37 protein-coding genes, 1 tRNA gene and 1 pseudogene are annotated in these 44,891 nt (G+C 29.6%); 11 read left to right on the forward strand and 28 right to left on the reverse strand.

The genetic code is table 11. From position 1 onward, the window contains the following. The 15 genes from CAMP18497_RS05885 to CAMP18497_RS05955 all read right to left on the reverse strand — a co-directional run. Positions 1-130 (reverse strand): peptide-methionine (S)-S-oxide reductase (locus tag CAMP18497_RS05885; protein ID WP_337213170.1); only part of this gene is annotated, 130 nt, incomplete at its 3' end. Further along, entirely contained in the window at positions 120-485 is a 366-nt protein-coding gene (locus CAMP18497_RS05890) for a hydrogenase maturation nickel metallochaperone HypA/HybF (protein WP_337213116.1), read from the reverse strand. The genes CAMP18497_RS05885 and CAMP18497_RS05890, both read right to left, overlap by 11 nt. Beyond that, complete coding sequence (hypE, locus tag CAMP18497_RS05895) at positions 485-1,456, reverse strand: hydrogenase expression/formation protein HypE (RefSeq protein WP_337213118.1); 972 nt, start codon at positions 1,454-1,456, stop codon at positions 485-487. Before hypE ends, CAMP18497_RS05890 begins: the two co-directional genes overlap by 1 nt. Before the next feature lies 1 nt (position 1,457). After that, entirely contained in the window at positions 1,458-2,549 is a 1,092-nt protein-coding gene (gene hypD, locus CAMP18497_RS05900) for a hydrogenase formation protein HypD (protein WP_263723738.1), read from the reverse strand. Next, positions 2,536-2,817 carry a HypC/HybG/HupF family hydrogenase formation chaperone gene (locus tag CAMP18497_RS05905; protein ID WP_039618343.1) on the reverse strand — a complete coding sequence of 94 codons (282 nt, stop codon included), beginning with the start codon at positions 2,815-2,817 and terminating at the stop codon, positions 2,536-2,538. The genes hypD and CAMP18497_RS05905 overlap by 14 nt, the downstream gene beginning before the upstream one ends. Then, positions 2,817-3,551 carry a hydrogenase nickel incorporation protein HypB gene (gene hypB, locus CAMP18497_RS05910; RefSeq protein WP_214115323.1) on the reverse strand — a complete coding sequence of 245 codons (735 nt, stop codon included), beginning with the start codon at positions 3,549-3,551 and terminating at the stop codon, positions 2,817-2,819. The genes CAMP18497_RS05905 and hypB overlap by 1 nt, the downstream gene beginning before the upstream one ends. Before the next feature lie 63 nt (positions 3,552-3,614). After that, positions 3,615-5,813, reverse strand: coding sequence for a carbamoyltransferase HypF (gene hypF, locus CAMP18497_RS05915; RefSeq protein ID WP_337213123.1), 2,199 nt, complete (start codon positions 5,811-5,813; stop codon positions 3,615-3,617). After that, positions 5,794-7,308 carry a hypothetical protein gene (locus tag CAMP18497_RS05920; protein ID WP_337213125.1) on the reverse strand — a complete coding sequence of 505 codons (1,515 nt, stop codon included), beginning with the start codon at positions 7,306-7,308 and terminating at the stop codon, positions 5,794-5,796. Before CAMP18497_RS05920 ends, hypF begins: the two co-directional genes overlap by 20 nt. Positions 7,309-7,409: 101 nt before the next feature. Continuing rightward, positions 7,410-8,231 carry a dipeptidase PepE gene (gene pepE / locus CAMP18497_RS05925; RefSeq protein ID WP_337213127.1) on the reverse strand — a complete coding sequence of 274 codons (822 nt, stop codon included), beginning with the start codon at positions 8,229-8,231 and terminating at the stop codon, positions 7,410-7,412. 73 nt (positions 8,232-8,304) lie between these two features. Then, positions 8,305-8,970 (reverse strand): M48 family metallopeptidase, encoded by a 666-nt coding sequence (locus CAMP18497_RS05930; RefSeq protein WP_337213129.1) that lies wholly within the window; start codon positions 8,968-8,970, stop codon positions 8,305-8,307. Next, positions 8,946-10,262, reverse strand: a complete 1,317-nt coding sequence (locus CAMP18497_RS05935) for an MATE family efflux transporter (protein WP_337213130.1) — start codon at positions 10,260-10,262, stop codon at positions 8,946-8,948. Before CAMP18497_RS05935 ends, CAMP18497_RS05930 begins: the two co-directional genes overlap by 25 nt. Before the next feature lie 164 nt (positions 10,263-10,426). Continuing rightward, on the reverse strand, positions 10,427-11,167 hold the full coding sequence (pstB, locus tag CAMP18497_RS05940; RefSeq protein WP_337213132.1) for a phosphate ABC transporter ATP-binding protein PstB: 741 nt from the start codon (positions 11,165-11,167) through the stop codon (positions 10,427-10,429). Beyond that, positions 11,164-12,252 (reverse strand): phosphate ABC transporter permease PstA, encoded by a 1,089-nt coding sequence (gene pstA / locus CAMP18497_RS05945; protein ID WP_337213134.1) that lies wholly within the window; start codon positions 12,250-12,252, stop codon positions 11,164-11,166. Before pstA ends, pstB begins: the two co-directional genes overlap by 4 nt. Then, the gene (pstC, locus tag CAMP18497_RS05950; RefSeq protein WP_337213136.1) at positions 12,249-13,163 is read right to left on the reverse strand and encodes a phosphate ABC transporter permease subunit PstC; all 915 of its coding nucleotides are present in this window, start codon (positions 13,161-13,163) and stop codon (positions 12,249-12,251) included. Before pstC ends, pstA begins: the two co-directional genes overlap by 4 nt. 16 nt (positions 13,164-13,179) lie before the next feature. Then, the gene (locus tag CAMP18497_RS05955) at positions 13,180-14,163 is read right to left on the reverse strand and encodes a substrate-binding domain-containing protein (RefSeq protein WP_337213138.1); all 984 of its coding nucleotides are present in this window, start codon (positions 14,161-14,163) and stop codon (positions 13,180-13,182) included. 85 nt (positions 14,164-14,248) lie between these two features. Between CAMP18497_RS05955 and CAMP18497_RS05960 the strand changes: the two genes are divergently transcribed. Together CAMP18497_RS05960 and CAMP18497_RS05965 are read left to right on the forward strand one after the other, a co-directional pair. Beyond that, the gene (locus tag CAMP18497_RS05960; RefSeq protein ID WP_337213140.1) at positions 14,249-14,908 is read left to right on the forward strand and encodes a response regulator transcription factor; all 660 of its coding nucleotides are present in this window, start codon (positions 14,249-14,251) and stop codon (positions 14,906-14,908) included. Between the two features lie 56 nt (positions 14,909-14,964). Then, entirely contained in the window at positions 14,965-16,188 is a 1,224-nt protein-coding gene (locus CAMP18497_RS05965; RefSeq protein ID WP_337213142.1) for a sensor histidine kinase, read from the forward strand. On the opposite strand, the gene CAMP18497_RS05970 is transcribed toward CAMP18497_RS05965, so the two are convergent. Then, a complete protein-coding gene (locus CAMP18497_RS05970) occupies positions 16,189-18,621 on the reverse strand; it encodes a hypothetical protein (RefSeq protein WP_337213144.1) in 2,433 nt (810 codons plus the stop codon). Between the two features lie 130 nt (positions 18,622-18,751). Here CAMP18497_RS05970 and CAMP18497_RS05975 point away from each other — a divergent pair, with 130 nt between their 5' ends. The 7 genes from CAMP18497_RS05975 (at position 18,752) to ccsA (ending at position 28,681) form a co-directional block, all read left to right on the forward strand. Continuing rightward, on the forward strand, positions 18,752-19,777 hold the full coding sequence (locus CAMP18497_RS05975; protein WP_337213146.1) for an SIR2 family protein: 1,026 nt from the start codon (positions 18,752-18,754) through the stop codon (positions 19,775-19,777). 65 nt (positions 19,778-19,842) lie between these two features. Then, positions 19,843-20,337, forward strand: coding sequence for a non-heme ferritin (ftnA, locus tag CAMP18497_RS05980; protein ID WP_012661514.1), 495 nt, complete (start codon positions 19,843-19,845; stop codon positions 20,335-20,337). A 106-nt stretch (positions 20,338-20,443) separates the two neighbouring features. Then, positions 20,444-21,079: a S24 family peptidase gene (locus CAMP18497_RS05985; protein WP_337213148.1), complete on the forward strand. Its 636-nt coding sequence runs from the start codon at positions 20,444-20,446 to the stop codon at positions 21,077-21,079. A 185-nt stretch (positions 21,080-21,264) separates the two neighbouring features. Further along, the gene (locus tag CAMP18497_RS05990) at positions 21,265-23,202 is read left to right on the forward strand and encodes a multiheme c-type cytochrome (RefSeq protein WP_337213150.1); all 1,938 of its coding nucleotides are present in this window, start codon (positions 21,265-21,267) and stop codon (positions 23,200-23,202) included. A 95-nt stretch (positions 23,203-23,297) separates the two neighbouring features. After that, on the forward strand, positions 23,298-25,316 hold the full coding sequence (locus tag CAMP18497_RS05995) for a rhodanese-like domain-containing protein (RefSeq protein WP_442867793.1): 2,019 nt from the start codon (positions 23,298-23,300) through the stop codon (positions 25,314-25,316). Positions 25,317-25,372: 56 nt separating this feature from the next. Further along, positions 25,373-25,972, forward strand: coding sequence for a SoxW family protein (locus CAMP18497_RS06000; RefSeq protein ID WP_337213154.1), 600 nt, complete (start codon positions 25,373-25,375; stop codon positions 25,970-25,972). 9 nt (positions 25,973-25,981) lie between these two features. After that, the gene (ccsA, locus tag CAMP18497_RS06005; RefSeq protein ID WP_337213156.1) at positions 25,982-28,681 is read left to right on the forward strand and encodes a cytochrome c biogenesis protein CcsA; all 2,700 of its coding nucleotides are present in this window, start codon (positions 25,982-25,984) and stop codon (positions 28,679-28,681) included. Between the two features lies 1 nt (position 28,682). On the opposite strand, the gene CAMP18497_RS06010 is transcribed toward ccsA, so the two are convergent. The 10 genes from CAMP18497_RS06010 to CAMP18497_RS06055 form a co-directional block, all read right to left on the reverse strand. Continuing rightward, a complete protein-coding gene (locus CAMP18497_RS06010) occupies positions 28,683-28,907 on the reverse strand; it encodes a hypothetical protein (protein ID WP_257928727.1) in 225 nt (74 codons plus the stop codon). Next, positions 28,900-29,859 (reverse strand): UDP-3-O-(3-hydroxymyristoyl)glucosamine N-acyltransferase, encoded by a 960-nt coding sequence (gene lpxD, locus CAMP18497_RS06015; protein ID WP_039618364.1) that lies wholly within the window; start codon positions 29,857-29,859, stop codon positions 28,900-28,902. The genes CAMP18497_RS06010 and lpxD overlap by 8 nt, the downstream gene beginning before the upstream one ends. Continuing rightward, on the reverse strand, positions 29,856-30,323 hold the full coding sequence (gene ilvN, locus CAMP18497_RS06020; RefSeq protein WP_039628356.1) for an acetolactate synthase small subunit: 468 nt from the start codon (positions 30,321-30,323) through the stop codon (positions 29,856-29,858). The genes lpxD and ilvN overlap by 4 nt, the downstream gene beginning before the upstream one ends. After that, a complete protein-coding gene (locus tag CAMP18497_RS06025) occupies positions 30,320-32,029 on the reverse strand; it encodes an acetolactate synthase large subunit (protein ID WP_337213158.1) in 1,710 nt (569 codons plus the stop codon). The genes ilvN and CAMP18497_RS06025 overlap by 4 nt, the downstream gene beginning before the upstream one ends. 83 nt (positions 32,030-32,112) lie before the next feature. Continuing rightward, complete coding sequence (locus tag CAMP18497_RS06030; RefSeq protein WP_039626146.1) at positions 32,113-32,670, reverse strand: 2-oxoglutarate:acceptor oxidoreductase, gamma subunit; 558 nt, start codon at positions 32,668-32,670, stop codon at positions 32,113-32,115. Then, positions 32,667-33,512, reverse strand: a complete 846-nt coding sequence (locus tag CAMP18497_RS06035; RefSeq protein ID WP_337213160.1) for a 2-oxoglutarate ferredoxin oxidoreductase subunit beta — start codon at positions 33,510-33,512, stop codon at positions 32,667-32,669. Before CAMP18497_RS06035 ends, CAMP18497_RS06030 begins: the two co-directional genes overlap by 4 nt. 1 nt (position 33,513) lies before the next feature. After that, positions 33,514-34,638, reverse strand: coding sequence for a 2-oxoglutarate synthase subunit alpha (locus CAMP18497_RS06040; protein WP_337205920.1), 1,125 nt, complete (start codon positions 34,636-34,638; stop codon positions 33,514-33,516). A gap of 9 nt (positions 34,639-34,647) precedes the next feature. Next, a complete protein-coding gene (locus tag CAMP18497_RS06045) occupies positions 34,648-34,962 on the reverse strand; it encodes a 4Fe-4S binding protein (RefSeq protein WP_133318853.1) in 315 nt (104 codons plus the stop codon). 173 nt (positions 34,963-35,135) lie between these two features. Further along, positions 35,136-36,032, reverse strand: coding sequence for a malate dehydrogenase (locus CAMP18497_RS06050; protein ID WP_337213162.1), 897 nt, complete (start codon positions 36,030-36,032; stop codon positions 35,136-35,138). A gap of 18 nt (positions 36,033-36,050) precedes the next feature. Then, the gene (locus CAMP18497_RS06055; RefSeq protein ID WP_337213164.1) at positions 36,051-38,552 is read right to left on the reverse strand and encodes a YhdP family protein; all 2,502 of its coding nucleotides are present in this window, start codon (positions 38,550-38,552) and stop codon (positions 36,051-36,053) included. Between CAMP18497_RS06055 and mltG the strand changes: the two genes are divergently transcribed. Next, entirely contained in the window at positions 38,539-39,492 is a 954-nt protein-coding gene (gene mltG / locus CAMP18497_RS06060; protein WP_337213166.1) for an endolytic transglycosylase MltG, read from the forward strand. The genes CAMP18497_RS06055 and mltG overlap by 14 nt on opposite strands. On the opposite strand, the pseudogene CAMP18497_RS08335 reads toward mltG, so the two are convergent. Together CAMP18497_RS08335 and flgL are read right to left on the reverse strand one after the other, a co-directional pair. Continuing rightward, positions 39,493-41,013, reverse strand: a pseudogene (locus CAMP18497_RS08335) (DNA translocase FtsK); the annotation flags it as partial. Positions 41,014-42,374: 1,361 nt separating this feature from the next. Beyond that, positions 42,375-44,591 carry a flagellar hook-associated protein FlgL gene (flgL, locus tag CAMP18497_RS06070; RefSeq protein ID WP_337213168.1) on the reverse strand — a complete coding sequence of 739 codons (2,217 nt, stop codon included), beginning with the start codon at positions 44,589-44,591 and terminating at the stop codon, positions 42,375-42,377. Positions 44,592-44,745: 154 nt separating this feature from the next. On the opposite strand from flgL, the gene CAMP18497_RS06075 reads away from it, so the two are divergent. Beyond that, positions 44,746-44,832, forward strand: a tRNA-Leu gene (locus CAMP18497_RS06075). The last annotated feature ends 59 nt before the right edge of the window (positions 44,833-44,891 follow it).

Genomic DNA, 44,891 nt, shown 5'->3' on the forward strand with positions numbered 1-44,891 from the left:
TTTCATAACTTGGATTTGGCTTACCGCCACTATAACCTACTTCTGTATAAACTACGCCTTTGATTTCATCAAACACAGCTTGAGTACACCAAAAACAACCCGCACCTAAGATGATTTCTTTATTTGTCATTATTTTCTAAATCCTCATTTTCTTTTAAAACAAGTTGCATAAGATAAAGTTCTTCTCCGTCTATGATTTTTAAATCTTTATCTTCGCATTTTGGGCACCAAAAGATATTATTTTCAAGTACTCCGCTAAAATGGCATTTTTGACACTCAACTATTACTTCTTGGATATGCATAATAAATTTAGCATTCTTACACAAGGGACTATTTTCTTTAAAAGTTTCAAAGCTTCTTTGTAAAAGTGGAGGTTCAACCCCGCTTAAGCGCCCTATTTTAACATGCACTTCTTCAATAATTTTTCCTTGAGCATATTCTTCGCAAAGCTCTAGTAATGATTCTGTAATACTTAACTCATGCATTAGCAAATTCTTGGTAAAAGTTCGCCTTTTGGAGCTTCTAAAATGCGTTTTGCTCCATAAGCATTTTCTAAAACTACTCTTGTTTTTTCATTAGCTGTGATTTCACCTATAATGGCTGCATTAGCATTAAATTGTTTTAAAATTTCTAATGCTTTTTGCTCATCTTTTTTATCTACACAAACAATAAAAGTTCCTTCATTTGCAAGCTCATAAGGCTCATACCCAAAAAGCTCACAAACCCCTAAAACTTCATCGCAAACTGGGATTTTTTCTTCATATATTAAAAGCTCTAAATTACTTAATTTAGCCCATTCATTTAAAACCGCACTAAGCCCACCACGCGTAGCATCACGCATTGCTTTTATAGAAATATCTGCATTTAAAAGTGCTAAAACTTCATCTTTTAAGCTTTTGCAATCACTTTGGATATTTGCCTCTAAATTATTTCTTTCAACCAAAACCGCACAACCATGGGCTCCAATATCCCTTGAAACTAATATACTGCAACCACTTTTTAAGTCTTTGGTGTTGATTTTTTGTATATTTTTACCTATACATGAAGTGTTAATATATATTTCATCGCCTTTATTTTTAGGAACAACTTTAGTATCCCCACAAACTAGTTTTACTCCTGCTTTATCGCATTCTTCTTTTATAGATTTTAGTATAATTTTTAACTTTTCTGTCTCAAAACCCTCTTCTAAAATCAAAGCTAGTGATAAATATAGCGGTTTTGCTCCCACCATTAATACATCATTTACGCTACCACAAACTGCTAATTTTCCTATATTTATATCTTTTAAAAAGATAGGATTTAGTACAAAAGAATCGGTACTAAAAGCCAAATCATCTAAAATAGCAGCGTCATTTGCTTCTTTTAAAACATCATTTTCAAAAATAGAAAAAATTTCACTTATCAAAGCATTCATTTCTTCGCCACCACCACCGTGGGCTAGAGTAATTTGTTTCATTTTATGCCTTATCTTGATAGTATTTATAATAAGCCGCACAAGCTCCTTCACTAGAAACCATACAGCTACCTATAGGATTTTTTGGAGTACAAGCTTTTGCAAACACCTTACAATCATAAGGCTTAGCTAAGCCTCTTAAAATTTGACCACAAATACAAGCTTTACTCTCATCTTTACTTTGCACTTTACAGTCAAACACTTTGCTAGCATCTAAGTGCGCAAATTCATCTTTTAAACAAAGCCCACCATTTACAATCACTCCAAGACCTCTAAATTCAAAATCACAAGGTTTAAAGTATTTTTCTACTAAAGCTTTGGCTTTTAAATTTCCCTCTTTGCTAACTACTCTGTGATATTCATTGTAAACTTCAAAAGTATTTGCATTCATTTGCTCTACTATATTTAACACACTAAGCATTATATCAACTGGCTCAAAACCACTCACTGCTATAGGAGTTTTGTATTTTTTAGCAATAGGTTCATAAATATTTGATCCTGTGATAACGCTTACGTGAGAAGGTCCTAAAAAGGCATCAATTTTTACATTTTCATCTTGCATGATAGCTTCTACTGCGGGTGGAACTAATACATGATTAATATGAAAAAATAAATTTTTTAAATTTAAGGCTATACTTTTTTCTATAATCACCCCACTCATAGGTGTAGTTGTCTCAAAACCTATGGTAAAAAAGATTATATTTTTCTCAGGGTTTTTTAAAGCTATATCTATCACATCCAAAGGTGTATAAAGCGCTCTAACATCAGCTCCTTTGGCTCTAAGATCAATTAAGCTTTCATAACTTCCTGGCACTTTAAGCATATCGCCTAATACACAAAAGATAGTATTTGGCATACTTGCAAGCTTTAAAGCTACATCAATACGCTCTCTAGGCATAACACATACAGGACAGCCTGGGCCGTGAACAAAATTAATTTCTTTTGGCAATAAATCAGGTAAACCAAATTTCATAATACTATGCGTATGTCCACCACAAATTTCCATGATATTAATAGGCTTAGTAATTTTAGAAGCAATAAGTTCTTTTAGGGCTAAAATTCTTTCTTTATCTCTAAAATCATTAATTAAATCCATTTTTTAGCCCCATATCGCCTTCATTTTCATCAATTTGTCCATTTTGCATTTTCTCTGCTATATCTGTATAAATTTTTAAACTCTCTTGTGCAGCTTGAGTGTCGATTTTTTCCATAGCAAAACCTACATGTATAAGCACATAATCACCTACTTTTAAAGGCTCACTTATTAAATCCAAACTTACTCTTCTTTTAACCCCTAAAGTTTCTACTATAGCTGAATTTAGCTCATCAATTTCTAAAATTTTAGAAGGTATAGAAAGACACATTAGTTAAGCTCCTTTTTCATTTTTAGATAATTTATCCAAAGATCAAACCTTGTTTTTGTTTTGCTATCTAAAATCATAATATCTATTTTAGGATTTAGCCTTTTAGCAGCCATAGAAGCTGCTTTAAAATCAAAGTCAAAATGCTGAGCTAAATCGGCTTTAGTAATGACTAATAAATCAGCCTTTCTAAACATCACTGGATATTTTTCTACCTTATCACTACCTTCTGTTACTGAAAGTAAAACCACATTTAAATGCTCGCCTAAATCATAACTTGCAGGACATACTAAATTTCCCACATTTTCAACAAAAACTATATCAAGTTCGCTAAGTTTAAAATGATGTAAAGCTTCATGCACCATAAAAGCATCTAAATGACAAGTTTGTCCTGTGGTGATTTGATGAGCTAAGCCTCCTGCTTTGATAATGCGATTTGCATCATTGTTAGTTTCTAAATCTCCTTCAACCACGGCTATTTTTAAATCATCTTTTAAAGTTTTTATAGTTTCTTCTAAAAGTGTTGTTTTACCGCTTCCTGGAGAACTCATTAGATTAATACAAAGAGTATTATACTCATTAAAATGCTCTCTATTATGAGCTGCTTGATGATCATTTTTTGATAAAATTTTACTAATAACATTAATAGTTTTTTCATCTTTTAAAGCCGGATTTTCATGATGGTGATCATGATGATGTTCATGTCCATTAATAGAACAGCCGCAATCTTTACACATAATCTTTCCTTTATCTTTTTATTTTATTGTATATAAAAAAGTATTAAAAAAATATGAGTTTTATTAAGTTTTTAAAGATAAATAATGCACAAGTTGTCCAAGTGCAATAGAACTATCATTACAAGGAAATTGCAAAGAAGTTTTATAAGCAAAATTTTTTTGATCTAAAATTTCAAGTAAGGTTTTATTTTGAAATACTCCACCACACAAAAGCACTTCTTCTTTAAAATCTTTTGAATATTCTATAATTAAATCTGCAATGCCATTAAGCAAACCTGTGCTAATTTTAACTTTATCTTTATCTTCTAAGGCTTGCAAAAAAGCATTTTTAAAGCAAATTTCTTTTTCTTTGATGTCAAATTTGTAACTATAATCAAGATTTTTATCATAATATTTTTCCATCAAAAGTCCAATTTGTGCTTCATAATCAAGCTTTTGTATATCAAAAGCAAAAGCGCCAAAAGCATCAATAATTCTACCAAGAGAACTTGTATATAAAGAGCTTTGAGTATGAATTTTTTTAAGATTATTTAATTTTACTTGAGAAAATTTAGCTAAAAACTCGCTAGCTTTGCTTTCTAAATTAAAATCAAAAATCAAAGCTAAAGCTAAATTTGCGATATTTTTAATATCTGCATTAATTAGTTTGAAATTTTTAAAATGATTTAGCCTTTCATAGCTTTTTAAACTCGCTCTAAAAATCTCTCCACCCCAAATTTTTCCATCATCTCCATAACCTGTCCCATCAAAAACAAAGGCTAAAACATCATTTTTGTAAATTTTGTGTTCAAATAAACAAGCACACAAATGTGCATAGTGATGTTGCACGCGAAAATTTTTATAATCTTTAAATTCTTTTACATAGTTAAATTGTGGGTGTTTATCGCTTAAAATATGATCAAAATTTAGTTTATAAGAGTTTTGAAAGAAAGTTAAAATTTTAAAAAATCTCTCTTGTATGTCTAAACTTTTCATATCACCTATATAAGGAGAAATGAAAATTTGATTTTTAAAAAAACATGCAAATTCATTTTTTAATTCACTTCCTAGAGCTAGAATATTTTCTTTTACATTAAAAATATCTGCTGTGTTAATATAAAGTGGGTTAAGACCCCTTGAAGTCCTTAAAAACATTACTTCTTTACCAACAACTTGAGCAATGCTATCATCGCTTGAATTGTGTATTGCTCTATCATAATCAAGATAAAAATCAAATACGTCACTAAGTTGCTCTAAAAGTTTTGTTTCTTCATAAATAATGCTTTGTGAGCTTAAATTAGCACTAGTTGCAATGATAGGTTTTTTAAAATGTTCAAAAAGCATTAAATGCGTTCCCGTATAAGCTAACATAATACCTATTTTATTAGTATCTGGTGCTAAGCTTTTATGGATATTTTTGCTATTTAAAATAACTATGGGTTTTAAATTTGAAGTTAAAAGTTTTGTCTCAGCTTCATTGATAAAAGCTAATTCTTGAGCCATTTTAAGTTCTTTTACCATAATGGCAAAAGGCTTTTTAGGGCGATTTTTACGTATTCTAAGTTCATTTATAGCATTTTCATTTGTGCTATCACAAATTAAATGAAACCCACCTATACCTTTAAAAGCTATGATTTTACCTTCTTCTAAAAGTTTTGCAAGCAAGATAAAAGCTTTTTCATCTTTGGCTAAAATATTTTGACTTTTATCTTTTAAAAAGATAGTAATTTTACATTTTGGACATGAGAGTGGTTGAGCATGAAAGCGACGATTAGCGGGATCTTCATATTCACTTTGACAAAAAGAACACATTTTAAACTCATCCATAGTCGTATTAGCTCTATCATATGGGAGTTTTTTTATAATAGAAAATCTTGGTCCGCAACTTGTACAAGTGATGAAAGGGTATTTAAAACGCGGGTTTTTTTCATCATAAAATTCATTATAGCAATCCTCACAAAGAGCAAAATCGCTCAAAATCGGACTAAATTTTTCACTATCTTGTGAAGTACTTATACTAAATTCATTATAAGTTTTTTGAAGTTTTTTATAAGAAAAATTAAAATCATCTATCCTAGCTAAAGGTGGTAAATTAGCAAAAAGTTTTTCTTTAAAAATTTCTAATTCATCATTACTACACTCAAGGATTATAACAACACCTAAGCTATTATTATAAACTTCACCTTTTAAATTAAGCTCTTTAGCTATGTTAAAAACAAAAGGGCGAAAGCCAACGCCTTGCACTAGCCCTTTAATATGAATTTCATATCCAAAGTGGGACATCGCTTAACTTAAAAAATGGTATGTGTTTAAATACATTTTTACTAAGGCTTTTGTGTTCAAACAAGCTCCCACTAAGCACGGCACAATCAACTTGTTCTTTAGCTTTTAAATCATCGAATAAATCCCTTAAAAAATACGCCAAACTCTCAACAACACCTAAGGCTATGATTTGATTTTCTACTCCAGCAAGCTTAAAGCTCATCACGCTTCTTAAGGTTTTAGTATAATCAAATTCTTTTTGCTCATTAAGCTTAAAATCTATCCTAACACCTTTTGCCATTTTACTCTCATCTGCTAAAGCTAAAAGCGCTAATGCAGCACTTTGCACATCTTCATCAAGCTCTAAGATCATCCCTACCATGCCAAAAAGATTAAAAAAATTATTAGCCATATTTAGTTCTTTTCGTACTAGGGTAAATTCTTTTTCATAATTAGCTAGTAATCTCTTAGCAACATCATCTTGATTTATAGTTTCATAAAACTCATCAAAACTTTTTGGTAAATTTAGTTTTAAAAGATTTAGCTCTTTATCAAGTAAGATAATATCATCATTTCTTTTGCTAAGTTCTAAAAGCAAAGGCTTTTTGTCTTTAAAATCAGACAATATACAAGAAATTCTTGCAAAATTTTTATCTTCTTTTTGAAAAATCAAATTTTTAAACTCAGGTAAAATATAATCATAACCTCTACAAACTACTAGTTCATTTTCGATTAAAGCCACTTCAAAATCATCTTCAAAATGTTCTAGCTTTTTAAAATTTAAAAACTTAATTCCTTCTTTTTCAAGCTCAAAACATAAGGCAAACAAGAAAAGATTATCATATATTTTTATTTTAAAATACTCATGATTTAATTGATGATTTTGTCTAAAAATAGCATTAAATTTAAGTTTCATTAGAGGTTTTTCAACCCCTGCTAAGATTTTAAACTGCTCGTTATTACAAGAAAAAAATACATTGATATGCTTTGGATCGCAAGGTATTAAAAAATCATCTAATGCTTCATTAAAAATTTCAAAAACATATGTTCCTTTTGAGCTTTTAAAATATATTTTTTCTTTATTTTTTAATTTTTCTAAGGTTTTTTTTAAATTATCGCAGAAATTTTCTTTAGTGATTTTTATAAAATCTTCTTCTATCCTAAACTCTTCTTCTACAAAAACACCCCATTCATTTTCTAAAAGCTCACCATTAGTATAAGCATTTGCATTAAGTCTTGTTAAAAAACTTCTTTTAGTGAAGGTTTTTTCTTTTTTTATGGGCGTAAAATCTTCTTCTGTAACTTTTAAGTCAAATTTGTTTAAAAAAACACTGTGGCTGATATTTTCTAAATTAGAACAAAAGGCTTGAATTTCATCTTTTTCGCCTTTAATTTTAATGATGATTTTCTCATCTTTTTGCTCATAATTATACACATAATCTTTAGCATAATAAGCTAACAAATACTCAAAAATATCGTTTTTAGATTTATAATCAAAAGTAATTTCTAAAAGCAAGTTTAAAACCTTAAAATTAAAATTTCTAAAGCATAAATATAACAATTTTAATTCTAAGGAAAGCTTAAACAAGCTATCTAAAATATAGATAGCTTGTTATTTTAGTAGTTAAATTCAGAACCGATAGCGATTTTTTGAATTTCTTTTTTGTTTTCAAGTTTTAAAAGTGGAGCATTTTTATCCATACCTAAAACTTTTGCTTTTTTACCATCAAGTGACAATGCAACACCTTCAGGTAAAGCATAAACAACAACTTTAGGATTAACAATCAAAAACTCTTCAAGTCTTTCTTCGCGGCTTTCACCATTATGTCCTACTGGCTTACCTGAGATAAAATGCGGGTTGATTTGATGAGGGAAGATATTAAAAGTATTGAATGATTTTGGTTCAACTATAGGCATATCATTAGTTGTCATCATAGTTGCACCTGCTACGTTTGAACCTGCTGACCAACCAACATAAGGCACGCCCTCACTTACTCTTTTTGCGATGAGCTCTACTAGGTTATTATTATAAAGTTGATTTACAAGTTCAAAAGTATTTCCGCCCCCTACAAAAATCGCATCAGCACTTTTAACAATATCAGCAGCATTTCCTCTATGCACACTAATTATTTGAAGTCCTAAGCTTTCTAAAGCTTTAGCAACTTGTGCTTCATATTGCTCATAAGTTTTTCTAACACCCGCATAAGGTATAAATGCTACTTTTTTACCTTTTAAGTTGTTTTTTTCAACAAATTCTTTAAGCCAAGGTAAAGCATGGTTTAAATACCCAGTGTCTTTATATCCCGAACTTGAGAGCAATAAAGCTTTTTGCTTATCTTTTGGAAAATTAACCACATCATTAGCATTTAAAGCCACCCCACTAAAAAGCATAGCAGCTAAACCCAAAGCACCTACTTTTAACAAATTTCTTCTTTTCATTGTTTTTCCTTTAAAATATATTTAAAAACTATTTATTTTAATAAATATTTTTTTAAATTAAAATAAATTCTTGTTAAAAAATAAGACTTTTTAGAAAAACTTCTCTTGCTTTATAATCAGGCATAAATTTATATAAAAAATCATAAAATTCTTTTTGATGATGTGGGTAGATTAAATGTGTAAGTTCATGTAAAACCACATATTCTATAGCTTTTATAGGTTTTTGCATGAGTTTTAAATTTAAGTTTATGTATGCTTTTTGATGATTGCAAGAACCCCATCTTGAGATCATTTCTTTAATACAAATTCTTTGCACTTTTCTCTTGCAGACAAATTGCCATTTTTTTATAAAATACTCAAAAATCACCCTAGCACTACGCCTTAAAAAAAGATCTAAGGATTTTTGATTTTTTGCAAAGATTTTATCTTTTTTTATGAGAACTTTTTTGTGATTTTCGTTAAAAACTAGCTTGTATTTTTTACCTAAAAAATATAGCTCATCACTTGCTATAACTACCCTTTTTAAAGAAAGTTCTTTTTCTTTAGCTCTAATCCAACTTTCATTTTTTTCTAAAAATCTTAAAACATCTCTTTGCTCATAATATAGCGGTATGCTAAGCTTGAAATTTAAATCTCTATCTATCCTAAGTCTTAGATATTTAAGTTTTTTCTTTTCAAAAGCAAAACAAAATTCTTTAAATTCTAAAATTCCTTTTATACTAGAGCTTTGCCTTGCCATTTTTTACTTTTCCATCTATATGAATTTACAATACCACGTAAAAACTCATCCGCGCAAAAACCTATCCAAACTCCTAAAATTCCAAGCCCAACATAAAAACAAAGCACATAACCAACTGGTAAAGAAACCCCAAGCATAAACACCACTCCACTTAAAAACGGAAATCTCGCATCACCACTTGCTCTTAGTGAATTTACCATGACTATATTAAAAGTTCTTGAGATTTCTAAGAAGATTGAAAGAGTAAAAAGTGGTATCATAAGCTCTTTTAAACTCTCTTCAAGCTTTACTACACCCATGGTAAAATCTTGCAAAACATAATTAAGCAAAGCTACAAAAGCACTTGCAATCACACTAAAATAAAGCGCTATCCAAGTATGCTTATAAGCTAAATTTAAGTATTTTGCGCCAACTAATTTACCTATGATAATTTCATTTGCTACGCTTATAGCTTGCCCTACTAGCATGATGAGCAAAGAAATTTGAAAATAAATCGTTTGAACACTTAAATTTTCTTTGCCTAAACTTGCTACAAAAGCAAAAGCTATGGTGTATTGTATAAACCATATCAAATGCTCCCCTGCTGCAAACCCACCGATGTTGAGTATCTTTTTTAAAACCATTTTTTCAAGACTTATCATTTCTTTAAATTTTAAATGAATTTTAAGCTTAAAGCTAAGTATACCCACAAGCATACAAAAAGATATCACACGCCCAAGTATATTACTAAGCCCTACTCCAAAAAGCTCTAACTTTGTAAAATGTAATACATAAAAATTTCCTATAAATATCACAACATTCATCAATAAGGTTGTAAACATAACCCAATAAGCCATATTATACACCCTAATAATAGCAGCCAAAACTATACCCATAGCGTCAAAAAACAAACAAATTCCAAGCATATGCAAGTAAATTTCACTGTCTTTTAAAAGTTCATTTGGAATTTGTAAAAGATAGAGTAAAAACTCTCCATGCCATAAAATCAAACTTCCACACACAAAACCAAGCAAGGCATTTAAAAATAAACTTTGATGGATTACTTTTCTAGCTAAAGTATAATTTTTAGCTCCTAAAGCTTGAGCAATCACCACACTACAACCCACACTTAAAAAACTAAAAATAATAATAAATAAATCTGCTACTTGATTACCCGCACCCATAGCCCCAACTAAAAAGTTAGAATACTGCGAAACCATAACGGTATTGATAATCAAAGAAAAATATCTTAAAAACATTTCAAGTAGTATAGGCATACTAAGATGTTTAAGTGAAAGTTGTTTGCTGGCCATAAATACTCTTTTTGATAATAATTTTTGAAAGTAAAAGTAATTTTACTTAAAAATTGCTTTTTTAAAGATAAATATATTTTTAATTATACTGATTTTAAGAATAAACAAATATATTTTAGAAATTTTGATTAATTACATCATCAAAATTTCTAAATAAATAAAAATTACCCAAAAGCTCCGTTTAAATAAGCTTTTGTTTTTTCTTCTTTGGGATTTTCAAAAAATTCTTTACTCTCTCCAAATTCTACAAGTTCTCCTAAATGAAAAAACGCAGTATAATCAGCCACGCGCTTACCTTGTTGCATATTATGTGTTACCATAATCATGGAAAGATTATGACTTAATTCTTTAATAAGCTCTTCTATAACACTTGAAGATATAGGATCAAGTGCAGAAGTTGGTTCATCTAAAAGTAATAATTTTGGTTTTATAGCCAAAGCTCTTGCTATACAAAGGCGTTGTTGCTGACCACCTGAAAGTGCTAGAGCATTTTGCTTTAGTTTATCTTTTACTTCCTCAAAAAGCCCTACTTTTTTAAGACAATCTTCCACCAAAGCATCTTCTTCATCTTTGTTTTTGATCATCCCATGGAGTTTTGGAGCATAAGAAATATTATCATAAATGCTTTTTGCAAAAACATTAGGTTGTTGAAATACCATTCCAACTTTTTTTCTAAGCACGACTAAATCTTGATTTTTAACATCTTTTCCATCAATCTCGACAAGACCATCTACTTTTGCTATTTTGTCATTCATCCTATTAAAACAACGCAAAAATGTGGATTTTCCACAGCCTGAAGCACCTATTAAAGCTGTGATTTTATTTTTTTGAATTTCCATATTAATATCAAACAAAGCTTGTTTTTTATCATAAAATAAATTTAAATTTGTTGTTTTTGCTATCATTTTAATTTTCCTTGAAAATATCTTCTTAAAAGTATTGCTGCTAAATTTAAAATCACCAAAAGAGATAAAAGCACTATAATCCCTGCTGCTGTTCTTTCTAAAAATGCACGCTCTGGCATAGCTGACCATGAAAAAATTTGAGCAGGTAAAACACTTGTTGGCGCAAAAATTGAGTTTGCCACATCAGGTATAAAAGCTATCATACCTATAATCATCAAAGGTGCGGTTTCGCCAATAGCCCCTGCTAGAGTTAAAATAGAACCTGTTAAAATCATAGGCATTGCCAAAGGTAGCATAATGCCTTTTATCATTTGAATTTTAGTCATGCCTAAAGCATATGCTGCATTTTTCATATTAATATCCACACTTTTTAAGGCAGCTTTAGTTGAAACAATAATAATAGGCAAACTCATAATTGCTAAAGTAAGTCCCCCAACTAAAGCACTAGAACGAGGCATCCCAAAAAGATTAATAAATACCCCAAGTCCTAAAAGTCCAAATAAAATACTAGGAATACTTGCAAGGTTATTAATACACACTTCTATAAAATGCGTAAATACATTTTGCGGAGCAAATTCTTCTAAATAAATAGCTGCTCCAACTCCTATTGGGATACTCACAGCCATACATACTAACATTACAAGCAAAGTTCCAACCACAGAAGCAAAGATTCCTGAATTTTCAGGTGATTTAGAGTCTCCATTAAGGAAAAAATTTGTGTTAAAACTTAGTTTGATTTCTTGCTTTTGAACTAATTCATCAACTAAAGTTTTTTGCTCATCGCTTAGTTTATTGTAGTTTTTTTTCATATATTGATCAACTTCAGAATTTGCTAAAAGCCAAGATTTTTCTTTGATTTGACCTGTTCTTATTTTCCTTTGCTCAGCACGCGATAAAAGCTCATACGAAGGGCTATTTCTATCAGCCTGGGCATAAATGTAAGTTTGCTTAAAAGCTCCTATCCCAAGATATCCTACGCTTGATAAAAAAATACAAAGAAAAATAAGGTTTATATAAAGCCCCATTTTACAGAATCTTTTAAAATTTTTTGAAGCTTTTTTTCTTTGTTTAAAAAGTTTATTCATAAATTTTTCCTTTTATGGAAGCGATTAATCAAATAAACGCTAAAAATATTAATGATTAATGTAATAATAAAAAGCACAAGCCCTAAAGAAAATGCACTTAAAGCCAAAGAGCTATCAAAAGCTTGATCACCACTTAATGCTTCTACTATTTTTACAGTCACTGTTGTCATATCTTCTAAGAAATTCATTGTTAAATTTGGACGCAATGAAGCAGCCATAACAACAATCATCGTTTCACCTAAAGCTCTTGAAAGTCCTAAAAGACAAGCTACAACTATACCTGGCATTGCTTCTGGTAAAATTACTGCAAATACAATTTCTTTTTTAGTCATACCTAAAGCATAAGCTCCATTTATCCTTTTTGAACTTACAGCTTCAATGCAATCTTGTGAGAGTGAAGCTACTATAGGAACTATCATGATACCCATGATAAAACCTGCACCTAGGGCGCTTTGAAAACTAGCTTTGATACCAAAAAGAGAAAAAAACCACACTATAAAAGGAGCTACAACTATGGCTGCGAAAAATCCAAAAACTACAGTAGGAATTCCTGCTATGATTTCTAAAATAGGTTTTAAATAGTTTTTAGATTTTTTACCTGCAAATACTCCAAGATAAATAGCACACATTACACCTAAAGGTAAGGCTGTTAACATTGCTATTAATGAAATATAAAAAGTTCCCCAAAATAAACTCAAAGCACCAAAAACACCATGCTTGCTACTTCCATCAGCACCTACAAATGCAGCATCTGCTGCCCACTGACTTGAGAATAAAAAAGTAAATACACTTTCTTTTTGAAAAAATTTTAAAGCCTCTATTAAAATAGTTAGCATAATAGCAAAGCTTACTACTACACTAACAAAAGCACAAAGAAAAAGCGTTAATTTTATTATTTTTTCTTTTATCAATTTTTCATCCTAAAAATTAAAAAACTTTCCCTGCTTTAACAAGCTCATCAGTTAATAAACCTTTTTCTTCTATATGTTTTTGGGTTGCTTTTAAAGTTTTTTCATCCAAAGGAACTAATCCTATTTTTTCTAATTCTGCTCCGCTTTTAGCTAAATCATCACTCATATAAATTTTTGCAAATTCAAATACTTCTGGATTTTTCTTAGCATTCATATATATAAACAAAGAACGAGCTAGTTTATATTTTCCTTCGGAAATATTCTTCTCATCAGCTTTTACACCATCAATGTGGGTAGCATTAATCTTATCATCATTACTAGCTAAAAATCCGTACCCAAAAAGCCCAAAAGCTTCTTTATCAACAGAAAGTTTTGAAACAATTAAATTATCGTTTTCTCCACTTGGTATAAATGCTCCATCTTGGCGTATAGTTTTATATGCACCTTTATATTCAGGAATTTTTTTAGAAATATCTACCATTACAAGCTCTTCTATACTATCTCTTGTTCCTGAACTTGATGGAGGACCATAGATTGTAATTTTTCTATTTGGTAGATTTTTATTGATTTGTTGCCAATTTGTGTAAGGATTTGGGACTAATTTTCCATCTTGTGGAATTTCTTTGGCCAAAGCTAAAAATAACTCATGTAAGCTTATATTTAATGGAGCATTGATTTTATTTTGAGCTAAAACTATGCCATCATAGCCTATCATAATCCCGACTATATCACTCACACCTGATTTTTTACAAGTTTCAAATTCACTTGGCTTGATTGCTCTTGAAGCATTAGAAATATCAGTAATTCCCTCGCAAAACACTTTAAAACCACCGCCTGTGCCAAGACTTTCAACTATAGGTGTTTTTGTATTTTTTATAACAGCATATTCTTCAGCAACAAAAGAAGTAAAAGGATAGACAGTGGATGAACCTGCTATTTTTAAATCTGCTGCGTTTAGACTAACAAAAGTAGCTACACTTAAAGCCAAAAGTTTTTTCATTTTTTCTCCTTAGTTAAAAAGTGATGAAAATTTAAAAAAACTTGGAAACATTTTGGATACATATATTTTTTGATATAATTTTTATATGTTAAATATTATTTTGATAGAAGATGATAAAGACTTAAACGAATTAATCACACTAAGACTTAGTCAAGAAAATATAAAAATTTATAGTTATTTTGATTTTTTTGACTTAGAAAATTTTCTAGATACAAATGAAATAGACTTAATCATCATGGATAGAAATTTACCAAGTGGCGATAGTGTAGAGATGATAAAACATTTAAGAAAAAAAGGTTATATGGAGCCTGTGATTTTTCTTAGTGCAAAGACTTTACAAAAAGATATTTTAGAAGGTTTTGAGCAAGGCTGTGATGATTATATATGCAAACCCTTTGATTTTAATGAACTTTTATTTAGAATCAAAGCTGTAACTAAAAGAAATAAAACTCCAAAAGAACAAATTTCTTATCAAGATTTTACCTTATATATAGAAGACAGAAAATTAATCTATCAAACAAATACATTTGAAAATTTATCAACCCTAGATGTAGAACTACTCAAGTGTTTTTTTAACCACAAAAATCAACTTCTAAGCCGTCAATTTTTAAGTGAGCAAGTATGGAAAAATGACACAACAAGCGATAAGACAATCAATACAGCTATTTTAAGATTAAAACAAAAAATTCCACAAATTAAAGAAAATATCATTTCAGTGCGCTCGGTGGGTTATAAATTGTGCTAAAAATAAAAACATTTTTCCTTTTTACACTTGGATTTTTTTGTATTGCTTTTTTTATATTGTTTTATTTTTTCAATGAAAGCTATATCAATACTACGGTAAAAAATACTTATGAGCAAAAACTAAAAACACTCAATGATGTTTTACAATTTCAGTTATTAGATACACTAAATTCCAATAACATCAAGCAATTTGCTCAAAATACTAGAGCAGATTTTATCATTAAACAAAATGATGATATTTTTTCATCATTAAAAGATTATTCTTATTTTTTAAATCACTTTGAGTCTAATTTTACTCATGATTTTTATAAACAAAAAGAAATTTATTTTAAAGCTTATGCTTATAAAAACTATCAATATATCATCATTGTATATCCTAAAATACACTCTTTGGTGCAAAATTTTTGGATTAAAAATATTATTATTTTTTCTTTCTTTTTACTTGTACTTGTTGTGTTTTATTTTGTTGTGTTTAATTTTTTCAAAAATTATTTTCAAGAATTATTATTGTTTGTTAAAAGTATCAAATCAAATACTAATTTCATTTTAAAATATAATTTCGTTTATGAATTAAAAAATTTAAATTTACGCTTATTGAAAATTAAAAAATTACTCATCAAGCAAGAATTAAAAAACAAAAAACAAGCTAAAAAAATTCAAACCAAAAACACCCAACTAAGCAATGTAATCAGCGCTATATCACATGAACTTAAAAACCCTATAAGCGTTATAGATTTGAGCTTGCAATCTTTAAAAGAAACTAATGATGAAAATATGAAATTATTTTTACTTGAAAAAATTCACAAACAAAGCGTAAAAATCAACCAACTAACACACAAACTCAATTTTGTTTTTAATCTTAATTTTGATTCTTTAAATTTAGAAAAATTCGACCTATATGCTTTAAGTAAAAATTTATTAGAAAGTTTTAGAGATGATAGGTTGAAAATTCAAGGCCAAGCAAGCTTTATCAAAGCGGATAAATTTCTCATAGAACAAGTTATCATTAATCTAATAGATAATGCCCTAAAATACAGTAAAAAAGAGGTACTAATCATTGTAGAAAATCAAAATTTTACTATCATAGATCAAGGTGTAGGCATAGAAGAAAAACACCTTAAATTTATAACAAAAAAATTCTACAAAGCAAACTCGACACAAAATAACTCTTTTGGATTAGGATTGTTTTTAGTTAAAAAAATACTCACTTTGCACAAAAGTTCTTTAAAAATTCAATCTAACCCACAAAAAGGTAGTATTTTTTCTTTTAGTATTAGCTAATCACTCTCTTAAAAAACCATATTCATAAATTTTTGGTTCGATTTTTTTAGCTAAAACATCCAAAGCTAAATTCAAATCATTAAGCAAAATTTTATAATGCCCATCTTTTGCTTTGCTAGGCATATTCATCTTTCCTTTTTCATCTCTACCTTGAAAAAATTCTTTTATATCATACAAAGAAGCATTTACTAAATACCCTGCCTTTTCTTTATGTGTGTGATAATACTTAAAAAGCTCTTTACCTGCTTTTAAAAGTTCTTTTGCTTCATTAGAAAATTCCACCTTGCCTAGTGTATCATCAAATAAAACATCTTCATTTTTTATCTTGCCATTTATAAATTTATACATAAAATCACTCTTAAATGCTTCTTGGGTAATGCCTAATTCTTTCTCGCTAAAAGGTATAAAGTGATTTACACCTTCTTTTGCACTTATGCGATTTTGCCCATGAAAAAGCATAAAAGCTAAGCAATCACTTTGAAATTCTTTATCGTTTTGATATGCTTTGTTTGGGTATAAAAACTGATCTCTATCGTTTATCCAAGTAGCAGGTATAACATGACGCACAGATAAATAAATGGAAGTTTGTATCAAATTTTGATAACTAATTATATTTGTATGGTTGTAATTGTTTAGTGTTGTAATTCTAATATAGTTAGTGTTTTGAAAATCATTGCCTCTTGTATTCATGATAGCTATTTCATTATTTTTAACATAAAAATTTTTATACCACTCATTTAACTTTTTACTTTTCTCATAAGAATAAAAAATTTTCTTACCTAAAAAATTTCCATTTTCATTAAACACATCAAGCCTTACCTTTTTAAGCTCATCTTTTTGACTCATATCCCATATTAAAAATCCTATAGGAAATTTTCCTTTTACATTATCAAAAGTATAAGAAGGTGCTATGAAGCCTTTTAAAAATTTAGCCTTAAAAGTTTCTCTAAATTTAGAAAAATTAGAACTATTTACATATTTTAAAGTAGAAAAAGTAGCTAGCACAGCTCCATCGATCTCACAATATATTCTTATATAAAATTGTGCAAAAAGTTCGTTGTTAGCTTTACCTAAGATTTCTTTGTATTTTTCACAAATTCTATTTTCTCTTGCCACTTTTGCTTTATTTTTTCCAGTTTTTGTAATTTGAGTTGAAGTGGCCGCTTCTGCATAAGGTGGATTTATAAAAATGATGAGTTTTTTGCGTTTGTTTTCATCTTTTAAAATTTCTTGTAAATTTGAAGGTAGTTTTGATTTATAAATAACATTGCCTTTATCATCTACTTTATCAAAAAATTCATCATTTAAAAAGTCAAATTGAAAAACATGATTTTCAAATAAATTTGCACCATTTTTTATACGCTCATGTATTACATCAACATCTGCTTTATCTATGGTAGAGCAAAAAACATTTTTTGCATTTGTGAAATTTGCTAGCAAATTTCCTGTCCCACCAGCACAGTCCCATATATAGTATTTCTCTTCATAGTCTTTGCCTAAAGCCTTTGATAAATACTCACAAGCCTTATCTACCCAAATTCTTGGAGTAAAAAACGCTCCCTTTCTTTCTCTAATGTCTTGATCTACAAGCAAATCCCTACGCTCTATCATATAATCCCAAAATTCCTCTAAAGGCGGACGCTCATAAATAGCCCAAAAATCTTTATGTGCTTTTTGATTATCTTTAAAGCCCGTTTTTTCCGTAGCGATAGAGCCTAGATCTGTCTTTTTGGCATTAAATTCATAATGATCTTTTTTCAAGATAGCAAAAAGCTTTTCTACTATGGTTTGATTTTCATTTGAAAGTAAATCAGCTAGGTAAAAGTCCGCATCGATAATGCCGTTTTTCTTGGCTAAGTCCCAATCTATACTTATGCTTTCTTTTACACTTTTGCTCCATTTGTGATATATGCTTACAAAGTTGTTTTTGTCAATTTTAAATTTACTTATATTTTCGTTTGTTAAATTTTCTTTTATGAAATTTTTTAATTCCTCATTATTTTTTTCATAATAAAAAATCAAAGCTTCGTTTAAAATTTCATCTAATTCTTTTAAAAGTTTTAAAAACTGCTCGCTTGTATGATCACTTGGCGTTACACTCCAATCTATGTCGTTTTTATAAAAAACTTCTTGAATTTTAGAAAAAGATAAAAATGCGATTTTTTCAGCATCAAATGCACCTATTAAAGCAGGTGTTTGCTCGGCGTGAAATTTATGCTTTCCTATGGTTAAAATAAGCTGAATGAATGATTTTTTAATATCACTTATGCCTTGCTTAGCTTCAGCCCAAAATAAATTAATCTCGCCTAAGTCTTTATGCTTTTGCGTGATGATAAAATCTATCTTAGAACCAACTATAGAAAATTTTGAAAAATACGCTTCACGCACTTTGTTTTTTAAAGTTTCTTCATCTACTTTTAACCATTCTTGCATTTTTAACCTTTGATAATAAATAAACTTACAATTTTAAGCAAAATAAAATTATTTTTCAATTATTTTTTTATTCTCATAGATTAAAATATCTTATTTTATAAATCATTAATATAAAATTTAAAGGTTTTTTATGCAAAATAAAGATGATGTTTTCTTTTTCGGTGCAGGTTTTTCAAAATCACTAAATAATTCTTATCCTACTCTTGCTGAATTATCAAAACATTTCATAGAACAAGGACATATTTATAATAATGAGAAAATTTATCAAGAAAATATAGAACAACTATTGACTTATCTTATATCACCATTACCCTTTAAAACAAAGGAAGAAATTTTAAGAGATGAAGCTTCTTATCTTGAAAAGATAAATATAATTAATTCTTTTTTTATTAATTTGCACAATGTTAAAAGTATAGATATAAATAATGAAGACATTAAAATATTATCAAAATTTATCAATCAAAATAAAAATACCTGTATAACGCTAAATTATGATTTATTACTCGAACAAATATTATCTAAAGACACTCTTTATGAATGTTTTTATAAATTTCCAATTAATAGTTTATCATCAAGAGGAAGAGAACTACATCATAGAGTATTTACTCCGTTAAAGGATGATCTGTTTAAACAACATACACCAGAAATTATAAAGTTACATGGCTCTATTAATTGGTATCATAATCGTTCTATTTCAAACAGTCAAATATATATTTATGATAATCAACGTGCACCAGAGTATTATTTAGATATGTTAAAAATAGATATGCATCCATTAATTATTCCACCTATACTTGATAAAACAAGCAACTATAACCATACAATTATACAAGCTCTTTGGATGAAAGCATTTAACGCGATAATCAAAGCAAAGAATATTTACATTTATGGTTTTTCTTTTCCTTTAAGTGACTTGTCCATAGTTTATCTTTTTCAAAAAGCATTACAATTAAATAAAAATAATTACACAATATATATAATAAATACAAATAGAAACTTAAGTAGTAAAAAGAAAAGATATATTGACATATTTGGAGAAAATAAATGTAATTTTGAATTTTGTTGTGAAAATAATTTCAAAAAAATTACAAAATATTTATCTCATTATATAAAAGAAGATCCAAGTGATGAGTTAGAAAAATTATTAAAAAGTTAAAATTAAATGATATTTTAAACTTTAAAATATATCATTATAAAATCATTATTAAAAAAGGAGAAAAAATGCTTTCAAAAGAAGTAGTGGCTTTATTAAACGAGCAAATCAATAAAGAAATGTATGCAGCAAATTTGTATTTGAGTATGAGTTCATGGTGCTATGAGCATAGTTTTGATGGTGCTGGGGCGTTTTTGTTTGAGCATGCAAGAGAAGAAAGTGATCATGCTAGAAAACTCATCACTTATTTAAATGAAACTGATTCTAAAGTAGAGTTAAAAGAAGTTAAAAAACCTGATAGTGATTTTAAATCATTACTTGATGTGTTTGAAAAAACTTTCGAGCATGAGCAAAGCATCACTGCTTCTATTAACAATCTTGTAGATTTTATGCTTTCAAGTAAAGATTATTCTACTTTTAATTTCTTGCAATGGTACGTAAGCGAACAGCACGAAGAAGAAGCGCTTTTTAGAGGTATAGTAGATAAAATCAAACTCATAAGCGATAATGGCAATGGCTTATACATGGTAGATCAATACATCAAAAGCTTAATCAATAAATAATTTTTTAGCTTCCATAAATTTGGAAGCTAAATATCTTTTAATTTAAAAGAATTCTTGCAAAATAAAAGTAAATTTGCTAAAATACTTTTTATTTAAAAGGATTTTTATGCAAATGAATGAAATTACTGATAAACTTAAATTTATACTCCAAAAAGAAGGCATAAAAAACGCCAAAGATTCTGATGTAGCTAAAATGCTAAATATCAATCCAGATACCTTTTATAGTATGAAATTTAGAAATTCCATACCTTATAAACAAATACTTCATTTTTTAAATGAAAGAAATATCAATATCAATGCATTTTTTTACGAAGATTCTCTCGAGAGTAATACTCCAGCGCTTGATCTAAGCTATAATGTTTTAAAATATTATGATGTTAATGCTTCTATGGGAGGTGGGGCTTTAAATGATAATGTGAGTTTTTCAGAAGTGATTATAGATGAAAAACTAAGTGATTTTTTTGGCTCTAAAGATTGTGATATCATCCCATGTATAGGCGATAGTATGGAACCTGAAATCAAAGATGATTCTTTGTGTTTAGTAGATAAAAGTAAAAACTTTAAAGAAGGCGGGGTTTTTGCGGTAAATACTCGAGATGGTTTGTTTATCAAACAAATTTTTAAAAGTAATAAAGGCGGAGTTTATCTACACTCTTTTAATCTAAGTTATGCAGATGTACATTATCAAAATGGTGATTTTTTAATCGTGGGTAAGGTAGTGGGGACTATTAGTAGAATTTAATATTTAACAAACAACTTCTTTTTTCTATATGATAATTTTTATTATTTAAATTAACAAAAAATAAATATAAGTATATTTTTAAGTTAATTTTTATTAAAAAATAGTCACAATTATACTTTAATAGTTAATAGATAATAAATAAGAGTATTTTTATCTTTTAACAAAAAACACGCGAAAGGGAAGTTATGAAACACAAATTAGCTAAGTTTGCTACCTATGCCTGTTTAGCTTTAGGCATAAGTTTGAGCTCGCAAGCTTTTGCTTCTTCAGAGCCTAGAACCCTTGATGGTTACGTAGCTCAAGAAGATGCATTTTTTGACTATCTTTACAAACATCACCCTATTTTCAAATATGAAAAGGAAGGGCGTTTGGTGGGTAAATTTACCCATAGTGATAGAACTGAAAACTGGGTTTTAAATCAAAATGGAGCTAAATTTGCTGCTGAGCATGGTTTAAAACAAGCTTCTATTACTTATCGCTTGCCTTATGAATCTTTTTTGGATTTTCCAAACAAATTTGTAGGCCCAAAAAAATGCGGTGAGTGTCACCCTGCTCAATATGCTTCTTGGGAGCGTTCTCGCCATGCAAAAACCGTGCGTTTTCCGCATGAAATGGAAGAAGTTGGTGGAGCTGAAGGTTTAAAAAAACCTATGTATAACTCTCAAGCTACTATTTTACCTGATGGAATTTATCCAAATGATGTTTATGCTCTCATTGGAACACCAAGAACAAAATATGGTTTTATAGATAGATGGCTTGTGCGTGGAACTTATCATGTTGAAGATGGAAATTTGAGTGATTTAAGTGGTAAATTAACCGCTGGAGGTAATCAATTTTCAAGACTTTGGAGTGAGTTTTTAACCCCTGAAATGGCACAAAAAATAACTGCTTTTGCACCTGGTTTTCCTACTAAAATGGAAGATTTTGGAGGAAATGGCTCTCAAGTATGGGGAACAAACTCTTATGCTGCAACTTATAAAGAAAAAGCAGTTTTTCAACCTGCTACTGCATATTGTGAAACCTGTCATACTTTTAAATTTGATTTTAAGAGTAAGGAAGAATTTTACAAAGCACTAGGTAATCCAAAAGAACTTCAAAAACATACCATCTCAAAAGGTATTACTTGCGAGGAATGCCACGGAGCTGGAGCACATCTTTATGGAGCAAGAGGTGCGGGTATGCCATCAAATTGTGAAAGATGTCATCAAAGATTTTCATATAATGAAGCTGATGCTAAAATCAATCCTAGAAAACCTTTCAATGCGTATTTTAAATCAAGTTGTCCTGCGTGTGGAACAGAAGGTGCTCAAATGTATTCTTCAGCACACTATGATAAGGGTATGAGATGTAATACTTGTCATGATCCACATGAAGTAACTTTTAATGATTGGAAAAGCGGTTATACTAAAACAAAACTTAAAAAAACTTGCAAAGATTGTCATGAAACCCAAGCAAGCTTTTTCAAAAAAGGCGGAATTCACGCAAAAGACAGCTGTACAGCTTGTCACATGCCAAATATGATGAGTTGTGAAAACTTTGGAGCGGTTCAAAACCCTGATAAAGGTGGGTTTGATAATGTTAGAGCTTCACATATTTGGAATATCAAAGTAGATAAAACCGCAAAAACACTTAATCCACCAGAAGGCAAAGAAAGATCACCTAAAGTTGGTGGTTGGACTATAGCTAGAGATGATGAGGGTAGATTTTTCCTTGATTTAATGTGGAGTTGTGGTAGAACTAGTTTTAGTGATATTAATCTAATGGGTCCTGGTGCAAGTGGTTGCCATAGTCCTGTGCAATCAACCTTACCTGAAAAACTTCACTTTAGCAATCAAGAAATGATTTATGATAAGGTAATGGAGTGGCAAAACCCTGTTAAAGAAGGCTATGAGAAAATTAGAAAAGGTATAGCAAATATTGATAAAACTTTTGCTGAAAAAACCAAACTTTCAGTAGAGCAAAAATCAAAAGTACTAAGCCTAACAAATCAAGCTCAAGCCATAGCTGATAGACTAGAAAAAGATGGTTCTTGGGGTGTTCATGGGCCTGCTTATTCTAAGAAAATCATAGAAGAAGCTTTAATTTATATCCAAGAAGCACAAAATATCCTAAATGGTAAATAAATACAAAGGAAGAATAAAAAATTCTTCCTTAAAATAAGGAGCTAGTCTTGAAAAATTTAATTACTCGACTTTTTATTGTCCTTTTTACTCTTTTTATGCCATCAGGGTTTATTTTTGCTGAGGCTAATGGAGAAATAGGCTCAATAGAAGGTGTAAAAAGCATTAGCTTAGCACAAGCTCAAGAAATGCTAGATCAAAATAATACTTATTTTTTTGATGTCAACTCAGAGCAAGATAGACAAGCTAATGGCTATATACCTAATTCCATATCAACCTATGTGGAAAATTGGCAAAATTTACTACCTAATGATAAAAATGCAAATTTAGTATTTTATGGTTTAAATCGTTTTAGATTTGAAGCTTCTCAAGCTGCCGCAGTTGCTATAGAACTTGGCTATAAGAACTCTGTTGTAATGCTTGATGGCATTGAATCATGGGTAACTTCAGGTAGAAAAGTTGAAAAAATAGATACAGTTAAGTGGGAAAAAGCTAAAGAAATTATCGAGTTTAAAGATACTATTCACTCAAGATTTAAATTTAGCAATACCCCATCTTGTCGTGATTGTCATGCTCAAAAAGGTAAAGGCATTAGAGCTGATATAGCAGCAAGTAAAAACTTAATCAATCAAAAATGCGCAACTTGCCATGAAAAAGCAAGTAATGCTTTAGCAAAGAGTGCTCATGGGGTGCAAGAGTTCTTACCTGCTCAAGATACACAAAAGAAAAAAGAAAAACCATCTTGTGCGACTTGTCACTCTATTCATATCACTCCAAAACATTCAGGAATTTATTCACAAAAACAATTAGTCGATCAAAAGTGCGCACAATGCCATAAACAAAAAAGCACAACTTTTCATATGACTTTCCATGGTAAAGGTATGGTATTAAGCACACCAGGTGAAACTCCAAGTGTTGCTACTTGTTCTGATTGTCATGGTAAACACAATATATTAAAATCAAGCGAAAGAAACTCAACCCTCTCGCCAATAAACCGTGTTCAAACTTGTAAATCATGCCATCCAAATGCAAATGAAAATTTCGTAAATTGGATGGCACATGCTGATCATAGCGATGGTGAAAAATATCCTGGGTTACATGGTGCTTATATATTCATGACTATTTTGGTGATTTCTGTATTTGTTTTCTTTGGAGCCCATACTATACTTTGGTGCTTGCGTTTAATTGCTATGCGTATAAAATACCCTAAAGAATGGAAAGAAGCAAGAAAAGCAGCACATGAAGATAAAGTAAGAGTAAGAAGATTTAGTACTTTCCATAGAATTCAACATTTCTTTATGGCAGCTAGCTTTTTGGGTCTTGCTTTCTCAGGCTTACCACAAAAATTCTATGATTCAGCGTGGGCTAAACCTATGATTGATTTAATGGGCGGAGATATCATTAATGCAGCAACCATACATCATATTTCAGCTATAGTAATGTTTGCAGTATTTTTCTCTCACATTGGAGAAATCATCATTGTAAATTGGAAACGCCGTGATATAGCAAGAGATCCAATCACTGGTAAAATAAGCTTTATGAAAGTTTTAAAAGCTACTTTTGGTCCTGATTCTTTAATGCCAAATTGGCAAGATTTTAAAGATATGAAAGATCATTTTAAATGGTTTTTTGGTTTTGGACCAAGACCGCAATTTGACCGCTGGACTTATTGGGAAAAATTTGATTATTTAGCAGTATTTTGGGGTATGTTTATCATTGGTATTTCAGGGCTTATTTTATGGTTTCCTGCTTTCTTTGGTAAATTTTTACCAGGCGAAGCAATCAACTTAGCAACCTTACTTCACTCTGATGAAGCTTTACTTGCTACAGGATTTATTTTTGCAATTCACTTCTTTAATACACATTTTAGAGCAGATCGCTTCCCTATGGATATGGTGATTTTCTCAGGAAGTATTAGTGAAGAAGAGATTAAACAAGAAAGAAGCGTATGGTATAAACGCTTAAAAGAAAGTGGAAAATTAAGCACTTTATATGAAAATAAAAGTAACTTCAAAGCATATCAATGGCTAGCTAAACTTGCAGGATTTGCAATGCTAATCACTGGTTTGGTATTTTTATTTTTAATGCTTTATACTTTCTTTAACACTATCTTATAACCTTATTCGCTATAATAGCGAATAAGGACTTTTCCTAACTTTTTCAAGGATTTTAAATGTTTAAAACAATACTCACACTTAGTTTTTTAAGTATTTTTTTTATAGCTTGTTCTAATGAAGAAAAACTTGATTCTAATTTAATCTCAAGTGGCACACAATTTTCTAAAGAAAATTTACAAAAAGCAAATGATTTAGATAAAAAATCTTATGAAGAAATAGCCCATTTATTTAAAGATAATACAAATATAAAAAGTGATGATAAAAACATTTTAATCATTTTCAGTGCAAATCATTGCCTTTATTGTGATAAATTAAAAGAAGAAATTAAGAATGATAAAAAAATACAAGAGCTTATAAAAGAAAAATACAGCTCATATTATATAAATATAAGCTATAAAAAAATTCATACATTTTATAAAAAACACAAAAGCGACTTAAGTACAGCCGAACTTTCTAGTATTTATGATATAGTAGCCACCCCTACTATTGTAATTTTAAACAAAAACAGCCAAACTTTGCTAAATTATCCTGGTTTTATTAGCGCAAAAAGATTAAGCGCTACAATGGAGTTTTTAAACCAAAAAGAAAATCAAAATTTAGACGAAACAACCATAGCACAAAAACTCATACATTTTTATAAAGAAAATAATATTTAAAGGTTAAAAATGCAGTATTTTTTTTCTTTTACAATGAGTTTTTTACTAATGAGCATATATGCTATAGCTTGTGCTGTAGCAACTTTCATAGAAAATGATTTTGGTATTAGCGCGGCTAAAGCTTTAATTTATAATAATGCTTGGTTTGATATGTTGCATTTATTACTAGGTTTAAATTTAATCGGAGTGATATTTTATAATAAGCTTTTTCAAAAGAAAAAATACTCTATCTTGCTTTTACACTTATCTTTTATAGTGATTTTAATCGGTGCTGGACTTACTAGATATTTTGGCTTAGAAGGTGGAATGTATATAAGAGAAAATCAAAGCTCTAGCACCATAGTTACTAGAGAAGAATTTATAAAAATTACTGATTTTGATACTAATGTTAGTTTTGAATTTCCTATTAACTTTACCCCGCTAACTCAAAAGCATTTTGAAAAAACTATAGACTTAAATGGCGAAAAATTAATCATAAGTTCTATCAAATACACTCCACAAAAAGATTCTATCACACCTGCTAGCTTAAAATTAAATATTAATTATCAAAAAGCAAATACGCAAATAACCTTAAATCCAAATTTTACAAACAAACAAGCAGTGCATTTTAACTTACAGGGAAAAGATTTTACTATCAATTGGGGGCCAAGAGAAATTAAGCTTCCTTTTGTATTACACTTAAAAGATTTTATACTAGAGCGTTATTTAGGCTCTATGAGTCCATCTTCTTATACTTCAAAAATTCAAATCATAGATGAGCAAAATAATATTGAGTTAGATTATGATATTTTTATGAATAATGTTCTTGATTATGGTGGATATAGATTTTTTCAAAGTTCTTATGATCAAGATGAGCAAGGCACTATACTCTCAGTCAATAAAGATCCTGGTAAAATCCCTACTTATATAGGTTATACTTTATTGATTTTAGGATTTTTATGGGTTTTATTTGATAAAAACTCAAGATTTCATCGTTTAAGCATTTATTTAAAAAAAGGTCAAAGTTTTGTATTGCTTATTTTGCTTTTTGCAAATTTACAAACTCCACTTTTTGCACAAGAAAATAAAAATGAAATTTTAAATTTAATCTCGGATTTGCAAAAGAATTCCTATGAACATTCTTTAAATTTTGCAAGATTACTTGTGCAAGATCATAATGGTAGAATCAAACCTTTAGATACTTTGGCAATGGAATTTGTTTATAAAATCACTCTAAAAGAAAAATTTTTAAATCTTCACTATGATCAAATTTTTCTAGCAATGATGATTTATCCTAAAGAATTTAGAAAAATCAAAATGATAGCTACAAAAACAGGCAAGCTAAGAGAATTAATAGGCACAGATATAAATGAAAAATACATAGCATTTGATGATGTGTTTGATAATGGGATATATAAGCTTAGTAATTATGTAGAGGAAGCTAATCGCAAAAAGCCCTCACTAAGAACTAGCTTTGATAAAGATTTACTAGCCTTAGATGAAAAAATAAATCATGCATATTATATTTATAGTGGTCAAGCTTTAACTATTTTTCCTGATATTAATGAGCAAAGTTTAAAGTGGTATTCTCCGGTGCAAATATTACCTTTTACAAAAGAAGATGTAGAGCGTTTACAAATACTTTTAGTTAGCTATTTTTTACAAGTTCGTAATGGTGTTGAAAATAATCAATGGCAAGATGCAAATGAAATTTTACAATCTTTAAAAGATTTTCAAAATCATTATGGAAGCAGTGTTTTACCACCAAAAAAAAGATTAGATCTTGAAATACTGCTTAATCATTATAATATCTTTGATAATCTAATTTTTGTTTATATTAGCTTTGCATTAGTGTTTTTCTTTTTAAGTTTTTATACTATATTAAAAAATATTTCTTTATCTGCCTTTGTATATAGATTTTTTTACATCATTTTAAGCATGTGTGTAATCATGCATGCACTAGCTTTAATCATTCGTTGGTATGTAGGTGGGCACGCTCCTTGGAGTAATGCTTATGAAAGCATGATTTATATAGCTTTTGCTTGTGCGATGAGTGCTGTGATATTTTTTAGAAAATCACTCTTAGCCTTATGTGGTGCGAGCTTTTTAGCAGGTATTTCACTTTTTGTAGCTCATCTTGGCTTTATGGATCCTCAAATTGGAAATTTAGTACCTGTTTTAAAATCATATTGGCTTAATATTCATGTTTCAATTATAACAGCAAGCTATGGATTTTTAGCACTTTGTTTTATTGTAGGGATTTTAAGTTTAATTCTTTTTACTTTAAGGGGTAAAAATAAAAACATAGATTTAAACATCACTAAACTACACTGCGTTAATGAAATGTCTATGATAATAGGACTTGCAATGCTTACGATAGGAAATTTTTTAGGTGGAGTTTGGGCCAATGAAAGCTGGGGAAGATATTGGGGTTGGGATCCAAAAGAAACTTGGGCTTTGATTTCTATTGTAGTTTATACCATGGTATTACACTTAAGATTTATTTTCAAAACTTATTTTATTTTTGTTTTTGCAAGTGCTAGTGTTTTAGCCTTTTATAGTATATTAATGACTTATTTTGGAGTAAATTTTTACCTTTCTGGGCTTCATTCTTATGCAAATGGCGATGCTTTTCCTGTACCAACTTTTATGTATGTTTTGATTGTACTTAATTTTGTTTTAATTATTAGCGCAGAAAGAAAACGAGATTTAAATACGCCTAGTTTTTAAACTAGGCTTTACTTTTTTCTATTTCTTGAAGTGCTAGGATAAGATCTTTTAAATTTTCATATGGAATATGAACTTTCCAATCTATTCCATTTTCTTTTTTTAAAGCCACACCTATACTTAAGATATCATTACTTCCTATACCATAAGGATTGGAAAGATTACAAAGACTTATTTCTCCACTTTTACTGCCATGTAATTCTATAGTTTTAAATATTTTTTTACTCATGTTTATCCCTAAAAGCTGTGATAATTTTTGCTTGAAATTTTAGCCAATCTTTTTGAAGCATGATAGGAAAACCACCATAAACCCTAGCACCTTCTAAATTTTTAGTGACCCCGCCTCTTGCAGCTATGGTAGCAAAATCCCCTATTTCTAAATGCCCACTTGTAGCACTTTGTCCACCCATAGTAACATTTTTACCTAAAATACTTGAGCCTGAAATTCCACTTTGAGCTACTATAAGGCAATTCTCCCCTACTTCACAATTATGTCCTACTTGAACAAGATTATCAATCTTTGTGCCTTGCTTTATGATAGTGCTTTCAAAAACCGCTCTATCAATAGTCGTGCAAGCTCCAACTTCCACAAAATCTTCTAAAATAACATTTCCATTGTGATAAATCTTATAATGCTCGCCATTTTTTGTATGCGCATAACCAAAACCATCACTACCTATAACACAATTTGCCAACAAATGACATTTTTTACCTATTTTAGTGTCATTATAAATCACAACATTTGGATGGATTATAGTATATTCACCTATACTTACATTATCGCCTATATAAGCACCTGCCATTATCACTACATGATCAGCTATTTGGACATTTTCGCCTATATAAACATTTGGCATAATCTTAGCACTTTTAGCGATTTTAGAATTTTTCTTTTCATTAGAAATCAAAGGTTTAGCAAAAAGCTTACTTAAAAGCGCAAAAGATAAATGCGGATTATCAACAACTAGCTTAATACAATCTTTTGAAACTAAATTTTCAAATTCCTTTGAGACTAATATAGCCCCAGCTCCACTACTTGCAATTTTTTTAGAGTTTTTTTCTCCATCACAATAACTAAGTTCAGTAAAACTTGCATTATTCAAAGAATTCAAAGCTGTAATTTCTATATCATCTCCACAATATTCTATGCCTAAAAATTTAGCAATTTCACTAATTTTCATTTTACCTCCATTAAAATAGAACCACTTCTAACAACACTAATAGGATTATACTTTTTCATGGTTTTTAAAAAGTTATCGATATTTTTTGCATTATCACTTGCCATTACTATAATAAACTCATCATCACTATAAGTTACACTGCCATTATAAGCTTTTAATATAGCATCTAATCCTGCAAAATTTTCATTTAAAGCAATCTTTACCAAAGCTGTTTCTTTTTCTATAAAATCACTAGAATCAATCACCTTATAAGTAGGTATGAGTTTATGAAGTTGTTTTATGATTTGCTCAAAAACTTTTTCATCGCCTAAAGTAACGATGTTAATCCTTGAGAATTCTTTATCATCAAGTGGAGCAACAGTAAGAGATTCTATATTATAACCACGTCCTGAAAAAAGCCCAACAACGCGTGATAATACCCCATGCTCATTTAATACAATGACAGAAATTACTCTTCTTTTCATTTTTTATCCTTGTTTTTATAGCTAGGTAAAATCATATTATAAATTGCTCCGCCCGCAGGTACCATAGGTAATACATCTTCATAACGATCTATAGCTACATTTAAAACACAAGTTTTTTTAGATTCTAAGGCTGCTTTGAAAGCTTTTTGAAATTCTTCTTTGTTAAAGACATTATAACCCTCACAATGAAAACCTTTAGCAATAGTGACAAAATCAGGCTGGCTTGTTAAATCTGTATTAGAAAATCTTTCTTTATAAAACATACTTTGCCATTGTCTTACCATGCCTAAAAAAGAATTATTTAAAATGATATTAATCACTTTAATTCCATAAGCACTTGCTGTCATTAGCTCTTGGATATTCATTAAAAAAGAACCATCGCCTACAAAATTTACCACCACTTCTTCACCCACAGCTAATTTAGCTCCAAGCGCAGCTGGTAAAGAATAACCCATAGTTCCTTGTCCACCACTTGTTGCAAGTTGTCTTGCGTAATTAAAAGGATAAAATTGCGCTACCCACATTTGATGTTGCCCTACATCAGTAATTATCCTTGCATCAGGAGCTAATCTAGCACATTCTTCTATAACCCATTGAGGTTTTAAAACTTCATCACTGTCTTCATAGATTAAAGGATATAATTGTTGGTATCTTTGTAAAGTTTTAAACCATTCTTGGTATTTTGTATTATCAAAACTTTCTTTTTTTAATTCTTCTAAGGTATCTAAAATAACACTTTTAATATCCCCAACTATAGGAAAATGTGCTTCGATGATTTTAGAAATAGAACTTGGATCTATATCAATATGAACGATTTTTGCACCCTTGGCAAACTCACTTGTTTTACCAGTAATCCTATCATCAAACCTAGCACCCACAGCAATGAGCAAATCACACTCACTTAAAGCGATATTTGCACAATAACTCCCATGCATGCCTGCCATTTTTAAATTAAGCTTATCATCGCTTCTTAGAGTCCCTAGAGCCATCAAAGTTTCAACTGCAGGAATTTGACAAAAATGAATTAATTCTCTTAATTCATCACTAGCATTAGAAGCTACACAACCTCCACCTAGGTAAAATAAAGGTTTTTGAGCATTTTTAATCAAACTTACTAATTTTTTAATTTGCTTAATATTTCCTTTATAGGTTGGCTTGTAAGTTTTCATAGAAATTTCTTTAGGATAATGCCATTTACCTATAGCAGCAGTAACATCTTTAGGTATATCAATATGCACAGGCCCTTTTCTACCTGTTGTAGCAATATAAAAAGCTTCTTTTAAAATTTTAGGTAATTCTTCGATATTTTTTACTAAATAATTATGCTTTACACAAGGTCTTGAAATACCTATAGCATCAATTTCTTGAAAAGCATCGGTTCCTATTAAAGAATTTGCAACTTGAGCTGAAATTAAAACTAAAGGTATAGAATCACTATAAGCAGTAGCTAAACCTGTAACTGTATTAGTAAAACCAGGTCCACTTGTAACTACTGCCACACCAACCTCACCACTCATTCTAGCATAAGCATCAGCACTATGCAAGGCTGCTTGCTCGTGTCTAACTAAAATGTGTTTAAAATGAGTTTGCTTATAAATTTCATCATAAATATTTAAAGCCGCGCCACCAGGATAACCAAAAACTACTTTAACATTTTCTTCTTTTAATGCTTCACAAATCATTTGCGAGCCATTTAGCTCTTTCATTATTTTACCTTTTTGCTTAAAATGGAAAATATTATAACGATAATTTAATAAATATTATTTTATAAGAAGAGTTTCTTGAAAAATCAAGAAACTACTTGTGCTTTTTTAGCGTATTCTATACCTAAATCAAAAGCTTTTGCATTTGCTTCTTTAGTTTTTGCAGGCACCATATCAAGCATAGTTTGTTTTAACGCATCAATATCAATACATTTGCTCATATAAGCAGCTATAGCTAGAGCAACAACTGATTGAGTAGCTACATTACCTACCTCTTCTTTAGCTATAGTAATAATAGGAATTTCAAAAATTTTCCATCTAGCATAATCTTCTTTGCTTGGATGAACTAAATTTGGCTCTACAACTATAACACCGCCATCACAAACACCATCTTTAAAACTATGATAACCCTTATCAGCAGTTGAAAGCATAAAACTAACTTCACCTTCTACTGCATAAGGAAAAAAGATTTCACTTTCATCAATAATAATATCAACCTTAGTTGGCCCACCTCTAACTTGAGAAGTATAAGTAGAAGCTTTAAAAGCATTGCGCCCTTCTTTAATGGCAGCTTTAGCTAAAATTTCACCTGCAGTGATAACCCCTTGTCCACCTTCGCCGCAAAATCTTAATTGATATTTCATTTTAATGCTCCTAAATCAACCATTCTTTTTTCTTTTAAAGCTCTTCTAACTTCTTCATAAGCTTCGCAATATTCTGCCTTGCTTTCATCTTGGTGCAAAATTCCTGTAGGAAATTTATCTGCTCTTTGTTCATAGTCTAATTGTTCAAATTTAGACTTTTCAACACAACGATTTTTAATCCAATCAAGCATACTTACAGCTTCACCCATTTTATTTTTTCTACCAAGATTAATATGACAGTTTGAAAATACATCTACAAAACTATAACCTTTATGTAATAAAGCTTTAAAAATGATATTTTCAAGTTTATTTGCCTCAATAACATTTGTTCTTGCTACAAAAGAAGCTCCTGCAGCTTTAGTAAGCTCACAAGCATCAAAATTTGGGTCTATATTACCTGCTTGAGCAGTAACAGTATAAAAGCCTTGTGGGGTAGTTGGTGAAGTCTGTGAATTTGTAAGACCATAAATAAAATTATTGATTAAAATATGGGTTAAATCTATATTTCTTCTACATCCATGGATAGTATGATTTCCACCAATTGCTAAAGTATCGCCATCCCCACTTACTACGATTACATGTTTTTTAGGATTTGCTAGTTTAATCCCTGTTGCATAAGCAATAGCTCTACCATGGGTAGTATGTACTGTGTTACAATTTACATAAGAACTCATTCTACCACTACAACCTATACCAGAAACTAAGCAAACATCATCCATATTCCAGCCAAGTTTTTGAATAGCCCTAATAATAGCTTTTAAAACAACGCCATCTCCACAACCCCAGCACCATTGTGTTGGAAGCTTATCTACTCTTAAATATTCATCGTAATTAAAAGCCATTTTACATATTCTCCTTTACTTTAGCAATAATTTCACTTGGGGTTATAGGGCGACCATTTGCACGGTGCAAGCTAATAAAATCATCTCTTTTGCTTACTCTTTGAATTTCTTCTAAATATTGCCCCATATTAAGCTCGCTAACCATAACTTTTTCAAATTTAGATACCACTTGAGCTATTTTTTTCTCAGCTACTGGATAAAGCGTGATAGGTCTAAAAAGCCCTACTTTTACACCCTCTTCTCTAAGTCTTAAAATAGCTTCTTTAGCAGATCTTGCAACGCTTCCATAAGCAATGATTAAAAACTGCGCATCATCACACATAAACTCTTCATAAGTGCAAATTTCATCGGTATTATTTTTAATCTTACCAAACAATCTTTTCATATTTTTATCTACTATCACTCCATCTTCAGTTGGAAAACCTATATCTCCATGATGAAGTCCTGTGATATGATAACGATAACCTTCAAAGAAAGGATTTAGTGTAGCAGCTTCATTTTCCCCTGCCGCATAAGGTTTATAATCTTTTTTATCTCCTGTAAATTTTTTACGGTTAATAATTTCTAATTCTTCTAAATCAGGTAATTTAGCCTTACCATTCATATGTCCTATGGTTTCATCTAAAAGCAAAAATACCGGAGTCATGTATTTTTCAGCTAAATTAAAAGCTCTAATAGTTTCAGTGTAAGCTTCCTCTAATGAAGCAGGAGCTAAAGCTATACTTGCATAATCTCCATGTGTTGGAGCTTTTGCTTGAAATAAATCACCTTGCGCAACCCTTGTTGGAAGACCAGTTGAAGGACCACCTCTCATAACATTTACAATTACTAGTGGAATTTCAGCTATAAAACCCAAACCAATTTGTTCAGCTTTTAAAGAAATTCCCGGTCCGCTGCTTGCTGTCATGGATTTTACTCCACTCATAGAAGCACCTAAGGCCACGCTAATACCCGAAATTTCATCTTCCATCTGTATAAAAGTACCATCATTTTTTGGTAACATATGGCTTAGTTCATGTGCTATTTCAGAACTTGGGGTAATTGGATAACCACCAAAAAATTTACAGCCACAATCAATCGCAGCTTTGGCTACTAAAACATTACCTGTTGATATAACTTCTCTCATTTTGTTTTCCTATGCATTTAGTTTTTTATATTTATTTTCTTTAACAGCTTGTGCTCTTTCTTTAGCTTCTGGTGTAAGCTTTGCAAATTTAAATTCATCTCTTTTGGCAACAAAAATCGCAAAATCAGGACAGTGACTTTCACATTCACTACAGCCTATACAAGAATCAGGATGAACCACTTCTATCATCTGTCCTAAAACTGCACTGATTTCATCTCTCATTGCTAAAACTCCGGCTGGACAATAGCTAACACAGATATTACAAGCCTTACATCTTGCTTCATCAACCCAAACTGGTGTATTCTCTGGAGCAATCATTAATATTCCTTTCTAGTTTTTTGTAATTTTCTAATGATTTTTTATTAAAAATTATTTTTAAAACAAACTTTTTATTATAGCGAATTTATAGCATGATTAAATATTATTTAAAAGATAAAATAAAACTAATAAGATTTTATAACACAAAGTAACATTAGGAGTAAAAAACTCCTAAAAAATTATTTATAATTATACTGAATAAAAGAATTTTCCAATGCAATTTGTTCTTGATTGTCTAATTTTAATTCTAAAGTTTCAAGCACCCCATCAAGACTAATCCTTGCCATAACTCCAAAAGCTTTTTCTCTTATGCCATATTCTCCATCTAAAATCACACATACTGGTAAAAATTCTCCACTTTTTAAAGCCTCTATCATTCTCACGCAAGCACTAGCAGGAGCTAAATAGGCTGAAGTTTTTAAATATTTTATAATTTTAGCACCACCGGTTTTAACCTCTTGTTCAATTTGAGCAAGATCATATTCATTTAAAACCTCATTTAATGCTTTATTTTGCACTTTACTTTGAGATTTTACTAAAACCATGCTATCATTGTGAAAACCTATAAGCTTAGTATCTATATAAGAAGTTTTTATATTTAGTTTTTTACCCACTTCATATTTAAATCTAGCATTATCTAAAACACCTGCCATGGCAATGATTTTTTTTGATGAAAATAATTTGCTTTCATAAAGAGCATTAAGTAAAAAATCCACAGGGTTACTTACTATGATAAACAAAGGATCGCTGTTAAATTTTTTAATATTTTTTGCACACTCAAGCATAATTTTAGAATTAATAGTAAAAAGCTCATCTCTACTTTGACCTTCTTTTCTAGCTACTCCCGCACTAAAAATAACCACTTGAGAATCTTTTGAATGTGCATAATCATCTGTGCAAGTTATTTTAATATCAAAATTAAAAGCAGCTATACTCTGACTTAATTCTAATTCTCTAGCAAAAAGCAAATCTTTATTAATATCAATTAAAACAAGCTCATCAACCAACTCTCTTAAAATCAAAGCATAAGCAGTGCTTACACCAACATTTCCTGCACCTATGATGGTGATTTTCATTTTTTCTCCTTTTTGTATTTATTTCACTAAATTAGCCGGCAATTCAAAAATATTTTTAATTAAATGATAAGGAAGTTGCAAGCTTTGCGCAATAAGTTGAGTCTTAAATTCAGGGCTTTCCACTGTTCCGCTTAATTTAATTTGCGTGCTAATTTGCCTATCCTTACCTAATATAATTTGATTAATGATAGGAACTTTAGAAATAACTGAACTTGCTGATTTTAGCGTTCTAAGCTCTAACAAACCATCTATTTGATTATTTCTTAAGTTGATTTTAACTTGACCTAGCACATCTGCACTATCGCCATTAAAATTAAGTGCGTTTATCTCAAAAAGATCTTTTTTACGATTAAAACTTATACCAGCATTTTCAACACTAAAGCCTTTTTCATTAAAAGTTGGAGCTTTAAATAAAAGCAAACTAGGTATGGTATCAATAAAGCTTAAAAGCTGTTGATGGAATTTCAAATCTTTTAAATAAGTATCTTTAAATAAGAACTTACCTTTAAAAAAATCAGTACTATTACCATCTATATAAAGATTAAACTCACCTTTTTCAAAAACATTTTGACGCATAAAAGTGTTTAAAAAATCATCATCCATTTTTAAAGCTCTAATTTGCATTTGATTTTCTTTAAGCAAAAAATCAAATTTAGATTCATCTCTATTTGCCCAAGCTTTCACATAATCTTTTTTAATTTTAGCGTCAAATTGATCAAAATCTAAGGTTTTATTAAAATCTTTCAAAATTAAATCTATATTTTTCCCACTAATATTATAAGTTGAATTTTCAAGGGTATCTAAAGTATTTTCCGTATCTTGCTGAGAAATTAACAAATTAATATTATTTAAAGTAATATTCACATCATCATTATCTTTTTGTGCAAAAACACTACCACTTGCACTAGTTAAATTAAAATCATCACCTTTTATTTTTATACTAAAACTATCATATTCATAAGGATTGTTATCTTTATAGAGTAAAAATGATTCAAAAGTAGTATTATTAATATCTACATTAAAATCTTGGAAATTTAAAGTGTTTAAAGATAATTCCCCATCATGCACTTTATTTTTTTGCATTAATTTAGAATAATTTTTATATTTTGCAAGTTTTTCAACAAAAACAGACATACCTTTATCAAAATTTAAAGTTGTAGTAAATTCTTTATTATATAAACTAATATTTTTGTCAAAATCAAGGCTTAAATCAAGAAATTTATTTTCCATTTTTAAGCTCTCTTGTGGTAATTCTAAGTTTGTTATAAAGGTTTTAAAATCACCTTTTTTCTGTTTTAAATTAACACTTGCATTAAAATCACCGTTAATCATACTACTTTGCACACTTGCATTTTGTATATCTAGCTTATCTTTTTTTAAAGTAACATTTGCTTGAGCTATCTTAAAATCACTTATATTTATATTTGAATTAATAATATTAAAACTACCATTATAAGTAATTTTCTCAGGATGATCAAAAGGAATTTTCAGTGTTAAATCAGTCTTTACAATACCATTATTTTGTAAAAATGGTAATTTTATGTCATATAAAAGTAAAATTTTATTAACCCTATAATCAGCTCTAGCATTATCACTTTTAATGTGTATATAAATTCCTGCTTTTTCATTTAGCATATTATCTATATAAATTTTACTTTGATCTAAATCATAATTATTAAAACGCAATTCATCGTAAATAAAATCAAGTCTTTGTTTTGCAAATTCAAGTCTTACAAAAGGACTTACGATAGGATCTATTCCTTTATCTAAAACTACTTTTAAATTATTTACATAACCTTTAGCGTTGATATCATTTAAATAATATCTATGTTTTCCAAAATCTGCAAAACCGGTTAATTTTTCTATAAAATAAAAATCAGCCTTTACCTTACCACCCACCCAAAGAGCAAGATTAGAAGGTAAATCCACTCCATTTTCTACTAAAATATCAAAAATTTGCGAAATGTTATTTGAGCTTATATTTTCTAATTCATAAGCAATCTCTTCTCTTTTGAGTGAAAATTTAACATCACTTCTTAAAAAATCACTATCAATTTTACCTTTAAAAGTATAAAATTTTGTCTTAGGATTAATAAGCAAGGAACCAATTACACTAAGATTGTGATCTTTTAAAAGAAAATTATCAATATTAGCTTGTATATTTTTATCACTAATTTTTAAATTCACTTTTACTAAAAGATTTTTACTATTTACAAAGAATAGATTATTTTTATAAATTAACTCCACAGGATAGTTATTGACAAACATTTCATCAATATTGATTTCTTGAAAAAACCAATAAATATATTTTACATCTTTGATAAGCTGCACAGCTTTACTTGCACTAGTTTCATTTTGAGTACTTTGACTTTGAGAATTTACTACGACTTTTTTAGCATTTAAAATGAGTTTTTTATCTAATTTAATATATAATTTCTCCAAATTAATAGAAGAAAATTCTAATTTTTCTATGTAAATTCCATTTTTGAGGTAAATAAACAAAGCAATGAAAAGTATCATAGGTAATGCTAAAAATTTAAGAATTTTTTTAATATGTTGTGATTTGATTTTAATTTTTCTTTTATCCATTTTTTATTATCTACTTTTACCTATAAAAACAAACTCTGTAGTTTTTATACCACAAGGTTCTGTTAGCAAGATTATAACGCAATTAGATAAAAATAACTATAAAATGAGCAGTATTGATAAATATACTTTATATTTTTTGGGCCATCCGCAATCTGGCTGGATAAATATAGGCACAAAAGAATTAAATAGAGTTGAATTTTTACATAAGCTTACCGTTGCTAAAGCAGCGCTTGAAACTATTACTTTAATTCCTGGAGAAACGACTGAAATTTTCTTTGAAGAACTAGCACCGAAGTTAAATTTAAACGCTAAAACCTTAATGCAGGAATTTTACAAACAAAGTCCTTTTAAAGAAGGTATACTTTTTCCTGAAACTTATAAAATTCCAAAAGGTATCACAGAAGAGCTTTTGGTAAAATATCTTTTAGCTTACTCTACAAATGAATTTAAAAAACTTTCTTATAAAATTTTTAGAGAATATAATGAAAAAAAATGGCATGAGTATATCATTATAGCGTCTATTATACAAAAAGAAGCAGCGAGCAATGAAGAAATGCCTATAGTTTCATCTGTGATTAGAAATCGTTTAAGAAAAGGTATGAAGCTTCAAATGGATGGAACATTAAATTATGGAAAATACTCTCATGAAAAAATTACTCCACAAAGAATAAGATCAGATAATAGTTCTTATAATACTTATAAATTTAATGGCATACCAAAAGAAGCTGTGTGTAATGTTTCATTTGAAGCTATTAAGGCAGCTATTTTTCCTGCTAAAACAGAATATTTATACTTTGTAAGAGATAAAAAAACCAATAAGCATATTTTTACCTCTACTTTGAAAGATCATAATAAGGCAATAAGAAATTGATTATAAAATTTCTCTTTGCCCTTTTGCATCAGGTTCACTTAAAACACCTGTTTGTGAAAGTTGTTCTATAATATTTGCTGCGCGGTTGTAACCTATTTTTAAGCGTCTTTGCAAATAAGAAATACTAGTTTTTCTATCTTCTAAGATCACAGCCTTTGCCTCTTCATAAAGCTCATCTAAATCCCCATCATCAAATTCACTTCTTTTATAAGCTCCATCTTGACTATCATCTTTTAAAAAACTCTCATCATATTCTACTACTTGTTGAGCTTTTAAAAACTCTACAATATTTTCAATTTCATTTTCACTTGCAAAAGGTGCATGTAAACGCACTAAACCACTCATACCAGGAGGGGTAAATAAACAATCTCCACGCCCTAACAAACTTTCAGCACCCATAGAATCTAAAATAACCTTAGAATCTATCTTTTGTCCTACTTTATAAGAAATTCTACTTGGTAAATTTGCTTTTACAACACCAGTTACAACATCCACTGAAGGGCGTTGCGTAGCTACAATTAAGTGAATTCCACTTGCTCTTGCCATTTGCGCTAAACGACCTATATAAAACTCTACATCCTTACCCGCAGTCATCATTAAATCAGCCAACTCATCAATAATCACTACGATAAATGGTAAGATTTCGCCACCTTGCTCTTTGATTTTTTCATTATAATTTTCTATATTTTTAGTTTTTGCTTCAGCCATCAAACGATACCTGCGTTCCATTTCAGCCACCATATTTGATAAAGCATTTACCGCTTTTTTAGGATCAGTAATTACCGGTGTAAGTAAATGTGGTATATCATTATAAATACTAAATTCAAGCATTTTAGGATCTATCATCATAAGTCTTAAAGTTTTTGGTGAATTTCTATAAAGCAAAGATAAAAGCATAGAGTTAATTCCCACACTTTTACCACTTCCTGTAGTTCCTGCTATTAAAAGATGAGGAAGTTTTTTAAGATCTGTGATGAAAGGATCGCCTACTATATCTTTACCCAAAGCTATAGTTAAAGGTGAGCTAGAATTTTTAAATACCTCACTTTCTAAAATTTCTCTTAAGTAAATCGTATCGATTTTTTCATTTGGCACTTCAATCCCTACTACATCTTTACCTGGAATTGGAGCTTGAATTCTTATAGTTTGAGCTTTTAAAGCCATAGCTAAATCATCTTGTAAAGATAAAATTTTACTTACTTTAACATCTGCTGCTGGACGAAATTCAAAAGTAGTTACAACAGGGCCTGTATAAGTTCTAACCACATCGCCACCTATTTTAAAGCGTCTTAATTTTTCAAGTAAATCATAAATTTTTCTATCGATTTCTTCTTCATTTATCTCGCTTTTGCCTTCTTTTGGCATAGTTAAAAAATCTAAAGGTGGTAAAGAAAAATCTTTTGGTTTTTCAAAATTTCCAAAGTCAAGATCTTTCAACAAGGCTTTATTTTCACTCACTTCATTAGCGATAGAATGGTGTGTTTTGTTTTCTACTACTTCTACTATAGGCTCTTGAGCAATTTCAAATGGAACTTTTTCTTCTTTAACTTCATTTTGCACTTCTTCTACTACAAAAGGACTTTCATAGTTTTTTTTACTTCTTAGCTCTTCTATACTAACAGGCTTAGCAAAATCATCCTCACTAAAATCTAATTCTTTTACTTCATTTTGCGGGATAAAATCCTCATCTTTAAAATCTTTCACCCCTAAAAAGCTAGTTTTATTTTGGATTTTTTTAAATTCAGCTTCTTTTTGCGCCTCTATGGCGTTTAATTCTTCAATTTTTTTAAAATCCTCATTAAGCTCTTCTAAAATTTTTTCTTTTTGTAAAGCTTTGTACTCTTCTAGTAATTTAGCTTTTTGTAACATTTGCTCACGCTCTTTAAGCTCTTTGGCAAACAAAGAATTTTCTTCTATTATCTCTTCTTTGTTTTCGTTTAAATCCATATTGCGTCTTTTATAACTTGGCTCGTCTAAATTTTTACTTTTTAAGGTTTGAGTATAAATATCTTCACTTTTATTTTTATATTTTGATAAATACTCTTCAGGGGTCATTTCATCTTCCTTTATATTTATTTGACTAGCTTTTTGAGCAAAACTTGCGATAGGCTCTGAAAGCTCATGAATATAGCTTGAGCTTAACTTTTTATCCTCTTCGCTAATTATCACTTCTTCTAATTCTTGTTTTTTTAAATCTTCAAGATTAAATTTTTTACTTTCTTGAACCTCTTGTTTTGGCAACTCTTCTTTCTCAATGAGTTCTTCTTTTTTTTCTTTGATTAAAAGCTCTTGCTTAAGTTTTTCTTGTTCTTCTTTGGTTTCATTTTCGTATTTGTCACCACCAAAAAATCCAAAAATTTTATTTTTAATTAAAGTTTCAAGTTTTAAATAAAAATCAAAATCAAGCTCTATTTTAAATACTTCTTTGATAATTTGCGGAAAAGAAATACTAAAAGCAAAAGCTAAAAGCAAAATCACTAAGATTAAACTTCCTATTTTTCCAAAAAGTCCATCTAAAATCACAAACATAGCAGAAGCTATATAACCTTTATCTTGTAAAAATGCCGAAGCAAAAACAAGCGAAGCAAAAATACAAGCAAAAATAGCCACACTAAATCTACGCTCAATAAGTTCAAAGTTATAATCATTTTTATACAAAAGATAATTAAACCAAAAAAAGACAAAAGGGTAAAATTTAGTCAATGATCCAAATAAAAAATAACTAAGTTTTGCTAAAGAATACCCTATAATACTTACCAAGGCTTGATCGGGTATCAAAGCACTTAAACAAAAATAAAAAATTAAAATATTAGAAATAACAAAAATAGCTTCTTTTTTTATAATATATCCTTTATAAAGAAAAAAGCTATTATATCAAAAAATTATAAGTAGTTTAATAAACTCATTTGAGAAATTTTAGAAGTAGCTGAAAGCATAGCTTGATAAGATACCATAGTTTGCATAAATTGCATATAAGTTTGCCCATAATCAGCATCAGTTACACCGCTTTTTATAGAAGCAACATTAACATTTAAAAAAGTCATTCTTTTATTTGTTTCTTCTATATTATTAGTGTAAGCGCCTATAGTTGTTTGCATTTTTCTAACATGATCTTGCAAATGATCTATTTTTTCTAAAGCTCCCTGCAAGCCTGTATTTCTAGGGTCACTTCCTTCTGAATCAGCTCTCATATTACCTTTTAAAACAGCATCTATCATCTCATCTAAATCTTTAATCAAGTCAATATTTGGCTCATCGATAGTTAGAGAATTATTTGCACTAAATACAAAACCCGAACCATTTACAGAAGTACCTGCCGGAGGAAAGCCACTATTTGAATTTGAATCTTTAATGGTAAGACCTATATTGGTATTAGTTGAAAACTTATCAGTAATACTTATACGACCCTTATAATCCATACTTACATTAACAAAATCTTTAGAATCGCTTATATTTTGTTGAATAGTTTGAAAATCACCATTATTGATTGTTCCATTTGTATTTGGAGTAATTGTAGCAGTTGGAACCTTATCGCTTGCAAACATACCTATAATATCATTTAACTGACCATAAGTAATATCTTCAGGTCTTGTTTGCATACCCACTGAAGTTCCTGTTGCTTCGTTATATTGAGAATGAGTAATAGGGAAACTTATGGTTTGACCATTTTGATCAACATAACTTACTGTTGAATCTCCTAAATTTATAGTTACATTATATTTTTGACCACTTTTAGAAGTGATTTCCATTTGAAGTTGTTGACCATCCATACTTCCATCAGCATTTGCTACAACTTCACTTAACTTTGTGCTATCAGTGGCATATTCACTTGTACCTTTAATAACTTGAGAAACATTACCAAAAACAGTATTGCCATCTTTTTCAAAAGGTACATCAAAATCAGCTCCATTAGTTTTATTACCATTGATATTGCTTTTTATAAAATCTGTTTTATAGATATCAACAGTAAATTGTTTTCCATCCACTGTAATAGTTACTGGACTTTTAGTACTATTTAAATCTCCACCATGCGCTGCTTGCATAATACGCTCTGTAACCTGAGCCATTGTAATACCCTCAGCTTTAGCAGCTTCACTTAAATCTTTAATTTGCTCTGCATCTTGAAGCTGTGGTGTCATAGCAACAGCATGAAAATCTAAAGAACTACTTCCATCTTTTAAGCTCTTTATTTCTATTTGACCACTATCATTTAATGCAACTTTAACAACCTCATTCCCCTCTGTATTGCCATATAGTTTTCCAATATTTTCTAAAACATCTTCGATTTTTGCATCAGGATCTATATCTAAAGTAGCTTTAAAACTTGTCCCATCAGGTCTAACACCTTGAATATACATTGATGAGTGTGGAAAAGGAAGTTTCTCATCATAACTATCTTCGAAATTTTTATCAGGATCAAGTTTACCATTTTGCACATAGTTTTGACCTATTAAGTGTGAAAATTTAGACTCACCTGTTAAAAATTCTTTTTTATCCGGATAACGAGCATCAGTGAAAGAAACATTTGTTGAGATAATCTTATTAATATTTGAATCGGGTTTAAAAAATAAATCCCAACCAGGTATATTATAAGGAATTTGAGTGCCAGCGCCACTTACTACAAAAATATTATCTTTATTACCAGTATAATTTCCATATTTATCAAAAGGCATATTAGCACTATTTGACCCTGCAAATAAATACTGTCCATTGATACTAGTATTTGCAATATTTATAATAGAATCTCTTACAAGTTTGAGTTCTTTTGCTATAGCTTCTCTTGATTCTTGAGAATTACCATCACTTGCGGCTTTTGTTAAAAGCGTTTTAAATTTTTCCAAAAGTTCTGTGATATTTTTTAAAGCCGTATCAGTATTTTTTGCCATTTCTTGTGCTGCTTGGGTTCCTTGAATAATCTGACCAATATTTGCCATCTCATATTCTAATCTTGAACCATTAATATAAACATTTGCATTTTCCCAAGAATGCTGAATAAGCTGACCTGTTTGCAATTGCAAATTATATTTATTAAGTAAAGACTGACCATCCGTGTAATTTTGTATAGAAGTGAAGTAGTTATACTGATTACTAATTCTCATTGTTTTGCTCCGCAAATAATTTTTAATTATTTATAAGCAAAAAAAGTTCCAATTTTAAAGATATTTTAATTTTCTATATAAATATTTTTATATTGTTTTAATTTTTTTTTAGTATAATTTCACATTCCATATTTTTAATTTAAAATCTTAAAAAGCCCGAGTGGTGAAACTGGTAGACGCGCCAGACTCAAAATCTGGTAAGGGCAACCTTGTGTCGGTTCGAGTCCGACCTCGGGCACCATTTGTTTTTTACTCCCAAGTGTTATTTTTTGGCAAATTATATTCAAAATATTAAAAAAG

Origin of the sequence: Campylobacter sp. W0066.1, assembly GCF_024723635.1 — a bacterium.
GTDB classification, from domain to species: Bacteria; Campylobacterota; Campylobacteria; order Campylobacterales; family Campylobacteraceae; genus Campylobacter_D; species Campylobacter_D lari_C.

Coding starts and splice junctions, on each gene's coding strand:
- CAMP18497_RS05890 (WP_337213116.1), bottom strand. CDS start 485: ATGCATGAGTTAAGTATTACAGAATCATTACTAGAGCTTTGCGAAGAA.
- hypE (WP_337213118.1), bottom strand. CDS start 1,456: ATGAAACAAATTACTCTAGCCCACGGTGGTGGTGGCGAAGAAATGAAT.
- hypD (WP_263723738.1), bottom strand. CDS start 2,549: ATGGATTTAATTAATGATTTTAGAGATAAAGAAAGAATTTTAGCCCTA.
- CAMP18497_RS05905 (WP_039618343.1), bottom strand. CDS start 2,817: ATGTGTCTTTCTATACCTTCTAAAATTTTAGAAATTGATGAGCTAAAT.
- hypB (WP_214115323.1), bottom strand. CDS start 3,551: ATGTGTAAAGATTGCGGCTGTTCTATTAATGGACATGAACATCATCAT.
- hypF (WP_337213123.1), bottom strand. CDS start 5,813: ATGTCCCACTTTGGATATGAAATTCATATTAAAGGGCTAGTGCAAGGC.
- pepE (WP_337213127.1), bottom strand. CDS start 8,231: ATGAAAAGAAGAAATTTGTTAAAAGTAGGTGCTTTGGGTTTAGCTGCT.
- CAMP18497_RS05930 (WP_337213129.1), bottom strand. CDS start 8,970: ATGGCAAGGCAAAGCTCTAGTATAAAAGGAATTTTAGAATTTAAAGAA.
- CAMP18497_RS05935 (WP_337213130.1), bottom strand. CDS start 10,262: ATGGCCAGCAAACAACTTTCACTTAAACATCTTAGTATGCCTATACTA.
- pstB (WP_337213132.1), bottom strand. CDS start 11,167: ATGATAGCAAAAACAACAAATTTAAATTTATTTTATGATAAAAAACAA.
- pstA (WP_337213134.1), bottom strand. CDS start 12,252: ATGAATAAACTTTTTAAACAAAGAAAAAAAGCTTCAAAAAATTTTAAA.
- CAMP18497_RS05955 (WP_337213138.1), bottom strand. CDS start 14,163: ATGAAAAAACTTTTGGCTTTAAGTGTAGCTACTTTTGTTAGTCTAAAC.
- CAMP18497_RS05960 (WP_337213140.1), top strand. CDS start 14,249: ATGTTAAATATTATTTTGATAGAAGATGATAAAGACTTAAACGAATTA.
- CAMP18497_RS05970 (WP_337213144.1), bottom strand. CDS start 18,621: ATGCAAGAATGGTTAAAAGTAGATGAAGAAACTTTAAAAAACAAAGTG.
- CAMP18497_RS05975 (WP_337213146.1), top strand. CDS start 18,752: ATGCAAAATAAAGATGATGTTTTCTTTTTCGGTGCAGGTTTTTCAAAA.
- ftnA (WP_012661514.1), top strand. CDS start 19,843: ATGCTTTCAAAAGAAGTAGTGGCTTTATTAAACGAGCAAATCAATAAA.
- CAMP18497_RS05985 (WP_337213148.1), top strand. CDS start 20,444: ATGCAAATGAATGAAATTACTGATAAACTTAAATTTATACTCCAAAAA.
- CAMP18497_RS05990 (WP_337213150.1), top strand. CDS start 21,265: ATGAAACACAAATTAGCTAAGTTTGCTACCTATGCCTGTTTAGCTTTA.
- CAMP18497_RS05995 (WP_442867793.1), top strand. CDS start 23,298: ATGCCATCAGGGTTTATTTTTGCTGAGGCTAATGGAGAAATAGGCTCA.
- CAMP18497_RS06000 (WP_337213154.1), top strand. CDS start 25,373: ATGTTTAAAACAATACTCACACTTAGTTTTTTAAGTATTTTTTTTATA.
- ccsA (WP_337213156.1), top strand. CDS start 25,982: ATGCAGTATTTTTTTTCTTTTACAATGAGTTTTTTACTAATGAGCATA.
- CAMP18497_RS06010 (WP_257928727.1), bottom strand. CDS start 28,907: ATGAGTAAAAAAATATTTAAAACTATAGAATTACATGGCAGTAAAAGT.
- lpxD (WP_039618364.1), bottom strand. CDS start 29,859: ATGAAAATTAGTGAAATTGCTAAATTTTTAGGCATAGAATATTGTGGA.
- ilvN (WP_039628356.1), bottom strand. CDS start 30,323: ATGAAAAGAAGAGTAATTTCTGTCATTGTATTAAATGAGCATGGGGTA.
- CAMP18497_RS06025 (WP_337213158.1), bottom strand. CDS start 32,029: ATGAAAGAGCTAAATGGCTCGCAAATGATTTGTGAAGCATTAAAAGAA.
- CAMP18497_RS06030 (WP_039626146.1), bottom strand. CDS start 32,670: ATGAAATATCAATTAAGATTTTGCGGCGAAGGTGGACAAGGGGTTATC.
- CAMP18497_RS06035 (WP_337213160.1), bottom strand. CDS start 33,512: ATGGCTTTTAATTACGATGAATATTTAAGAGTAGATAAGCTTCCAACA.
- CAMP18497_RS06040 (WP_337205920.1), bottom strand. CDS start 34,638: ATGAGAGAAGTTATATCAACAGGTAATGTTTTAGTAGCCAAAGCTGCG.
- CAMP18497_RS06050 (WP_337213162.1), bottom strand. CDS start 36,032: ATGAAAATCACCATCATAGGTGCAGGAAATGTTGGTGTAAGCACTGCT.
- mltG (WP_337213166.1), top strand. CDS start 38,539: ATGAAAAGTATCATAGGTAATGCTAAAAATTTAAGAATTTTTTTAATA.
- CAMP18497_RS06055 (WP_337213164.1), bottom strand. CDS start 38,552: ATGATACTTTTCATTGCTTTGTTTATTTACCTCAAAAATGGAATTTAC.
- flgL (WP_337213168.1), bottom strand. CDS start 44,591: ATGAGAATTAGTAATCAGTATAACTACTTCACTTCTATACAAAATTAC.